Below are 57671 nucleotides of genomic sequence, written 5' to 3' on the forward strand. Positions count from 1 at the left end.
ACCGACGACGCTGTGGCCGGCAAGCAGTGCCTCGCGGGCGAGCGCACGTCCGAAACCGCTGCTGACACCGGTGATGAGGAGGCGCCTGGGGGAGGTCATGGGTGAGGTCCAGTAGGAGTGAACCAGCACAATAGACATTGAGCCGAGCGCGGGGCAGGGCTAGTCTTGGTGAAATCTTGCCTATTCGTATGAGTATGCCGCCGTGGCCGTAGATTCTGGCAGTGTGGAACCCGCGCAGCAGCAGCGGCGTATGGTGGAGCTTCTTCAGGCGCTGGCTCCCACGGAGGGGTACTCCCTGACCGCGCTACCGCAGGTACGCGTCCTGCGTTCGGATCGTCCCCTGGTGCGCACGCCGGTGTTGTACGACCCGGGTATCGTCATCGTCTGCCAAGGGGCCAAGCGCGGTTATCTCGCCGGGCAGATGTACCTGTATGACGAGCAGCATTACCTCGCCGTGTCGGTGCCGGTGCCGTTCACCATGGAAACCGACGCTACACCGCAGCGTCCGCTGCTGGCGATCTACCTGCACCTGGACTTTGCACTTGCCACCGAGCTGGCGCTCGCCCTGGATGCGGCAGGGGTTGCCGATCAGCCGGCCCCGGAGAGCATGGTGTCCAGCCGCATGGATCCAGCACTGCGGACCACGGTGCTGCGTTTTCTTGAAGCGATGCAGCAGCCGGTGGAAGCGGCCATCCTGGGGCCGGGACTGGTACGTGAACTGTACTTCCGCGTCTTGTCCGGTCCACAGGGGGCAACCATCCGTGCCGCGTTGGCGATGCGGGGTCACTTCGGCAGGATCGGCAGGGTGCTGCGCCGTATCCACGCTGACTACGCGCAGCCGCTTGACCTGGCGGAGCTGGCTGGCGAGGCGGGCATGAGCGTGCCCACCTTCCACGTCCACTTCAAGGCCGTTACCCGCACCACGCCCATCCAATACCTCAAATCCACGCGCCTGCACCAGGCGCGATTGTTGATGGTGCGCCAAGGCGTGAGTGCGGAGGCGGCCGGGTACGCGGTTGGATACGCCAGCCCGTCGCAGTTCAATCGCGAGTTCAAGCGGCTCTTCGGTTTGACCCCGGTCGGTGAAGTGCGGCGCATGCGCAAGAGCTTCAGCTTGCCGCCCGCATTCCCTGGGTCAGAGTATGTGTCCTCGCATTGAGGCCCAGCCCCGCAGTTGACTCTAAATCTACCAACTAGTAGAGTGGCGACATCGGCACTGTGCCGCCAAGTCGCTATTGAACATGGTCATGATCGATGCTCTCTCTCCCAAGGCCGCCGAGATTGTTGCGGAAGCCCGGTCATTGCTTGAACGAGGCGGCTACAACGGCTTCAGCTATGCCGATATCTCGGCCAGAGTGAACATCAGCAAGGCCAGCATCCACCATCACTTTCCGAGCAAGGCCGAGCTGGTGCGCACCGTGGTGGCGCTGTACCGCGCGGAGGCCCGCGAGGGCCTGGCGATGCTGGACAGGCAGCTGGGCGACCCGCTGAAGGAACTCAATGCCTACGTCGACTACTGGTCCAGCTGCATCACCGGCGGCACGGCGTCGTTCTGCATCTGCGCCATGCTGGCGGCAGAGTCGCCGATGATTCCGGCGGAGATTGCCGACGAAGTGCGCGGCCACTTCGAGGATCTCAGTGGCTGGTTGACCGCTACGTTGGAGAAAGGCGTCGCGCAGGGGCAGTTCCAGCTGCAGGGCGCCGCGTCGGATGAGGCCAAGGCCTTCATGGCGTCGGTGCATGGGGCCATGCTGGCTGCGCGCGGGTTTGGGGATGCGCAGACGTTCGTGGCCCTTGCGCGGCTGTCGGTTGCCCGGGTGACTGCACGGCATTGAATCGTTTTTCGTAAGCCCGCGTCGCGCGGGCTTTTTCATGACCATCGCGCCTACCTACTAGTAGGTTATATCGAGGATTCCTCCCATGACACATCCGCTCTCGGCACTCGGTGTACTGCACACCGCCATCAGCCTCATCCCCGTGCTTGCCGGTCTGTACGGCTTCGTGCGCCACCGGAAGATTGACCCCGCCAACGGGGCCGGCAAGCTCTATCTGGTCGGCCTGGTGCTGGCGGTGGCGACCTCGTTCACCGTCTCCAGCACCGGCGGCCTCAATCCTGGCCATGCCTTTGGCATCGTGGTGCTGCTGGTGGCGTTCGGTGGGGTACTGGTGAACCGGATCGGATTTCTTGGCCTGCTTCGGCCGTACCTTTCCGCCTTCGCGCTTTCCTTCAGCTTCCTGCTCGGCCTCGTACCTGCGGTCAACGAATCGCTGACCCGCCTGCCGGTTTCGCACCCGCTGGCCGCCGCGCCGATGGCGCCAGTAGTGCTGCAGACGCTGCTGGGTTGCTTCGTCGTGTTCCTCATCGGTTTCGCCGCGCAGAGTTGGATGATCCACACACGCAACACGCGCATGTCGCTTTGACACATCCGGACCGTCATGGCGCAGCCGGACGCGTCAACGCATCCAGGCGCTCCAGCGCGTCGCTGAAACGAATCGCGTCGACCAGGCGGGCCACCGGGGTCAGTGCAGCGGCCAATGGGTTGCCGTCTGCCTGCAGCTGATCACGGAGACGTTCGAACACGTCCTGCGCGTCGGCATCGTTTTCCACCAGCAGGCTGCGCAACCCCGCCAGCAGCTCGGCCGCCGCAGGGCTGGGCGGGTCGGTTGCCTCGCGGTCGCTGGCCTTGGCCAGGACGGGCGCGCTGCTGCTTCCGTCGAGCCCCGCAGCATGGATGGCGTCGAGGACCGGCTGCAAACCAGCCACGGTGTCGGCCAGGAGCGCGTCGATCTGATCATCGCCTGCGTTGTCCACGCATGCCTCTTCCAACCGGCCTGCCGCTTCCGCAACGTCATGGGCGCCAACGGTGCCCGCCGATCCGCGCAGGGTGTGCGCATGGCGCATCGCGGCCTCGGCATCATGTTCCTGCCGCGCCTTCGCAAACCTGCCCGCGAAGCTGGCGTTCTCGGTATGGAACAGACCCAGCAGGCGACGGTAGAAGGTCACGTCGTTATCGATGCTGGACAGCGTCGAGACCACGTCGATCCCGGCAATGGCGGGGACGTCCGCCACTGGCTGAGCGCTGGCACGCGGGGCAGTCACGGCCTTCGAGGGCGCCGCCGCGCGGATCCACTTCGCCATGCAAGCAAACATCACCTCCACGCGCAGCGGCTTGGCGATATGGTCGACCATGCCGGCAGCAAGGACCTTCTCGCGGTCACCGGCCATCGCGTTGGCGGTCATCGCGATGATGGGCAGGTGCTCGAATGCCGGCTGCGCGCGCACCCGGCGCGTTGCTTCGTAGCCGTCCATCACCGGCATCTGGCAGTCCATCAGCACGCCATCGAAGGACGGGTCGCGCGCGAGGATGTCCAAGGCCTCCTGGCCGTTGACCGCCAGTACGACCTCGATGCCGGCCTGGCGCAGGAACTCCAGCGCGACTTCCTGGTTCAGTTCGTTGTCTTCCACCAACAGCACGCGCGAACCCCGCAGGTGCTCGACGTGGGTGGACGGCTGCGATGCTCTCACCTCCGCGCGGCTGTCGGCGAAGCTGCCCGCGCCCAGTGCCTGGCCAATGGCCTCCAGCAGCGTCGAGGAGGTGACCGGCTTGGTCAGCGTGCCCTTCAGGCGCGCGCCCGTGGCCTCCGCTTCGGCCATCGCCTCGTCACGCCCGAACGCGGTCACCATGATGACTGCCGGCGCATCGCCCGCGTTGAGCGACTGCAGCTGGCGAACGACTTCCACGCCGTCCATCGCCGGCATCTTCCAGTCCATCAGTACCAGGTCGTAGGCGATGCGCTTGGCGTGCGCCTGGCGCACCATCCGCAACCCCTGCGCACCGTTGCGCGCGGTCTGGACCTCCAGCCCGAACTGCCTGGCCATGGTCGACAGGATCTCGCGTGCCGCCGCATTGTCGTCCACCACCAGCACCCGCAGTCCCTGCAGCTCTTCGGCACGGAACACGCGGCGCGGGGCAGGGTTGGCCTGCAGGCCGAAGTGGGCATGAAAGTGGAAGGTCGAGCCCTCGCCCGGGGCGCTCTCCACCCAGATCCTGCCGCCCATCAACTCCACCAGTGTGCGCGAGATCGCCAGCCCCAGGCCCGTCCCGCCGTACTTGCGGGTGGTGGAACCGTCGGCCTGGCTGAAGGACTGGAACATCCGCGCGCACTGCTCGGGCGTCATGCCGATGCCGGTGTCCTTGACCCAGAAATGCAGCTCGGTGCGGTCGGGGGCCTGAGCAACGGTCTCAATGCCAAGAATCACCTCACCGTGCTCGGTGAACTTGATGGCATTGCTGCACAGGTTGAGCAGGACCTGGCCCAGGCGCAGCGCGTCGCCCACCAGCGCGGTGGGCACATCGGCGGCACAGCTGAACAGCAGCTCCAGGCCTCTGTCCTCGGCCTTCATCGAGACCAGGTTGGCCACGTGGTCGAGCACTTCCTCCAACCGGAAGTCGACCTGTTCCATCCCCATTTTGCCGGCCTCGATCTTGGAGAAATCGAGGATGTCGTTGATGATCCCCAGCAGCGCCTCCGCAGAGCGGTTCACCTTTTCGATGTAGTTGCGCTGCCGGGGCGCCAGCTCGGTCTGCAATGCCAGGTGCGACATGCCGATGATGGCGTTCATGGGGGTGCGGATCTCATGGCTCATGTTGGCCAGGAACTCGCTCTTGGCCTGCGTGGCCTCTTCGGCAGCCTCCTTGGCCAGGTGCGTTTCATCCTCCAGCTGCCTGCGCCCGGTGACGTCCTGGTGGATGCCCACCAGGCGCAATGCGCGGCCACTGGCATCGCGCTCGGTGGCGCGACCCAGCGAATGGATCCAGCGCCACTCGCCCGAGCGTGCCTTCAGGCGGAACTGCGCGTCGAAGTCGGGCGCGTGCGGGTCGTTGATGTAGTCCTCGAACTGCCGGTGGACCTCGACGCTGTCCTGCGGATGCAGCATGTCGTTCCACGCGCGGGCGGCACCGCCGGCCGCGATGAGTTCCTCCAGGGTGTAGCCCAGCATCTCGGCCCAGATGGCGTTGACCTCGCTGGTGGCGCTGGCCACGTCCCAGTCCCACAGCCCCAGGTTGCCGCCGCGCAGCGCGAAGCCAAGCCGCTGTTCGGTGGCACGCAGGCGGGTGACGTCGCGCACCGCCGCGCACACGCAGACGCCGGTGCCGCCAAGATCGGGCAGCCGCGACAGACCCACGTCGATGGGGAACTCGCTGCCGTCCTTGCGGCGGCCGGTCAGCGCAGTGCTGCGCACCGCCATGGAGCGCGCGCCACCGGCATGCATGAACCCTTCGCGCAGCTTGGGGTGGGCGGCGCGCACTGCGTCCGGCACCAGCTGCTCGATGAAGCGACCATGCAGCTCACCACTGTCGTAGCCGAACATGGCCTCCAGTTGCGGGTTGACCATGGTGATCCGTCCATCCGGACCCGCCACCAGCATGCCGTCAGGCGATGAGTCGAAGATGCCGCGGTACCACGCCTCGGTGGCCTCGATCGCATCCTTCTGCGCGGCCAGTTCGGTGGCCTGGGTTTCCAGTTCCGTCGCCTGTTCGCGGGTTTCCTCGAGCAGCAGTCGGGTGGCTTCGCCGCGTTCGATGATTTCCAGGTTGCCTGCAAGCACCGGCAACGCCGCGTCCAGCAATGCCTGCCGCGCGCGCGTCGGCAGTTCCAGGCTGGCGATCTCCAGCACGCCGATCAGGCGGTCACCGCGCAGCAGGGGAGTGATGCTCACCGATCGTGCCGCTGATTGACCCAGTGCGGAGCCGATGCGCAGGTAGTCGGCAGGCGGTTCGGTCAGCACGGTCGGCGCACGGGTGACGGCGCATTGCCCGGCGAGGCCTTCGCCCAGACCGATGTAGTGCCCGGGTGCGGCGTGGTCAAGCGTGGCGAACCCCGACAGCAGGCGCAGCCTTTGGTTTGCAGGCTCGTGGATGTACAGGGCTCCCCGGCCGATGCCCAGCAGGGGGGCCATGAAGGCGAAGAAGATGCTGGCGAGTTCTTCGCTCGTGGTGGCAGCCTGCAGTTCGGTGGAGAGAGATGCCGATGACGCCTTGACCCAGCGCTGCTCGTCCAGCTCGCGCGCACCTACCTGCAGGACGGCCACCGCGCGGGCCAGGGCACCGATGTCGTTCGGGTACGCGGTATGCGGTACTTCGTGCTGCAGGTCGCCTGCCGCGATCCGCTCCACCGCCTTGCGCAGCTCGATGGCGGGGATGCCGATGGAACGCGTGATCAGCCACGCGAACAACGTGCTGAACAGGCCGCCCAGCACCAGGATGCCCAGTACCCACAGTTTGGTCCGGGCGGCCAGGTTCTGCACCTGCTGCAGCGAGGCACGCGCGCCTTCTTCCTTGGTGATGACGACCGCTTCCATGGCGCTGGCCACTGCGTCGCCCATGCGCGCGAACTCACGGCTCGACACCCGTTCCCGCGCTTCCTCAAGCCTGCCTTGAGCGGCTGTCTCCAAAACCTGGGCCACGTTCTGGCGGTAGGCGGCATAGCCTCGCCTGAAGCTGGCCAGATGCTGGCGGTTGCTGTCGCGGAAGATGCGCCCCTCGAGGGCGTCCAGCTCGCGCTGCAGATGCGTATGCTCGTTCTCTATCTCCTGCGTGGCCAAACGCTGCAACGCGGGATCGGCGGTGAGCAGCGCCTGGCGCAGATGGCGCCCCATCGTTGCGTAGTGGAACTGTACCGCGCGTGCGTTGGAGACGCCCTGCAGGTCCTTTTCGTACATGACCTGGATTTCCGTGCCGAGCCTGCCCAGCGCTTGGACACCAAGGATGCCCAGCGCGATGGCCAGCAACAGCATCACCGAAAACGCGGTCGCCAGCTTGTTGCCCAGTGACGCCCGCTGGAGGTAGCGGGTCAGCATGTTCATGCCTCAGCCGCCTTGTCGTCGAACTGAGCGGAAATGCGCTGGAATTCGGGAAGGAGCTGCAGGAAGGCGTCGAGGATGTCCGGATCGAAGTGGGTGCCGCGGCCCTCGCGCATGAGGGCCACCGCTTCGTCGTGGGGCATCGCCGTTTTATAGACGCGGCGGCTGAGCAGCGCGTCATACACATCGGCGACGGCCATGATCCGCGCCGACAGCGGGATCGCCTCGCCAGCCAAGCCTTGCGGGTAGCCGCTGCCGTCCCACTTCTCCTGATGCCCGTAGGCGATCTCCTTGGCATAGGCCAGGAAGGGCACCGGCATGCCCAGCGCATCTTCGGCATGCTGGATCGTGTCGCGCCCCAGCGTGGTGTGCGTTTTCATGATCTCGAACTCGTGCGGCTCGAAGCGCCCGGGTTTGAGCAGGATGCTGTCCGGGATGCCGACCTTGCCGATGTCATGCAGGGGCGCGGACTTGAACAGGATGTCGATGGTGGCGTCGTCCAGCTGCGCGCGGAAGCGCGGGTGCTCACGGAGCGCGATCGCCAGTGCACGGACATAATGCTGGGTGCGGCGGATATGGTTGCCGGTTTCGTTGTCGCGCGTTTCGGCGAGCGAGGCCATGGCATGGATGGTGACGTCCTGGATCGCGGTGATCTCGCGCGTCCGCCGTTGCACCTCGGCCTCCAGGAACTGGTTCTGGTCGCGCAGAAAGTCCGCCCCCGCCTTGGCCTGCAGCTGCGTGGCGACCCGGGCGACCAGCAGGGGAGGGTTGATGGGTTTTGTAATGAAATCCGCCGCGCCGAGTTCCAGCCCCTTTCTCTCGTCCTCGGTTCCGGCCATGGCGGTCAGAAAGATGATGGGTATATGCCGGGTACCCGGTGAAGCCTTCAGCGCCCTGCAGACATCGTGCCCGGACAGGCCGGGCATCATCACATCGAGCAGAATCAGATCGGGAAGCGGGGCTGACCGTATGGTATTCAGGGCGGCCTCGCCGGAGCTGGCCATTTTGATCCGGTACTTACTCTTCAGCAGGCCGGAGATAAGCCAGAGATTCTCGGGGGAGTCGTCGACAGCGAGTATGGTGGGGCGGGCCGGCGCGTCCATGGAGGTTTGCATTGCCCACTCCCCAGTCCATTTTCGGCACTATCTCCCAGCGCGAGGCATGCGTGCAAGTACCTGCCGGCGGCTGGGGGTCCGCGCCTCACGAGGAGCGGGACTCCCCGCGCGCACAGGCGTCCCACCGCCCAGCCGGGATTACCCGACCTGTAGAGCCCGGCCATGCTTGGCTGGACTGCCCGGTTCAAACGATCACCAGGTGGCCTCAAGCGTCCGGAACGGCTTGCCCAGCAACACGCCCTGCGCATCGAAATCCTTCACCGCGCGGCCATCGACGCGTACGGTTTTGGGCACTGCCCGGTTCGGCCACCACACCCGCACCGCCGTGCCGGCGCGCAGGCCATTGCCCAGCGTAAGCGTGAGCGTGCCATCGCGTTGCACAGCCTGCATCTGCAGCGTGCCGAAGGCGGTCGGCAACCGCTCCACGGCCAGCCCATCGCCCACCAGCCATGACGGCGGCGTCCCCGGCAGCAGCGACAGCGCGTCATCGTCCTCGCGCATCAGCATGCCGAACAGGGTGCGGCCATACTCCGCGCCGATCCACGTATGTGGCATGTCGCCCAGGTAACGCGGGAAGCGCAGCCGCGAATGCACCACCTCGGCCAGCACCTGCCACTCGAGCGGGCGACGGTCCTTCAGCAGGCCCTGCAGCAGTTCGTCGGCCGCCTCGGGTTGATCAAGATGCACGTAGCTGAGCACGTTGCGGATTTCATAGGGCGTGTAGGCGTAGAGATCACCCGGCTGGCTGCGCTTGCGTACGTCGTCCAGATAGCGCGCGAAGGTGGTGCGCAGCGCCTGCGCCGGCAGCACGTCCTGCGCGCCGGTGGGGTCCAGTGCGATGGACACGCCGGTGGGGTCACCATCGCCCAGATCGGCGGACGAGGGGATGAAGTCGATGCCTTTCCACGCCATGGTGGCGCGGATCGACGCCGCCAGCGCGTCGTGCAGGAGGCGGTACTGTTCGCGCGCCCACGCCGCGGTTTCGTGATCGCCCAGCGACTCGGCCAGCCACGCGCCATCGTGCCAGCCCTTCAGGCCCCAGTAGTCATCCCAGTAGCTGTGGGTGGGCGAGGGATAGCCTTCATGGCTGATCGAAGGCGCAAGAATGCCGGCAAACCGTTCCGGCGAGGGCCGGCCGGCCATGTAGCCGGGCACCAGCGTGCGCTCACGCAGTTCCTGCAGGAAGCGCATGGCGGCCTTCACCTTGGGCAGGTAGGCGCGCACCGATTCCGGCCCGCCATCCAGGCGCGCGACATCGGCGATCAGGGCGATGTACTGGCCCTGGCTGTCGTATTCGATGTCCGAGCCGAACCCGGTGTTGACGCTGCCGTCGTTGTTGAGGATGGGCGAGACCAGTCCGTTGGCGTGCACGCCGTGTTCGCTGTACCAGGCGAGGTAGTCGCGCGCCACCTTGGATTCGCCCATGCGCAGCAGCACCGCCGAGGTGGCCATGCCATCGCGGATGAAGGAGCGGTTGTAATTGCGCGGGCCGGGCTGCATCGCCGGGCCGGTCTGGTTGATCAGCATGTACGCCGCCTGGGCGCGCAACATGTCCACCAGCGAGGGGGCGGGAAGGCGCAGCCCGACCTGGCCGAGTCGCTGCTGCCAGTCGCTGGAGACGCGGCTGGCCAAGGCCTCGAAGAGGGCGTCTGGATCATGCGCGCTGTTGCCGAGTGCGAGCGGCGGCGCCTCGGGCAGCACGCCGTGCGCGTCTGCCGCCGCCGTGCCGAGCGGGAAGGCGACGACCACCGAGCGGCTGGCCCCCGGCGCGAGCTGGACGCTATAGGCGAGCGCCGCCGCCGCCATGCCGTCCGGATCCTCGGCGTGCTGCGTAGTGGGCAGCACGCCGGCGGCGATCGCGGCCGTGATCTCGCTGCTGCCGTCGGTGCCGAAGGGGGCGGCTCCCGAAGCATCGACGGGGGTCAGCGACTGCAGCAGCGTGCGGCCATTGACGCGCACCGACGTGCCGTCCACCTCCACCGCGCGGATCGGTGAGAGACCCCCGTTCTGCCATGGCGGATTCATCTGCATGGGCCGCACGGCAAGGGTGAGGTTGCCTTCCACCGGGGTGGTGCCGGTGTTGTGCAGGCGATGGCGCACCAAAGTCACCGGCTGTCCGCCGATCTCCACCGCGAAGGCGTCGCTCTCCAGTTCCAGCCCCGGTTGCGGCGACCATGTGGCCGAGGGCATCGGCTTCCAGCCATCGCGCAGTGCGTGGCGAACCCGCTTGTCGGACGCCGCGGCGGTAGTGCCATCGGCATTGCGCCAGATCGGCTGGACCAGCGGTGCGCCCTTGAAGGCTTCGATGTTGCCGTACTCGTCGAAGATGGATTTCTGCAGGCCGCCATGCACACCCACGGCGGTCCAATAGGTCTGCTGCATATGCAGCGAGGCCGGGAACAGGGCGTGCTGCGCCCCCGTGGCGGCGATCTGGTAGCGCTTCATCGGCGTCATCACCGCCGCTGGGCCAAGCAGGCGCAGCCGGGCGATCTGCGGGCTGCCGCCGTCGACCGTGAGCCGCAGCGCGTGCGCGGTGATCGGCACCGCACCTGCCAGCCAGCTCTGACTGCGGTTACCGGCCTGCGGGTCGCGCGCCAGCTCGGTCCAGTGACCCTGGCCGTCCTGCGCCTGCAGGCGGGCCGCGCCATGCGCACCCGCCCACTCCACGGCCAGGCCGGTGGTGGGCTGGGCATGCAACAGCGCGATATCGAGGGTGTGGGAGGTGCCGGTGCCGGGGGGAACCGCTACCGGAGGACCGCCTTGCCACAGCGTCGCTGCCTGGGTCGCATCCAACCCGGAAATGCGTGCGCCTGCGCCAGCGTCCAGGGGCTCCAGCTCGAAGATGGACACGCCCCAGTCCGAGGTGCGCGCAGGACTGGCCAGGCGCAGGTAGCGTGCCTGCCGGGGCGCGAAGTACAGCGTCTCGATGCCGCCGAGCGAGTCGCCCATGGTGTACGCGGTCTGCCAGTGCGCGCCGTCCAGCGAGGTCTGCAGGCTGTATCCCTCGGGATTGGAGACGTCCCAGGTGAGGCGCGCGCCGGCGAGTGTGGTGGCTTGGCCGAGGTCGATCTGGAACCAGTGGCCGGGGCTGAAGGCGCCGCCGGTAACGGTCTTGGGGTCGCCATCGATGAGGTGGCTGACCGCCATGGCCGGCACCTGCTGTGACGAGCTGCTGGCCTGCCACTGGCTGCGGGGCGGCAGTTGCTGGGCGAAACAACCGGCGGCCAGGGTCAGGGCAGGGAGGAGCAGCGCGAAGGCCCTGCGGCGGGGACGTCGCGAAGCGGTACGGCGATCAACGGGCAACACCATCGATGCATCCTCACTTCATGCAGCCTCCCATTGAGGCGGCCACACGCTAACAGGGGGTGTAACCGGTTACATGACGCATCGCAATATCGCGGCGCAGGATCAGGCGACACACCTGGAGGGGAGGGTGGGCGACATTCGTGGCCAAGGAGGGGGCAGCGCCTGCTGCCTGCCACGCTGGACGCGGCCGAACGACCCGCGGGTTGACGCATCGTCAACCTGCGCACCGTGCGACTTGACGGGCTGCTGGTTCAACGCACCTCGCGCTTTCCCCACACTGGTTTCCGAGGTCGCGGCGCTCCTGCCGCCGACCACCACACACCAGTACCGGGGAAAACCAGCACATGATCAGCATTCCTGTTTCAGACACGTCGCACGCCCGCCTGTCCCGCGCTTCGCGCTGGGTGTGCTGCATCGGCTATGCCGTGCTCGCCGTGATCTTCGCGTCGTCGGCGCTCAGCGGTCACCGCCAGGCCGAAGCGATTCTCAAGGATGCGGTGACCGTGCAGGCGCCGGTGCAGGTCGACCATATCGAAGAAAAGCGCCGCAAAGGCCGCGTCTCCTACCAGTACCATTTCCGCTACGACTTCGAGGTCAATGGCGTGGCGCACACGGGCGAGTTCTCCACGTCCGAAGACAACGCCACCCCTTACCTGGGTGAGGAGCCGTACGTAGCCGTGGCCTATTCCCGTGCCGACCCGTCGCAGTTCGATCGCCTGGAGCGGCTGGAAAGCCAGAAGGGGCTGGGAGCGGTACTGGGCCGCGTGGTGGTGGCCCTGGGCATGCTGGCCATCCTGGTCTTCGTCGTGCACCTGCTGCTGACCCGCAAGTTGTTCGTGCGGCAGACCCCTGCCGCCTCTGCGGCCTGAGCGGGAGCGCGGGCGTGGAGCGTGCGTGCGAGGTTGACAGCCGATCCGGCCACGGTAGGGTGTGCGACTCTCTTCCGTTCTGGTCGTTTCCCATGCCTGCCCCGGAGTTCGCGGACCTGCTGTCTCGACACATGCGGCGGATCCGCGCCAGCGCAGGCGGCGTGGCCGCTGAAATCGGGATCAGCCGCGAGGCCGTCAACAACTGGCGGGCGGGAACCTCCCGGCCCAGCCGGCGGCACCGCGACCGGGTGCTGGCCTGCGCCAACTACCTGCGACTGACCGAGACCGAATGCAATGCGCTGCTGCAGTCGGTGGGTTTCGAGCCGGAGTTCCCGGTGGAACCTGAAGGGGGTTTGCCCATCGCCGAGGCCGTCAGCGCTGGCAATGTGCCGGCCACGGTGACACGCCTGTTCGACCGCCTGCAGGCGTTGCGACCTTACCCGGTGAGCCTGCTGCTGACCCAGGCGCATTGGGGGCAGCCGCCCGAACGCGAAGCGATCCTGGCCGAGGCAACCGCACGCTACGGCCAGGAGCGGGTGTTGCACCTGCAGCCGCCGTTCCGCGCGGGCGAGGGCGACCAGGACTACTTCGCGCTGCTGGCGGCGCAGTGCGGGCTGGAAGGGGTGACGTCGGACGCCGGCTTCGAAATGGCGCTGGCGCGGCGGTTGCAGCAGCCGGGTGCACTGTTCTGTCTGGTGAGCCGCTTCGAACAGGGCGCGGCCGGTCCGCGCGATGTCCTGGCCGGTATCCTGCGCAGCCTCAGCGAGATGTACAGCGGCAAGCTGCACCTGCTGATCTGTGGCGGCGCGGCGCTGGCCGATCTGAAATACCAGGGCGGCGATCTGTCGCTGCTCAATATCGCGGCCAGCGAAAGCTGGCCCGAGCTTGGGCTGGACGACCTGCGTCGTAGTGCCCCCGGCATTGCCGACGACACCCTGGCGCGCGCGCTGGATCTTTCCGGTGGCCATCCGCTGCTGGCCCAGGCCGCGCTGGTGCTGCTGGCCGACGCGGCGCAGGGCGACGAAGCGGTGATCGAAGCGCTGTCGACGCATCCACGCCTGTGGGAATCGCTGTTGCCGATGCTGCGCGAGCCAACGGCCCGTGCAGCAGTACGGGGCTGGTTGGAGCGATCGCCGATCACGCCCGCGCGCCCGTACCTGATGGACCCGCTGCTGCGACAGTTGTACTGGAGCAACCTGCTGGCACCGCGTGCCGGTGCGAATGGGGTAGGGCTGGAATGGCGCTGCGAGGCGATACGACGAGCCGTGCGCCAGGTGATCGAGGGTCTGGAGGCGATGCCGGCATGAGTGCGCCTGCCCGCATCTCGGCGCGCCTTGGCTTGCAGCTGGTGCTGGTCGCCGGACTGGCCTGGTTCGTGGGCAGCTTTCTGTTCGTGCCTTGGCTCAACCCCGTGCAGCTGTGGCGGATGAAGCGCGATGGTGAAAGCATGATGCTCATGCAGCGCGCCAACATCGACATGATGTTCCTTCGCGAGGAGGCGTTGTCGTACTGGTTGCAGCACGAAACCTGGCCGGACCATGTCAGCGTGCCCGGCGTGCACGATCCTGCGGAAACGCTGGTGGAGGCTGAACTGCCCGCACCGAACGTGCTGCGCCTGCGCTTCACCGACCGCTTCCCCGCCAGCAGCGGGCTGCGCGGTACCGTGATCGAGCAGACGCTGGAGCCGCGCACCCAGTACTGGCGATGCGTGCCGGGCGACCCCGCGCCGCCGTCACGCTGGTTGCCGGCGAACTGCCATGCGCAGGCGCCGTGGACGGTGGTCCAGTGGTTGTCGATGCTGCTCGGGCTGGCGGCGCTGGGGCTGGCTGCGTTGGGCCTGCTCTGGTACCGGGTACGGCCGGCGGTGGCCGAGATCGTGCGCGAGCCGCGGCAGTTGTTCGTACAGCCGCTGGAAGGCTTGCCGGCCATCGACCGCCAGCTGGGCTGGTTGCGGCTGCGCGATCGGGTGCTGGCCGGTGCTGGCGTGGCCACGGTGCGTTGGCGCGAGGCGCTGCGCCATCTCCAGGCAACGCCGACCACGCGCGCGCTGCAGTTGGCCGCGCGCATCGGAGCGGTCGATGCCCCTGCACGTGAGTGGGCATTGACCGGGCTGGTGCGTGAGTGGACCTTGCCAGGCAACCTGCCGCTGGCGCTGGAACGGCTCTGGCTGTACCAACCGGATCCCGCGATGACCGGCGACGCCATCGTGCAGCAGCTGCGTGGCATGCCCAATGGCCAGGACGTGGTGCTGGTGGTCAGCCCGTCGCTGGCGGTCGAGCCTGCGCTGGCGGCCTACGCCGACGACCCGGCCAACCTGTGCGTGTGCCTGGACCAGGTCGCGCAGACCCGCTGGCTGCTGCAGCCCGGCGCGCTGGATGGGCTGGCCGGGCTGTTGGCGCGCCAGTTGAAGGTGACCCGGATATCGCCGTACCAGACCCACGGCGGCATCACCCGTCCCGCGGCATTCTTCGGGCGCGAATCGTTGCTGGCGCGCGTGCTCAATCGCGAGCCGGGAAATTACCTGCTGGTGGGTGGGCGGCAGCTTGGCAAGACCAGCCTGATGAAGGCGATTGAACGCCGCTTCGCCGGCCATCCGCGCGTGCACTGCGTGTACCTGTCGTTGCGTGATCATCGCCTCACCGTGCGACTTGCACTGGAGCTGGGCTTGGCCGAAGACACCGGGATCGATGCCCTGGTGGCAGCGCTGTCGGCACGCGCGGAAGGGCGCGGCGTGCTGCTGCTCATCGACGAGACCGACCTGTTCCTGCGTGCCGAGGCGGCGCAGGGCTATCCGCAACTGGCGGCGCTGCGCGCGCTGAGCGAAGAGGGCCGCTGCCACTTCATGCTCGCCGGATTCTGGGATCTGTACGAAGCGGTGACCCTGGACTTTGCCTCGCCGCTGCGCAACTTCGGCGAGGTCATCCATGTGGGCGGACTGGAGGAAGATGCCTGCCAAGCGCTGGCGACCGAGCCGATGGCGCGGCTTGGCGTGCATTTCGCCAGTCCCGATCTCCCGCAGCGGCTGGTGGCCGCATGCGGCCGGCGGGCCAACCTGGTGGCCATCGTGTGCCAGCAGCTGCTGACCCAGCTGGGCCGTGGCCAGCGGGTGATCGACGCCACGCAGGTACATGCCGCGCTGGTGTCCGAGCCCGTGTTCGATGCGCTGGCCGGCTGGGCGCGGCTCAGTCCCGATCCGGTGGCCTGCCGGATCGACCGCATCGTGGTGTACCAGGTCGCCTGCGCGCAGCTGCGTGGCAGTGGCGAGCGCGGCATCCCGCTGGTGGAGCTGCTGGCCGCCTTCGATGGCGCGGGCGTCGTACTGGATCCGGAGCAGCTGCGGCGCGCGCTGGCGCGGCTGCAGCTGGCGTATGTGGTCCGTCGCGATGCGGACGGGTTGCCCTATGTGTTCGCGGTACCGGTCTTCACCACCCAGTTCCAGTTGGAAGAAGTGCAGGCGCTGCTGCAGCGCGAGTTGCAGGCGCTGGCGACGACGACGCTTCACTGACGTAATCCACTTGGATGCAGGCGTCATCTGCGCATCTTCGTGACGCGTTGCCCTGTGTGTGTGCATGCGATTCTGAGATAGTGGCGCGATGTTCGTGCGCCATGGCGGAGTAATGCTGCATCCACAGGAATTGTCTTCGTTGCAGATTGGCGCGGTGCTGGCCCAGGCCTATGGCGTGCGCGCCCGCCACGTGGTGCAGCGGCCGGCCGGTGCCGATGCCGGCGCCACGGTCTACCAGGTGACCGCCGACGACGGCACGCGCTGGTGGCTGAAGTGCCGGCGCTATGCGGTGGGCGATGCGGTCTGGAACGTGCTGCGGCACCTTCGGGGTTCGCTGGGACCGGCCGATGTGAGCGCGCCGCAGTCCACCTTCGCCGGTGCACCGGCGGTCCAGGCCGACGGGTTGCAGTGGACGCTGTTCGCGTATGTCGAAGGTCAGTCGGGTTTCGAGGCAGCGTTGTCGCAGGCACAGTGGCATCGTCTGGGCCAGGTGCTGCGCCGCGTGCATGAAACCGTGCTGCCCGCGGAGCTGGCCACGGGCCTGGCGCAACCTGGGTTTGATGACGACACCGCCGTGGAGCGGGTAGGGGCGTGGCTGCAGCGCGGCGACGGCCAATGGCCGTTGCTGGACGGGCTGGCCGAAGACTACCTGCGCGCCTGGCGCCGGCACCGCCCGCGCATCGCCGAAGTGCTGCAGCGCTGCGTGGCGCTGCGCGGACGGCTGTCCGGGCAAGCCTGGTCGCGCGTGCTCTGCCATGGCGACCTGCACGCAGGCAACCTGCTGCTGCGCGACGATGGCGGGCTGTGCCTGATCGACTGGGACGACATGCTGCTGGCGCCACGTGAGCGCGACCTGATGTTCATCGGTGCCGCCGTGGGCGGGCGTTGGGGCCGGGACGATCCGCCGGGTTTCCACGAGGGCTACGGTGCGTTGGCAGTCGATCCCGCGCGCCTGGCGTACTACCGCCATTGGCGCATCCTGCATGACCTGCAGGAGTTCCATGACCTGCTGCTCGAGCCCGGTGCGGCGGCGCGCCCGCCCAGCCAGCGTCGGCAGGCGCTGCGCTACATGGACGAGCAGTTCGCGCCGGGGAACGTGGTTGACGCCGCCACCCGCAGCTGGGCCGCCTTGGCCTAGCCGTTGTTCAACGCAGGTCCGTGCGCAGGGTGGCGCCGATCTGGTCGCGCCAGGCAGCGTCCACGCCCGCGCTGTCGGCGAACCCTGGCCACTGCAGTACGCTGGCGCGCACCTGCTCGATGATGTCGCGCGCACGGCTGGCATTGATCGATGCGGTCGCGGCGCAGGCGGCCAGGTCGTCCAGCCCGAAGCCTTCGCGCTTGCCGTTGATGGACATCTGATGGCGCGCGGTCCAGTCGCCGTCCGGGTTGTAAGCCCAGGTGATATCGAACGCCGGCGACAGCGACCAGCGGCCCTGGCGGTCCATCAGGTAGGCGATGTTCTTCACGTGGTCGTCCTGGTTGCGACCGATCACGTTGAAGACCATGCGCCGGTACTGCTCCTCCAGCTGCGCCATCGGCAGGCGCAGCTGACGCATCACCAGCAGCGCCTGTTCGTAGGACCACGCGTCGGGGGTGTTGAAATCGAAGTGCGCCATCGCCGCCAGCGACTGCATGTGCTGCTTGCCACCCTGCGCATCGCGATCGAAGCGGCGCGTCATGAAGTGGCGCCGGCCCCCTTCCTCCAGCAGGCGGCAATCGCTGATGGTGATGCCGGCCGCCCGTGCCATCTGGAAGTACGCGTATTCGACCGCGCCATAGCCCTTGGGGTCGGCCAGCTCCTTGTCGCGGTTGTTGCGCACGCCGTCGAACTTGAGCAGCCAGTAGCCGAACGCCGGTGCGGCGGTGGACTGACCCGAGCGTACCTCACCGGTGGCTTCATTCCAGGCAATGACCGCCTTGGCCCGCGCGCCGCCGGCGGAGGTGCCCACGCGCAGGATGTCGCGCAGGGCGTCGGCGCGTGTTTCATCGCCGAACGAGCCACGCAGGTCGTGGCGGTGGCTGAGCACCTCGCCGGCCAACGCCACCAGGGCGTCGATCTGGATCTTGTGCGCGGTTCGCACGCGGGGTCCATGCACGGGGGCGAACTCCAGTGCCCCCATGCCACGACTGCCGGTGTAGCACAGTCGTTCGACCGCATTGAAACTGTCCGGGGTACGGCCCTGCGTGGCCAGCCAGGCATTGATCAGGGTGTTGCCGTACTTGTCCGGCAGTGCGTCGGCCAGCAGTCCGGGCAGGCCGTGGAAGCTGGTGGGGTTCAGCGCCGGGAAACTGAAGACCTGGCCGGCTGCCAACGGCATGGTCAAGGGCGCCAGCTCGATGCCGGAGCGGGCGAAGTCCGCGTCGTAGGCGAAGGTGGCCACGCGATCACCTTCGGCCAGGTTGACCGCGCCGATACGGCTGCCCCACAGGCGGACTTCTGCGGTGGTGTTCACTGCTCATCGCCCCAGGTCCAGGGCCGCGCGGCGGGTTCGGCAACCCCCGGCCGGGCACGCTGGCGCGGTTGGCCGCGGCGTTCGAGCAGATCGATCGGGCTCGGGCCGTCGGCCGGCAGCAGGACCTCCAGTGCATCCAGCCGTTCCAGTGCGCGCAGGCAACGGATCAGGTTGGTCAGCTGTCCCGGCGTGCCGTCTTCCAGGCGTTGCACGGTGCGCTTGGAAACCCCGGCGGCATTGGCCAGCTGTTCCTGGGTGGAGCCGCGCGCCAGGCGCAGGCGCGCCAGGCGTTGGCCCAGCTCCAGCAATACGGCGTCATCAGTGCTCAGGTTCGATATGTTCATAAGGTGACCCTCCTGGCACCTTATGTCTCATGACGAACACATTGTGTCAAGAATGGCGCTTTACGGAATAGGTATTTAGCAGCCATAAAGCGTCAATATTGGCCATTAATAGCCAGAAATCCGATTAAATGGCCAAGATTGGCGCTTACTCGCCCGGCTTTGCGCCTGCGGTGGCCGCTTCCGACGCGGCGCGGCGTACCAGAACCGCCTCGCGATGGGCGATGTACGCATTGGCGGCCAGGATGATGCCGGCGCCGATCACCGTCCAGCGATCCAGCTGTTCATCGAAGAGCAGCCAGCCCAGCAGGCTGACCAGCGGCAGCTGCATGAAGCTGATCGGGGTCAACGCGGACACCTCGCCAAGCCGGAGTGCACGCGTCCACAGCAGTTGCCCCAGCGTCCCCAGCACGCCGGTGGCGGCCAGCCACAACCAGGCCATGCCGCTGGGCTGGACCCAGCCGAACAACGCCGGCACCAGCGACAGGGGCACCCAGAACACGTAGGTGTAGAACACCACGGTGTCGGCGCCGTCCACACGGGTGAGTTGCTTGATCTGGATGGCCACCAGCGAACTGAGCACGGCTGCCAGCACCGCCACCAGCGCCCCCGGGCTGAACGTGGCCGCCCCCGGGCGCACGATGATCAATACCCCGATGAAACCGCACACGACCGCCGCCCAGCGTCGCACGCGCACGGTCTCGCCGAGGAACAGCACGGCGGCGATGGTGACGAACAACGGGGTGGAATAGGACAGCGAGATCGCCTGCGACATCGGCAGGTGGCCGATCGCCCAGAACGCGCACAGCATCGAGGCCAGCCCGATCAGGCTGCGCACGAAGTAGCGCGGCAGCTGCTGCGTGCGGAACGGCGAGCTGCCCGGCCGGAACAGCACCGGCAGCAGCGCCAGCAACCCGAACGCGTTGCGGAAGAAGGCCACTTCCTGGGTGGGCACATACCGGGTGGCATAGCGGATGGCCACGGCCATCAACCCGAATGCCAGTGTGCTGCCAAGCATCAGCAGCGCCGCGCGCATCGGCGTCGGCGCGGGCAACGCAAGCGGTGGGTTCACCACTGCGCGCCGATCAGGCGCGGCTCCGGTTCGATCGGTACCCCGAACTTCTCCAGCACGGAGGCGGAGATGCGGCGCGCCAGCGCCAGCAGTTCGGCACCGCTGGCAGTGCCATGGTTGACCAGGACCAGCGCATGGCTGGGCGCCACGCCGGCATCGCCGTCGCGGAAGCCCTTCCAGCCGCACGCTTCGATCATCCACGCGGCCGACAGCTTGCGTCGGTTGCCCTGGTCGGCGGGATACACCGGCAGGTCGGGGAAGTGCTGCTGCAGCACCTCCACCTGTTCCAGCGGCAGGATCGGATTCTTGAAGAAACTGCCGGCGTTGCCGAGCACGTCCGGGTCGGGCAGTTTGCGGCGCCGGATGGCGATCACCGCGTTGGCCACGTCTGCGGCCACCGGCAGTTCCACGCCCATCGCCTGCATTTCCTCGGCAATGCCCGCATACCCCAGGCGCAGGTCGTGCAGCAGCGGCAGGCGCAATTCGATGGCCGTGATCAGGTAACGGTCCGGGGCGTGCTTGAACACGCTGTCGCGGTAACCGAATGCACAGGCCTCGGCGTCGAACCGCACCCATTCGCCGGTGTCACGATCCCAGGCGTCCACCGCCTGGATGAACTCGTCGACCTGGACGCCGTACGCGCCGATGTTCTGGACCGGCGCCGCGCCGCACGTGCCGGGAATCAGGGCCAGGTTTTCCAGCCCGGACAGGCCGTTCTGCAGCGACCACATCACCAGGCCGTGCCAGCTCACGCCGGCGCCCGCGCGCACCACCGTGTGGTCGGCGCGGTGTTCCAGTTCCTCGATGTCGCGGTTGGCGAATACCAGCACGGTGCCGGGCACGTCGTCGGCGATGAGCACGTTGCTGCCGCTGCCCAGTACCAGCAGCGGGGTGCCGGCCACCTGGGGCAGGGCCAGCACATCCGGCAGCAGGGACGGGTCGTGCAGCTCGAGCAGCTGCGCGGCGTTGGCGTCGACGTGGAAGGTGTTGAGGTCCTTCAGCGAGGCGTTTTCAGTCAGGATCCAGGCGGGCATTGCGGTACTCATAGGGGAGCCACCGCGCCGCGGCTGGGGGCTTCGCGGCGGCGGCGGATTGCTTCGACGCAGTCATGCACGAGGGCCGGGCCGCGGAAGATCAGCCCGCTGTAGCACTGCACAAGTGCAGCGCCGGCGGCCATCTTGGCGACGGCGTCGGCACCGGACTGGATACCACCAACGCCGATCAGCGGCATGGATTCGGGAAGGCGCGCGCGCAGGCGGCGCAGCACCAGGGTGGACTGGCCCAGCAGCGGCGCGCCGGACAGGCCGCCGGCTTCTCCGGCCAGCGGATCGTTGGCCACTCCACTGCGGTCGATGGTGGTGTTGGTGGCGATCACGCCGTCCACCTTCAGCTCGCCCAGCACGCGCGCGGCCGCGTCGATGTCGCGGTCGCTGAGGTCCGGCGCCACCTTGACCAGCATCGGTACGCGCTTGCCGTGTTGGGCCGCCAGCGCCTCCTGGCTGTCGCGCAGCTGCGAGATCAGCTGGCGCAACGCCGTCTCTTCCTGCAGTTCACGCAGGCCGGCGGTGTTGGGCGACGAGATGTTGACGGTGATGTAGTCGGCCAGCGGGTACACCTTCTGCAGGCAGTGCTGGTAATCGTCGAACGCCTGCTCGTTGGGGGTGTCCTTGTTCTTGCCGATGTTGATCCCGAGCAGCCCGCCGCGACGCTTGGAGCGCTCAACATTGCGCACCAGCGCATCCACGCCCAGGTTGTTGAAGCCCATGCGGTTGATGATGGCCTGGTGCGATGGCAGCCGGAACAGACGTGGTTTGGCATTGCCTTCCTGCGGGCGTGGCGTGACGGTGCCGATCTCGACAAAGCCAAAGCCCAGCGCGAACAGTGCATCGATGTGCTCGCCGTTCTTGTCCAGTCCGGCGGCCAGGCCGACCGGATTGGGGAAGGTCAGGCCGAACGCATTGGTGGGCAGCGGGGCAGGGCGTCGTGCCACCAGCGGCGTGGTGCCGGTGCGGTAGGCGAGCTCGAGCGCACTCAGGCCCAGGCCATGCGCGCGCTCGGCATCCAGGGAAAACAGGAAGGGTCGTGCAAGCGAGTACATGGCGTCCGGTCAGTCCAGCGTGCCGATGAAGGCACGGGTGTGGTATTCAAAAGCGATCCTGCCGTCCACCGCATGCGCGTCGAACAGCTGCTGCAGCGCCTCCAGCATCGGCGCATGGCGCGGATGTCCCGGAGGCGGTGCGTAGGAGGAGGACAGCAGGCGGCCGCGCAGGCCGTCGGCGTCCATCCACTGGGTGTTGGGAAACTGGGCAATGCCGCGCAGGCCGGCGCCGAACCACGCGCGCATGGTGTCATCGTCCTGGTAGCGCTCGGCCACCTCGGTGTAGTCGGTGCCGAATTCCAGCAGCAGCTGTTCGTAGCCGATCAGGAACGGCGAGGCATCCAGCAGGCGCGAGTTCCAGAACACCAGCGCCAGGCCGCCCGGGTGCAGGATGCGCGCCCATTCCTGGCGCACTGCCGCGGTGTCGAACCAGTGGAACGCCTGTGCCGCTGTGACCAGGCCGACGCTGTCATCGGCCAGGGTGGTCGCCTCGGCGGTGCCATCCACCAGTTTCAGGCGCAGGTATTCCTTGGCCAGCAGGGCCTCTGCCGCATCGCGCATGGCCGCATTGGGTTCCACCGCGATCACCGGATGGCCGCTGGCCAGGAACAGCCGCGTGGAAATACCGGTACCGGCACCGATATCGGCCACCAGGGTTTCGGTCGCCACGCCAATCTCGCGATGCACCCAGTCCAGCAGCGCCGGCGGATAGTCGGGCCGGTAGCGGACGTAATCCGCGACACGGTTGCTGAAACGTTCGGTTGCGTCCGATCCGCTCATGGGCACCTCACGATTGCAGGGAAACGAACCAGGCCAGGCCACCGAAGAACATCACGATGGCCAGCAGCGCCAGCAGGCTGCCGATCACCACCACCCAGCCCATGATCAGGCCGGCCAATGCCAGGCCGTCGCCTTCCAGTTCATGCGGGCGGCGGCGGATCTCGGCGCGGGCCATGTGCCCGGTGAAGATCGCCACCACGCTGCCCAGGAACGGCAGGGCGGTCCAGCCCAGGATGCCGGCGATCAGGCTGATCAGCGCCATGGCGCTGGTTTGACGGGGGGGCAGGTTCATCGGGTCCTCCGTTGCGGGCTGCTCATGATAGAGCGTATAGGTCGGTTTGGCCCACCGGCGCTGCCGGCGCCGGATCGGTCCGGCAGCGGAGGAGCCCTCATCCCATCAGCACCTGTCCGCCATCGACGTTCAAGGTGTGCCCGGTGATCCAGCGCGCCAGCGGCGAGCACAGGAACAGCGCGGCATCGGCGATTTCCTGCGGCTCGCCGAACCGGCCGAACGGTATTTTGGCCAGCGTGCCGTGGTACAGCGTCGGGTCCTGCTCGCGTCGGCGTGCCCACAGCCCGTCCTCGAACTCGATCGAGCCGGGGGCAATGGCGTTCACCCGGATCCGGTGCGGGGCCAGTGCCAGCGCCTGCGAGGTGGTGTAGTGCATCAGCGCCGCCTTGGCCGCGCCGTAGGGGGCGGCGCCGGGGCGCGGTTGCTGGGCGGCAATCGAGGCCAGGTTGAGGATGCAGGCATCCTTCGACTGCTTCAGCCAGGGCAGGGCGAGCCGGGAGGCGCGCACCGCTGACATGAGATCGACGCCGAGGCTGGCTTCCCAGCCGGCCTCATCGTCGGTCATGCCGTAGCCGGTGGCATTGTTGATCAGAACATCGATGCCACCCAGCGCGTCGGCCGCCTGGGTCAACCAGTGTTCGATATCGTCCAGGCGCGAAAGGTCGGCGACGCAGGTGTGCAGCGGCTGTCCCTGTGCAGTGGCGTCATCGCTCAGCGCGGCCAGGCCGGCTGCGCCGCGTGCGCACACCGAGACGCGCGCACCCGCAGCCGCAAAGGCGATTGCCATGGCCCGGCCAATGCCCTTGCTGCCACCGGCCACCAGCACCCGGCGCCCGCTGAAATCGAGGGTGGGGCGGCGCAACGCCGCCTCACCCGATGGGTGCCGACCGTGGGTCGGCAGTCCTTCGCCCGCTTCGACCATCACAGGTCGAACTTGATGCCCTGTGCCAGCGGCAGCGAGTCGGAGTAGTTGATGGTGTTGGTCTGGCGGCGCATGTAGACCTTCCATGCATCCGAGCCGGATTCGCGACCACCTCCGGTGTCCTTCTCGCCACCGAACGCACCGCCGATCTCGGCACCGGAGGTGCCGATGTTGACGTTGGCAATGCCGCAGTCCGAACCGGCCGCCGACAGGAAGCGTTCGGCGGTCTTCAGGTTGGTGGTGAAGATCGACGAGGACAGGCCCTGCGGCACGCCGTTCTGCAGGTCGATGGCTTCGTCCAGCGTGCTGTACTTCATGACGTACAGGATCGGCGCGAAGGTTTCGTGCTGCACCACTTCGTCGCTGTTCTTCAGGCCGGTCACGATCGCCGGCAGCACGAAGTTGCCGGCGCGGTCGATGCGCGTGCCGCCGGTTTCAATGGTGCCGCCGCTGGCCTTGGCCTTCTCGATGGACGCCAGGAACTGCTGAACGGCGTGGTCGCTGTTGAGCGGGCCCATCAGGTTGGCCGGGTCGGTCGGATCGCCGATCTTGCCTTCCACCTGCTTGTACGCCTTGATCAGCGTGGCCAGCACGTCGTCGTAGACCGATGCGTGCACGATCAGGCGGCGCGTGGTGGTGCAGCGCTGGCCGGCGGTGCCGACCGCACCGAACACGATGCCGGGGATGGCCAGCTTCAGATCGGCGGTTTCGTCCAGGATGATGGCGTTGTTGCCGCCCAGTTCCAGCAGGCAGCGGCCCAGGCGGTGGGCCACTTTCTCGGCGACCTGGCGGCCGACCTGGGTCGAACCGGTGAAGCTGATCAGCGGCACGCGCTTGTCGGCCACCATCTTCTGCGACAGTTCGGTGCCGGCATCGTTGATCAGGAAGAAGATGTCCGGGAAACCGGCGCCGCGCAGGGCGTCGTTGCAGATCTTCATCGATGCGATCGCGGTCAGCGGGGTCTTGTTGGACGGCTTCCACAGGCACACATCGCCGCAGATCGCGGCCAGGAACGAATTCCAGGCCCACACCGCCACCGGGAAGTTGAACGCGCTGATGATGCCGACCAGGCCCAGCGGCTGGTACTGCTCGTACATGCGGTGGCCCGGGCGCTCGGAGTGCATGGTGTAGCCGTACAGCATGCGGCTCTGGCCCACGGCGAAGTCGGCGATGTCGATCATCTCCTGCACTTCGCCATCGCCCTCGGGCTTGCTCTTGCCCATTTCCAGCGCGACCAGCGAACCCAGCGCATCCTTGTGGGCGCGCAGCGCTTCGCCGCACAGGCGCACGGCTTCGCCACGGCGCGGTGCCGGGGTGGTACGCCAGACCTTGAAGGCGTCCTGGGCGCGCGCCACGATGGTTTCGTAGTCGGCGTCGGTGGTGGCGTACACCTGGGCGATGGCCTCACCGGTGGTCGGATTGACCGGGGTGATCACACCGGCGTCGGTGGCCGTGGACCACTCGCCGTTGCCGAGGTAGGTGCCAGCGTTGGTCGCGTCGAGGCCGAGCGCCTTGAGCAGGTCAGAGGACATGCAAACTCCTGTTGCGAATCAAAAAAGGGTGCAGCCGCTGGCAGGGTGGGGGTGCGGCATGCAGAACGCCAATTCTACCCCGTCACGGTTCGCCGGTACTGCACAACGGTCGGCACCTGCCGGTGGTGGCATCCGACCGTGGGTCGGGCGGGGGCCGCCGCCAACCCGCTAGAATGGCCACCATTGTTCGCCCCCAGGAATCTGAATGAACGTTACCGTTGCAGAAGGTGTGGTCGTCGGGAACCGTCTCCCGTTCGTGCTGTTTGGTGGCCTGAACGTGCTCGAAGATCTGGATTCGACCCTGCATGCGGCCGAGCACTTCACCACGGTGACCGGCAAGCTGGACATTCCCTATGTCTTCAAGGCGTCGTTCGACAAGGCCAACCGCTCGTCGATCAGTTCGTACCGTGGCGTGGGTCTGGACGAAGGGCTGCGCATCTTCGAAGAGGTCAAGCGTCGTTTCGGCATTCCGGTGATCACCGACGTGCACGAAGTCGCCCAGGCCGCGCCGGTGGCCGAAGTGGTCGACGTGCTGCAGATTCCGGCCTTCCTGGCCCGCCAGACCGACCTGGTCAAGGCCATCGCCGAAACCGGCCGTGCGGTCAACATCAAGAAGCCGCAGTTCCTGAGCCCCACGCAGATCAAGCACATCGTGTCCAAGATCCGCGAAGCGGGCAACGAGAACATCATCCTGTGTGAGCGCGGCTCGCAGTTCGGCTACGACAATCTGGTCGTGGACATGCTGGGCTTCCGCGAAATGATCGAATCCACCGGCGGCCTGCCGGCGATCTTCGATGTCACCCACAGCCTGCAGCGCCGCGACGCCGGCAGCGAAGCCTCCGGTGGCCGCCGCCGCCAGGTGGCCGAACTGGCCCGTTCGGGCATGGCGCTGGGCCTGGCCGGCCTGTTCCTGGAAGCGCACCGCGACCCGGACCACGCCCGCTGCGACGGCCCCAGCGCCCTCCCGCTGAGCGCGCTGGAGCCGTTCCTGACCCAGATCAAGGCGCTGGACGAGCTGGTCAAGGGCTTCCCGGAACTGGACATCCGCTGAGCCGGGACGTGCCGCAACGGCGGAATCGGCCTTGGTCCGTTCGCCGAATGTAGGTATCCTTCACGGCTGCACCCATGCAATGTGGGTGCGGCCAGGGATCCGGCCACGCCGGACCCGCACTTGGCCCCGTAGCTCAGCTGGATAGAGCGTCCCCCTCCTAAGGGGAAGGTCGCCCGTTCGAATCGGGCCGGGGTCACCACATCCGCGCTACTCCTTCTGGCTTGCACCGAGTGCCACCCGCTCACATGTGCAGCACCGGCCCCCTGTGGCAAAGTTGCAGGGCGGGATACCTACCCATGATGAAGGAGAGGGCGATGAACAGGATTTTGTCGGCGTTGGTGCTCTGCCTGGCCGCGGGTGCGGCGATGGCGGGCGGCAGCGTGCGGTTTGGCAACCAGCTGGTGAATTCGGGCGACTCGGCGGGCAAAGTCACGCAGGTGGCCGGCAAACCGGATCGGGTCGTCCAGCTGGAAAGCGAGTACAGCGGGAATATCGGCGAGCGCTGGGAGTATTACCAGCCGCGCAAGACGATCCAGGTGACGTTCCGTGATGGAAGAGTCACCGACGTGCGCGAGCTCTTCAACTGAGTGCGTCACCGTGCGCTGCCTGGCTGCGCTACCCAGGCAGCAGCGCAGCGTGCGTCTGGTGAAAGGCGCCGCGGCGCGGTCGAGCAACCAGCAGTTGCTGTGTGGCGATCTTCAACACGCTGCCATCTCCGCGTGTTTACCTCTCTCGTGCGACGGTCCTGATTACACACGTTCAGGAGTGCATGCATGTCAGTCCATTTTTCCTCCGCATCGATGATCCATGCAGCCGGGCAGGTGCCGCCACCCGGCCCAGTACCCGAGGCACCGCCCACACCGGTGGAAGCACCGCCTGCGCAGGATCCGCCGGTGCAGGATCCGCCTGGCGAAGTGCCGCCCGAACGCGATCCACCGCCGGCGGAGCCGCCGCTGGAGGCACCGGTTCCGCCCGGCGAACCGGTGCAGGAGTGAGTGCACTCCACGACGCACGATGCGCATCGTTTACGTGATGCGATGCTCGTGCGAACTGCACCGTGACGCGGAAAACACTCGCTGCAGACACGGTTTTTTCACGCCTCACACATCGCTTAACGGTCCGCTGCGGAGGTCACGCCGACTTCATTCCCAATGCGGAAAGGTGGGGTCACCCAAGCACGGGCCATCCAATGAATTACCAGGAGTAGACAACAGTGAGCACCGAATCGAATACCGCCCACAGCCTCAATGACCTGATCGAAATCGCCCGCGACGGCAAGGACTTCTACACCGAAGCCGCCGGCAAGGTGAAGGATGCCGAGCTGTCCGCACTGTTCACCCGCATCGCGGGCGTCAAGGCCGACATCGTCAATTCGCTGAGCAGCACCGTGCTGGCTGCCGGTGGCAAGCCTGCCGAACACGGCACGATGGTGGGTTCCATGCAGCAGTTCTACGGCAAGGTGCGCGCCACCCTGGGCGACACGCAGTACGGCTACGTAGCCGAACTGGAAGAGTCCGAGGATCGCCTGCTGAAGGCGTTCAAGGACACGCTGACCGACAGCGACACCTCGCCGGCGGCGCGTCAGGAAGTCAACCGACTGCTGCCGATCGTGCAGGAAACGCATGAAGTGATGCGCACCCGCAAGCATGCACTGAAGCATTGATCACCACGGCGACGTCCGCGTCGCCGACGGGCAGGTCAGCAAGCGCCCCGGTTCAGCCGGGGCGTTTGCGTATCAACGCCCTGCGCGATTCCAGACCCCCGCGTACGGCGCCTCGGGATATGGTGCATACTCGGTCACAGGTAGGGTTGGGATTCGTCATGGAACACATGCGTTGGCTTACGCTTCGTCTTGGCAACAACCAGTCCATTGGACCCAAGGTGCTGTTGGACCTTTGGTCGAACGCGTGCGAGACCAACCAGTCGTCGGTCACGCGTGACAACCAGGCCGGTCGCTCCACCTCATATGCACTGCATGCGCCCACGTCGCTGGCGTATCCCAAGCGCGCCGAGCTGCGCATGCGCAAGCTGCTGGAAGAAGCGGGTTACACGTTTACGCTGGGCTCGCTGGCCGATCGTCCGGCACCGCAGCCCGTGCGATTCCGCTGAGCGCGGGCACAGGCTTCACTCGGCGGCGGACAGCGTCCGCTGCATGATCCGCACCGGCACGCCACTTGCGTGCATCTGCATTTCAAGGGGTTTCCAGCCCAGCCGTCGATACAGGCCGCCGTCGTTCCGCTCGGTCTGCAGGTAGACGTCGCGTACGCCGAAGGCGCGTCCGCGTGCCATCAGATCCTCGATCAGCCGCGCGGCCAGCCCGTGGCCACGCTGTGACTGGTCCACGTAGACGCCGCCCAGCCAATGCAGGCGTTCAGGGCGCTCGGTGCGCTCGTGGAACTTGAGCTGCGCGGCGGCGACCGGTCCATGGTCGTGCACCGCCAACAGCAGCAGCGGCAGCTCGTCCTGCTGAAGGAAGACTTCAAGCCGAACCTGCTCGTCGTCCAGGGTCATGCCGGGCACATGCCGGCCCCACGTGTCGAAGTACCAGCGCGCCACCTGCGGCAGCAGACGCGGCGCTTCACTGAGTGCAATGAACTGCATGTCGGCTCCCGGAAGCGGAACAGCACGACGACCCGCGGCAGGGGCGCGGATCAGGGGGAAGGGGCGGGTCCGCTCTGTGCCGCCAATGGCGGGCAGACGGGGGCCAGGGCCAGCAGCGCGGACGGGCGCAAACGCAGGCGGCGGGCCGAATTTTTGATGTACGTCACAGTGCGCACTCCATGCTGACAGGACACGGCCGACTATAGCACCGGCTACCATGGGCTCGACATGAGTGCACCCGCCTTCAACCTTCGCCGCTACGGCCCGTCGTCGGACGTGGATCGCCACGACTTCGCGCAATGGGTCATTCCCGTGCGCGGAGAGCTTGCGTTCGAACTCGACGGACACGGCGCACGACTGGACGGGTTGCAGGGTGCTTTCGTGGCTCCTGCCGCAGGCCACGCGCAGTCGGCCGGCGATGACGACCTGTTCCTGATCGTCGACTGTCCGGCCACACTGATCGACGATGACACCCTGGCGCGGTTGCAGCGCCAGCCGCTGCTTGCGCTGCCCGCCGCCGTGCGTGCCATGGCGCAGTGCGTGGCAGGGCTGGCGCCTGCGCGCATCCATGGGGACGTCGTGCAGCGCGAACTTCCGGCGTTGTTGCAGGCATTTTCGCTGGCCGGTAGTTCCACCCGCCTGCAGGCGGTGTGCGCACGCATCGCGCAGTCCCCCGGGCATGCGTGGCCGGTGGAGCGCATTGCCAGCGAGGTGGGGGTGAGCAGCAGCCGGCTGCACGTGCTGTTCCGTGAGGCATTTTCGCTCACTCCGCAGGCCTGGCTCAGTGCGAGCCGGTTGCGCTGGGCGCGGGGTCGGCTGGCGGATACGGGGCTGTCCATCGCCGACATCGCGCAGCACGCCGGATACTCCGAGCAGAGTGCGCTGACCCGGGCACTGCGCCGCGACTGGGGCATGACGCCCGCCGAGTACCGACGCCGCTACCGCCCCACGCAGTAGCCTGGGTCAAGATCGGCGCGATGTCCGCGCCTACACTGGCGCGGTCTTTCCGCTGCTGGATGCGTGCTCGCAGATGAATCGTTCGATGGGAGTCGGTATTGCCAACGGCATCGCCGCCGGTGCGTTGTGGGGTGTGGTCTTCCTGGCACCGGCGATGCTGGTGCAGTTCAGTGCCGTGCAGTTGTCGGCGGGCCGCTACCTGGTCTACGGGCTGATTGCCGTGGTGCTGCTGGCACCGCGCTGGCGTGAACTGCGCCAGCGCATCGGCAGTGCCGAATGGCGGGGGCTGCTGTGGCTGAGCCTGGCAGGCAACCTGGTGTATTTCGTGCTGCTGGCCAATGCGGTGCAGTGGGCCGGTGGCGCGGCGGCGTCGCTGATCGTGGGTTTGATCCCGGTGGTGGTGACCGTGGCGGGCGCGCGCGAGGAGGGCGCGGTGCCGCTGCGCCGGCTTGCTCCGGCGTTGGCGCTGTGCCTGCTCGGGGTCGGGCTGGTGGGCTACGAAGCGCTGCAGGCGGGACATGCGCAGGGCTCGGCGAGCCGCCGCGTGCTGGGCCTGCTGTGTGCGGTCGGCGCGCTGCTGTCGTGGGCGCTGTACTCGATCGGCAACAGTCGCTGGCTGGCGCGGCGGCCGGACTTGAGTGGCCACGACTGGTCGCTGCTCACCGGGGTGACCACCGGAGCGCTGGCCCTGCTGCTGGTGCCGAGTGCGTTCGTCATGTCCCGCGCTGTGCATCCACCCATCGACTGGATGTGGTTCTGGGCGATCAGCGCCGGCGTGGCGGTGGTGGCATCAGTGCTGGGCAACGCCTGCTGGAACCGCGCCAGTCGCAACCTGCCGCTGACCCTGACGGGGCAGATGATCGTGTTCGAAACGCTGTTCGCGCTGCTCTACGGCTTCGCCTGGCAGCGACGCTGGCCGACGTTGATGGAGACGCTCGCGATCCTCTGCCTGGTCTCGGGGGTGCTGCTGTGCGCCCACGCGCACCGCCCGCCACGGGCGGTAGCCGAGCACGTCGGCTGATGGCGTTGCCGCGCCTGGATAGTCACATTCGCAACTTTTTTGCCGACGTTCCACGCTGATCGACGCCGGCGGGTTCTTGCACCGCAGCACTTGACAGGCGGGGGTGCGGCGTAGTTTTCTTGACCCATGGTCCTTCCCGCCGCCACCGCCACGCTGCGCTCCACCGCCTCTTCGGGCGGCGCGCGCGTGTCTGGCCTCGGCATCGGTACCACCACCATTACCACCGTCACCACTCGCCCGGTGCGGCCCGTCGTCTTCGCGTAATTTCCGAAAACAACGGCCCCGCACCAGACCAGGTGGCGGGGACTCTCCTTCCATCTGACTGACGCGGGGCCTCGAATCGAGGTCAGCATGTCTTCTGTCGCCGCTTCACCCGATGCCGCCGCATCGCCAGGCTCTTCCTCCCCGCTGCGGGCCGCCACGGCCACCATTGTGCACAAGTTCGGCGGCACCTCTGTCGCTGACGCGGACCGCTACCGGCACGTGGCGCAGCTGCTGCTGGCCCGCGACGAGGCCGTGCAGGTCACCGTGGTGTCGGCGATGAAGGGCGTGACCGACGCGTTGATTGCCCTGGCCGAGCGGGCGTCGCTGGATGCGCCGCAATGGCGCGATGACTGGCATGCGCTGCGGGCCCGGCACCGCGGTGCCGCAGTGGCGCTGCTTGGCGAACACGCCGGCGCCACCGTCGAATGGCTGGATGCGCGCTTCGACCAGCTGTCCGACGTGCTGGCGGCACTGGCGGTGATCGGCGAGCTGCCCAGCGAGGTGCTCGACCGCGTGCAGGGCCTGGGCGAGGTCTACTCGGCACAGTTGCTGGGACAGTACCTGCAGAGCGTGGGCGACGACTGTGCGGTGCTCGACGCGCGCGATGTACTCGTGGTGGACCGTGGCGAGCTGGGTGTGGACGTCGACTGGGCGCAGAGCGCGCAACGCCTGGCGGAGTGGCGGGAGCGCCACCCCCAGGCCCGCGTGGTCGCCACCGGGTTCGTCGCCCGCGACCGCCGCAACCGCGTGACCACGCTGGGCCGCAACGGCAGTGATTACTCCGGTGCGATCTTCGCCGCGCTGTTCAATGCCGATGAACTGCATATCTGGACCGATGTGGACGGTGTGCTGTCGGCCGACCCGCGGGTGGTGCCCGAAGCGGTCCAGCTGGACGCGCTCAGCTATGACGAAGCCTGCGAGCTGGCGTATTTCGGCGCCAAGGTCGTGCACCCACAGACCATGTCACCGGCCATCGAGCGCGGCCTGCCGATCATCATCCGCAATACCTTCCGCCCCGATCATCCCGGCACGCGGATCACGGCCGAGCGGACCACGTCCGGCCCCATCAAAGGCCTCACGCTGAGCCCGGACCTGGCCCTGCTGAACCTGGAGGGCACGGGCCTGATCGGCGTGCCCGGTACCGCCGAACGGGTGTTCGCGGCGCTGCGCAACGCGCATGTGTCGGTGGTGATGATCTCGCAGGGCTCGTCCGAACATTCGATCTGCTGCGTGGTGCCGCAGGCCGTGGCGCGGCAGGCGCGTGATGCCCTGCTGCAGGCCTTCGCGCATGAGCTGGGCCTGGGCCAGGTGCAGCGCGTGCAACTCACCGACAACGTGAGCGTGCTCGCGGCGGTGGGCGATGGCATGGCCGGGCAGCCCGGCGTGGCCGCGCGGCTGTTCGAATCGCTGGGACGGGCGCAGGTGAACATCCTGGCGATCGCGCAGGGTTCATCGGAGCGCAACATCTCCGTGGCGGTCGACAGCGGGCATGCGACCAAGGCACTGCGCGCGGCGCATGCCGGCTTCTGGCTGTCGCCGCAGACGTTCTCCGTTGGGGTGATCGGCCCGGGCAATGTCGGGGCGGCGCTGCTGGACCAGCTGCTGGCCGCGCAGCCCACGTTGCTGACGCGCGCGAACGTGGACCTGCGCCTGCGTGCGGTCGCATCGCGCAGCCGCATGCGGCTGGATGCACGCGGCGTGCAGGGCGACTGGCGCGCCGCATTGGCCGGGCAGGCGCAGGCGACCGACCTGGATGCATTCACCGAACACCTGCTGTCCGCGCATCTGCCGCATGCACTGATCGTGGATTGCAGCGGCAGTGCCGACGTGGCCGACCGCTACGCGGCCTGGTTGCAGGCAGGCATCCACGTGGTGACCCCGAACAAACAGGCCGGAGCCGGCCCGTTGCCGCGCTACCACGCTATCCGCGACGCGGCGGCCGCCAGCGGCGCGCGCTTCCGCTATGAGGCGACAGTGGGTGCGGGCCTGCCGGTGATCACCACCCTGCGCGATCTGGTCGATACCGGTGACGAGGTGCTGGCCATCGACGGCATCTTCTCCGGCACGCTGGCCTGGCTGTTCAACAAATATGACGGTGAGGTGCCGTTCTCGCAGCTGGTCGCGCAGGCGCGTGGCATGGGCTATACCGAGCCGGATCCACGCGACGACCTGTCCGGCGTGGATGTCGCACGCAAGCTGGTGATCCTGGCACGTGAGGCCGGGCGTGAGCTGAGCCTGGAGCAGGTGTCGGTGGAGAGCCTCGTGCCGGAGGCGCTGCGCGATGCCAGTGTCGATGACTTCATGGGTGGCCTGGATGCCGTGGATGCGGTGTTTGCCGAGCGCCTGGCGCAGGCGCGTTCGCGTGGTGCGGTGCTGCGCTACGTGGCGCGTCTGTCGGCGGATGCGGCGAAGGTCGGGCTGGTCGAGTTGCCGGCCAGCCATGCCTTCGCGAATCTGCGCCTCACCGACAACGTGGTGCAGTTCACCACGCGCCGTTATTGCGATAATCCGCTGGTGGTGCAGGGACCGGGGGCGGGACCGGAAGTGACGGCCGCCGGCGTGTTCGCCGATGTGCTGCGGGTCGCCGCCGGTGAAGGAGCGCGTCTGTGAGTGAGGCCGTTCATATCACCGCCGCGCGTGCATTCTCGCCGGCATCGGTCGGCAACGCCGCCGTGGGGTTCGACATCCTGGGCCACGCCATCGCCGGTGTTGGCGATACGGTCACGGTGCGACGCATCGCGTCGCCGCAGGTACGCATCGTGGCGATCCGCGGCACCACCGTGGACCTGCCGCTGGACGCGGCCGACAACACGGCGGGCGCGGCCTTGATCGCGCTCCGCGAGGCACTGGCGTTGCCGTTCGGCTTCGAGCTGGAGATCGACAAGGGCATCGCGCTGGGCTCGGGCATGGGCGGTTCGGCGGCGTCGTGCGTGGCCGCACTGATCGCGGCCAACGCGCTGCTCGACACCCCGTTGCCGCGTGAGGCGCTGTATCCGTTCGCGCTGACCGGCGAGGCCGTGGCCAGCGGCGGGCGCCACGGCGACAACCTGGGGCCGATGCTGCTCGGCGGGCTGGTCCTGAGCACCGCCGACCGGCTGGTGCGCATTCCGGTACCGTCGGCCTGGCACAGCCTGCTGGTGCACCCGGAGGCGGTGCTGGAAACGCGGCGCGCCCGAGCCGCACTGCAGGGCAGCTACACGCTGTCCGCGTTCGTCGAGCAGAGCGCGAACCTGGCGCTGGTATTGAGCGGCTGCTTCAGCGGCGATGCGGAGCTGGTGCGTGCCGGTCTGCGCGACGTGCTGGTGGAGCCGCGTCGCGCCGCGCTGATCGTCGGCTTCGATGCGGCGCGCGATGCCGCGCTCGCGGCCGGCGCGATGGGCGCCAGCATTTCCGGCGCTGGGCCCAGCGTATTCGCGTGGTTCGACAGCCAGGCCGCCGCGCAGGCCGCGCAGGCGGGTGTGCAGCAGGCCTTTGCCCAGGCCGGTTTCGACAGCCAGGCCTGGGTGTCGCCGTTGGACGCGCCCGGCGCGCAACTGTTGTGAGTGCGGTTTCCCCTCATCTGCCAGGACTTTCCATGAATTTCGTTTCGACCCGAGGTGCGGCACCGGCCGTGTCGCTCAGCGCGGCCGTCGCCGCCGGCCTGGCGCCCGATGGCGGTCTGTACGTGCCCGCGCAGCGCCCCCTGCCGCAGCGGTGGACCGGGCGTGGCAGCCTGGCCGGCGACGCGGGAGCGGTGCTGGCACCGTTCTTTGCCGGCGACGCGTTGGCGCCTCACCTGGCCGAGCTGTGCGCGGAGGCGTTCGACTTTCCGGCGCCGTTGCGGGCGCTGTCAACGCCGGGCGACCATGTGCTGGAGCTGTTCCACGGACCTACGGCGGCCTTCAAGGACTTCGGCGCGCGCTTCCTTGCAGCCAGCCTGGCCCGGCTGCAGCGCGACCGCGCGCGGCCGCTGACGATCGTGGTGGCGACCTCCGGCGATACCGGTGCGGCGGTGGCCGCCGCGTTCCATCGGCAGCCGGGTATCCGGGTGGTGGTGCTGTACCCTGACGGTCGCGTATCTCCTCGCCAGGCGCACCAGCTCGGTTGCTTCGGCGACAACATCCAGGCGCTGCGCGTGGCCGGCTCGTTCGACGACTGCCAGGCGATGGTGAAGCAGGCGCTGGGTGATCGCGAGCTGCAGGCGCAGCTGCCATTGAGCTCGGCCAACAGCATCAGCCTGGGGCGTTGGCTGCCGCAGATGAGCTACTACGCGCATGCGGCGCTGACCCATCAGGCGGCCAGCGGCCAGTTGCTCAACCTGGTAGTGCCCACCGGCAACCTGGGCAATGCGATGGCGGCGGTGCTGGCGCGGGCGATGGGCCTGCCACTCGGACGCATCGCGCTGGCCACCAATGCCAATGACGTGCTGCCGCGCTTCTTCCACGGGCAGGCCTACCAGCCGGCGCAGAGCGTGGCGACGCTGGCCAATGCGATGGATGTGGGCGCGCCGAGCAACTTCGAACGGCTGCGCTGGATGTACGCCGATGACGAGGCGGCGTTGCGCCTGGGCTTCCGCGCGGAGGCCGTCGACGATGCGGCGATCGGCGAGCTCATCGCGCGGCGTCACGCGCAGGCGGGCGAGGTGTTCTGCCCGCACACCGCCACGGCGGTGAAGCTGCTTGAACAGTTGCGAAGCGAGGGCGTCCAGGGCGACTGGGCGGTCGCCGCGACCGCGCATCCGGCCAAATTCGAATCGGTGGTGGAACCGTTGATCGGCCGTCCCCTCGACGTTCCGCCGGCGCTGGCGGCGCTGTTGAAGCGGCCCGCACATGCGGAACCGTGCGCGCCGGACTATGCGGCGTTGCGTGAGGTGCTGCTGTCCTGACCGACGTTCAGCGGTGAACGACGCCGCCGATCAGGCTGCGGACAGGACCTGCAGCCCGGCCTCGTCCAGAATCTCGACGGTATTGAGGTGGGGCAGGGCGATCAGGCCCTGCTGGCGCAGCTTGGTGAAGGTGCGGCTGACCGTTTCCATGGTCAGCCCGAGGTGATCGGCGATATCACTGCGGCCCATCGGCAGGGTCACGCGCAGCCCGTCGCCGCCCAGTCGGGCCTCGCGCGCGGCCAGGCGCAGCAGGAAATCGGCCAGTTTCTCGGCCGGTTGCAGGCGGCCCAACGCCATCGCGGCGTCGGCCGCGTCATCCAGCGCCTGGCAGGCACGCTGCAGCAGCTTGCGCTCCAGGTGCGGGAAACGTGCGCGAAGATCCTTCATCTGGGGCAGGGCCACGCGGCACACGCGACTGTCGGCAATGGCCTCGATGTCGTAGCGGTGGTGGTCGCTGCCGCTCAAGCCCAGGTAGTCGCCAGGCAGCACGAATCCGCTGATCTGGCGACGCCCGTCGGCGAGGGTGCGGACCAGGCGCAGAGCGCCGCGGGTCAAGGTATAGACATGTTGGCGCGGCTCGCCGGCACGGGCCAGGGTGGCGCCCAGCACCAGGGGCTGGGAGACGGTGACACGTTCCAGCGCCTGCACCTCGTCGGGCGACAGCGCCGAGCACACGGCCAGGTGACGCACCGAGCAGTGCAGGCAGTCGCGCAGCGGCGAACACCCGGGGGCGGGGTCCTCTACAGTGGCAAGTGCGGGGTGGGGCCGGGTCATGTCGAGCCAGGGAGCGGGGCCTGACTATGATACGCCAATGCCGCTGGCGGGCCGGCGTTCGACGGCCGTTACGGCCGTTCCGCCCGGCTGCGGCTAGAATATGCAGCTCGCTCATCCCCCGTTCCGCAGGAGTCCCGCAAGTGATCAAGCCCCGTACGCCGCCCGGCATCATGGAATTGCTGCCGCGCGAGCAGATCGCGTTTCAGCGCATGCTGGACGTCATCCGCCGCAACTACGAGCGGTTCGGGTTCCTGCCGGTGGAAACCCCGGTGTTCGAGCTGTCCGATGTGCTGCTGACCAAGTCCGGCGGCGAGACCGAGCGCCAGGTGTATTTCGTGCAGTCCACCGGTGCGCTGGCCAATGCGGCCGAGGCGGGCGACAAGAGTCTGCCGGAACTGGCGCTGCGTTTCGACCTGACGGTGCCGCTGGCGCGTTACGTGGCCGAGCACGAGCACGACCTGACCTTCCCGTTCCGCCGCTACCAGATGCAGCGCGTCTACCGCGGTGAGCGCGCGCAGCGCGGGCGGTTCCGCGAGTTCTACCAGTGCGACATCGACGTGATCGGCAAGGACGCGCTTAGCACGCGGTATGACGCGGAAGTGCTCGCGGTGATCCACGCGGTGTTCGCGGAGCTGCGCATTGGCGACTTCTCGGTACAGTTGAACAACCGCAAGCTGATGCGCGGCTTCTTCGAGAGCCTGGGCGTGGCCGATGGTGAGCGCCAGATGGCGGTGCTGCGTGAAGTCGACAAGCTCGACAAGCGCGGTCCAGACTATGTGCGCGAGACGCTGACCGGGGAAGGCTTCGCCATTCCGGCCGAGCAGGTCGAGCGGATCCTGGCGTTCGTGGCGGTGCGTTCAAGCAGCCATGCCGACGCGCTGGCGCAGCTGGACGCGCTGGTGGCCGATGGCACGGCGAGCGAGACGCTGACGCTGGGCGTGGCGGAGCTGCGCGAGGTGCTGCAGCTGGTCAAGGCGCTGGGCGTGCCGGAAAACGCGTACTGCCTGAACTTCTCGATCGCGCGTGGGTTGGATTACTACACCGGCACGGTGTACGAAACCACGCTGACGGACCACCCGCAGATCGGTTCGATCTGTTCGGGCGGCCGTTACGAGGACCTGGCCAGCCACTACAGCAAGTCCAAGCTGCCGGGCGTGGGTATTTCGATCGGTCTGACCCGTCTGTTCTGGCAGCTGCGCGAAGCGGGCCTGATCGCGGGCATCGAGGACAGCAGCGTGCATGCGCTGGTGGCACTGATGGATGACAACGGTCTGTCCGAGTCGCTCGATATCGCGCGTCGCCTGCGCGTGGGCGGGATCAACGCCGAGGTGCAGATGGAGCCGAAGAAGATCGGCAAGCAGTTCCAGTACGCGGCCAAGGCCGGTATCCGCTTCGTGGTGCTGGCCGGTGAAGACGAGCTGGCGCGCGGCGTGGTGGCGGTCAAGGATCTGTTGCGCGAGCAGCAGTTCGAGGTTGCCCGCGATGAGCTGGCGAGTGCGTTGCAGGTTGAGCTGGAGCAGACCCGCGCCATGGCGTGAGTTTCGCTTCCTTCTGTGGATGACTACAACGGCACCTTCGGGTGCCGTTGTTGTTTATGGTTGCTTCATTGCTTCATTGCTTCATTGCTTCATTGCTTGATTGCTTGATTGCTTGATTGCACGTTTTCACTGGGCACCGGGCGTTGCCCGGTGCTTCATGCATTCAGGCGAACAGCCCTTTCGCACTTGATTCCTGGTTTGGCGGGACGGTGTGGGTTTACGGGACACGCCGTGAACCGCCCTCCGGGCCCCAGCCCAACCGCCAGCGGTTGTGCGTTCAGTCGCACGCGAGGCAGTGCCTCGCAAGCAGTGCGCCTTCACCCATGGGGGCTCGTAGAAAACATCCATGTTTTCTACGGTCCCGCAAACCCACCCCGTCCCACCTTCGACAGGTGGTTGGTGGCCATGAGTAAAAGCAACACGGGTTCTGACGGCCGTCCGCCCCCGTAGTGCCGGCCGCTGGCCGGCTCCACGGAAAGCAACAGCAACAGCAACAGCAACAGCAACAGCGTTTTCGTTCTGGGGTCATGCGTTGTCGCGTGTTTGTGGATTCAAGGCAGTCGTCTGGCGACCGACCCTGTCAGCGGTCGCAGCCTTGGGGCCGGTGTCGGAGTGCGTCGACGCCGGTATCGACATCCGCGTCGGATCGGGATTTGCGATCGGAATGGGTAGGCGCGGTCCCCAGACGACTGCACTGAACAACCCAACGCCCGGTAACGCATGGAATACACCGACGCCTGCCTTTGATCTTCCATGGCCACCAACACACCGTCGAGGGTCGGCGGGGGCGGGTATGCGGGACCGTAGAAAACATGGGCTCGGCGCATGCGCCGGGCGGGTTGGGCAGGACGCCCAACCCAGGCCTTGCCGTGTACGCAGGATTGCGTACACGAGCAAGTTTTCTACGAGCCTACATGGGTGAAGGCGTACGCCTACGAGGCACTGCCTCGTGTACGACTGAACGCACAGCCGCCAGCGGCTGGGCCGGACCGCGGAGCGGGATTCACGGCGTGTCCCGCATACCCGCACCCGCCGGCCCAGCTTGCAACTGCCTCGGCCCAACGGCTGTTCGCTCGAAACCAACGCCAGCTGGGCAACGCCCGGCGACAGGCAGGGATGCTCGCTCGCTGGGAGAACGACGGCCAGAACCTGAACGAAGGCTTCGACGTAGCTTCAGCCAATTGGCATCGAGGCGGTTTTGCGCTAATGTAATAGCACGCTATTACATTGATACGATGAAAATCCGCCCCGTCCCCCGTGAGAAAGAGCCCCAGGCCGACCTGGACAGCCTGGCCGGCGCCTTTGCCGGCCTGTCCAGTGCCGGGCAGGTCACCGCGTTCCTGCGCGATCTGTGTACGCCGGCCGAGCTGGAGGCGCTGTCCGACCGTTGGAAGGTGGTGCCGCTGCTGCGGCAGGGCGTGCCGTATCGCGAAATCCATGAGTTGACCGGTGTCAGCGTGACGACCACCGGGCGCGTGGCGCGCTCGCTGGACCATGGCCACGGCGGCTATGCCGCCGCCATTGCCGCGACCGCCACGCCTGCCTCCCCCGCATCCGAGTAGAGACTTTCCCCATGAGTGCAACCCAGACCGCCCCGGCACGCGACCGGCTGCGTATCGCCATCCAGAAGAGCGGGCGGCTGGCCGAGCCGGCGCGCAGCCTGCTCACCGCCTGCGGACTGAGCTGGCGGCAGAGCCGTGACAAGCTGTTCTGCTACGGCGAATCGCTGCCGGTGGACCTGCTGCTGGTCCGCGACGATGACATCCCCGGCTTGATCGCCGACGGCGTCTGCGACTTTGGCATCGTGGGCCGCAACGAGCTGGACGAACAAGGCGCCGCACGCCGCCGGCTTGGCTTGCCCGACGCGTACCAGGCGTTGCGTGGCCTGAACTTCGGCCAGTGCCGGCTCATGCTGGCGGTGCCCGAGGAATGGGACTGGCAGGGTATCGAGCAGCTGGCCGGCAAGCGTATCGCCACCAGCTACCCGGCGATCCTGGCCGACTGGCTCGCCCAGCGCGGTGTGGACGCGCAGGTGGTGGAACTGTCCGGTTCGGTCGAGATCGCCCCGCGCCTGGGCACCGCCGACCTGATCTGTGACCTGGTCTCCAGCGGCGCCACATTGGCGGCCAATCAGCTCAAGCCGGTGGAGACCCTGCTGGAAAGCGAAGCGGTGCTGGCCGGTCCGGTGCGTACGCCGGATGACGCACGTGCCGGCCTGATGGCCATGCTGCTGCGTCGCCTCGACGGCGTGGTGAAGGTGCAGGACAGCAAGCTGCTGATGTTCCGCGCCGCGCTGGATCGCGTGTCCGAGCTGGCACGCCTGCTGCCCGATGCCGATCCGCTGGTGCAACTGCCGGACGACGGTGGCCACCTGCGCCTGCAGACCATGTGCCACGGCGCGTTGACCTGGCAGCGGCTGGAAGAGCTGGAGCGCGCTGGCGCCCAGGGGTTGATGGTCCTGAGCGTGGAGCGGTCGCTGGCATGAATCGTCTGCAGTGGTCCCAACTGGATGACGCCGCCCAGGCCCAGGCGTTGCAGCGCCCGGTGCAGGCCGTGGCGGCGCGCACGCGCGAATCGGTCGCGGCGTTGATCACCGCGGTACGCGATGATGGCGATGCCGCGCTGCGTGAAATCAGCCTGCGCTTCGACGGCGTGGCCCCCGCGTCCTTTGAAGTGAATGATGAGGAATTCGCTGCCGCCGAACGCGCCGTGCCCGCCGAACTGCGCCAGGCGATGATCGAGGCGGCCGACCGTATCCGCCTGTTCCACAAGGCCGGCATGAGCCAGGGCTACGCGGTGGAAACCGCGCCCGGCGTCCGCTGCGAGCGCATGGTGCGGCCCATCGGCCGGGTCGGTCTGTATGTGCCTGCGGGCAGCGCGCCGCTGCCGTCCACTGCGCTGATGCTCGGCGTGCCGGCGCAGCTGGCCGGCTGCCGCGAAGTGGTGCTGTGCACGCCGCCGCGCCGTGATGGCAGCGCCGATCCAGCGGTACTGGTCGCCGCGCGGCTGACCGGCGTGCACCGGGTGTTCAAGCTGGGGGGAGCGCAGGCGATTGCCGCCATGGCCTATGGCACCACCAGCGTGCCGGCCTGCGACAAGTTGTACGGCCCGGGCAACAGCTACGTGACCGAGGCCAAGCAGCAGGTCGCACAGGACGGGGCCGCCGCCATCGACATGCCGGCCGGTCCGTCCGAAGTGCTGGTGATCGCCGATGCCGGTGCCAACCCGGCCTTCGTCGCCGCTGACCTGCTCTCGCAGGCGGAACACGGCCCGGATTCGCAGGTGCTGCTGCTCACCGATGATGCGGCGATGCTGGAACAGGTGGAAGCGCAGGTGCAGGCGCAGCTGGCGCGGTTGTCGCGCGCCGATATCGCCGCGCAGGCGTTGCAGTCCTCGCGCCTGATCCTGGTGGATTCGCTGGTGCAGGCGTTCCAGATCAGCAACCGCTACGCACCCGAGCACCTGATCCTGGCCCTGCGCGAACCGCGCGACTGGCTGGCGCAGGTCGAGGCAGCCGGCTCGGTATTCCTCGGCGATTACACGCCCGAAGCGCTGGGCGACTACTGCAGCGGCACCAACCACGTGCTGCCTACCGCGGGCGCGGCGCGCGCCTACAGCGGCGTGAGCGTGGCCAGCTTCCAGAACCAGATCAGCGTGCAGGCGGCCACCGCGCAGGGCATCGCCGCCATCGGCCACTGTGCCCGCGTGCTGGCACGTGCCGAAGGACTGGATGCACACGAAAATGCCGTGGCGCTGCGCATGGGGTCGGCCGCATGAGCGCCACCGCCGTGCTATCACTCGTGCGCGAGGATCTTCGCGCATTTGCCGGGTATTCCTCGGCGCGCAGCAGCGCGCTGGTCGGGGAGGTGTGGCTCAATGCCAATGAGTCGGCCTGGGCCAACCCCGCCGATGCACAGGGTGTCGCGCGCCGTTATCCCGAACCGCAGCCTTCAGTGCTGCGCGCAAGGCTGGCAGCGCTGTATGGCTGCGATGAACAGCAGCTGCTGATCGGCCGCGGCAGCGATGAAGCCATCGACCTGCTGGTTCGTGCATTGTGCGAGCCGGGTCGCGATGCCGTGCTGGTGACGCCGCCGGTGTTCGGCATGTACGCCGTGTGCGCGCGGCTGCAGAACGCACCGCTGCTGGAGGTTCCGCTGCGCGACACCGGCGCTGCGCTGGTGGCCGACATCGACGCCATCATCGCCGCTGCGCTGGCGGGCAATGCCAAGCTGGTGTTCCTGTGCACGCCGTCGAACCCGGCCGGCAGTGTGATCGCACTGGCCGACGTCGAACGGGTCGCCCAGGCCATGCAGGGCAGGGCGCTGGTGGTGGTGGACGAAGCCTATGGCGAGTTCGCCAATCAGCCCTCGGCCACCACGCTGCTTGCGCAGTATGACAACGTCGCCGTGCTGCGCACCTTGTCCAAGGCGCATGCACTTGCCGCCGCACGGATCGGCAGCCTGATCGCCGATCCTGCCCTGATCCAGGTGCTGCGCCGCTGCCAGGCGCCCTATCCGGTGCCGGCGCCATGCGCCGCATTGGCGGTGGCCGCGCTGGCGCCGGAGGCATTGGCGGTGACCGCAGGCCGTGTGGCCCAGGTCAAGGCCGAACGCGAACGCGTGCTGCAGGCGCTGCCGCAGCTGCCAGGCGTACTGCGCGCCTATCCCTCGCAGGGCAACTACCTGCTGGTGCGGTTTGCCGACGCACAGGGCGCGTTCGATGCGCTGCTGGCGGCCGGTGTCGTGGTGCGTGACCAGCGTGCCGCGCCGCAACTGCACGATGCATTGCGCATCACCATTGGCAGCCCGGCGGAGAACGACCGCGTGCTGCAGGCACTCAGCGCCCGGAGGGCCGCCGCATGACCCCCATTCTGTTCGTCGACCGCGACGGCACCCTGATCGAAGAGCCGGCCGATTTCCAGATCGACGCGTACGAGAAGATCCGCTTCGTGCGCGATGTCATCCCGGCAATGCTGAAGCTGCGCGATGCCGGCTACCAGTTCGTCATCGTCAGCAACCAGGACGGCCTGGGCAGCGAGGGCTACCCCCAGGCGGCCTTCGATGGGCCGAATGATCTGATGCTGCAGATCTTCGCCAGCCAGGGCATCGTTTTCCGTGACGTGCTGATCGACGGTACCTGGCCGCATGACAATGCGCCGACGCGCAAGCCGGGCATCGGCATGATGCTGCCGTACCTGCAGGATCGCAGCATCGACTGGGCGCGTTCGGCGATGGTCGGCGACCGCCCGACCGATATCCAGTTCGCACAGAACATGAACATCCGTGGCTTCCAGTTGCGCACCGCGCAGTTCGGCGGCGAGTGGGACTGGAACGGCATCGCCCACGAGCTGGCCGACGCCCCGCGCCGCGCCGTCGTGCAGCGCAATACCAAGGAAACCCGCATTCGCGTCGAGGTCGACCTCGACCGCGTCGCCGAACCGCAGACCCATACCGGCCTTCCGTTCTTCGACCACATGCTGGAGCAGATCGGCAAGCACGGCGGCTTCGCGCTGAGCGTGCACGCCGAGGGCGACCTGCACATCGACGAGCACCACACCATCGAAGACACCGGCCTGGCGCTGGGCCAGGCGTTGCGCGAGGCACTGGGCGACAAGCGCGGCATCGGCCGCTACGGTTTCACCCTGCCCATGGACGAGACGCTGGCCAGCGCCGCGCTGGACTTCAGCGGCCGGCCGTACTTCGTGTTCGACGGTGAATTCAAGCGCGAGCGTGTGGGCGACATGCCGACCGAGCTGGTGCCGCACTTCTTCCGTTCGCTGTGCGATGCGGCCGGCTTGAACCTCAACCTCAGCGTGCGCGGCGACAACGACCACCACAAGGTGGAAGCGTGCTTCAAGGCGTTGGCGCGTGCACTGCGCCAGGCGCTGCCGCGGCAGGGCACGGCGCTGCCCAGTACCAAGGGGGCGCTGTGAGCGAGGTCGCGCTGATCGATGCCGGCGGTGCCAATCTCGGTTCGGTGCGCTACGCGTTGGAACGGCTCGGCGCGCGCGTGCGGCTGGTGCGCGATGCGGCCGGGCTGCGCGGCGTCTCGCGGGTGATCCTGCCCGGCGTGGGCGCCGCCCCGCACGGCATGGCGCGCCTGCATGCGCAGGGTCTGGTGGAACCCCTGCGTGAGCTGGAGGTTCCGCTGCTGGGTATCTGCCTGGGCATGCAGCTGCTGTTCGAAGGGTCCGAGGAAGGCGATGTCGAATGCCTGGGGCTGCTGCCCGGGGTGGTGCGCCACCTGCGTCCGGCGACCGGCATCCGGGTGCCCCACATGGGCTGGAACCGCTTGCTGCCGCTGCACCCCACGGCATTGATGGAGGGCGTGGCCGACCGTGCCAGCGCCTACTTCGTGCACAGCTACGCCGCGCCATTGAACGAACACACCGTGGCGGCGTGCGACCACGGCGGCCTGTTCGCGGCGGTGGTGCAGCGCGGCCGCCATAGCGGCGCGCAGTTCCATCCCGAGCGATCCGCCGCCACCGGCGCACGGATCCTGCGCAACTTCATCGAGAACGAACCCACATGAGCTTCATCGTCTATCCCGCGCTGGACATCCGCGACGGCCGCGTGGTGCGCCTGCTGCAGGGCGACTACAACCAGCAGACCACCTATGGCGACGATCCGCTGCCGCGCGCGCAGGCGTTTGCCGACGCCGGCGCACGTTGGATGCACCTGGTCGATCTCGACGCCGCGCGTGCCGGTGGCTATACCCTGGCGCCCCTGTTGTCGGCGATCACCGCGCAGACGGGCCTGCAGGTACAGACCGGCGGCGGCGTGCGCTCGCGCGATGATGTCGCCCGCATCCTGCAGGCCGGCGCCGCCCGTGTGGTGGTCGGCTCGGTCTCGGTGCGCGCGCCGGACACCGTGATCGAGTGGTTGGGCGAGTTTGGTCCGGAGCGGCTGACCATCGCCCTGGACGCCCGACAGTCCGATGAGGGTCGCTGGTTGCTGCCGGTGCACGGCTGGACCGAGACCGCCGACGTGACACTGGATGCGCTCGCCCAACGCTACGCCGAGGCGGGCATGCGCCACCTGCTGTGCACCGACATCGCCCGCGACGGCATGCTGACCGGCCCGAACATCGACCTGTACCGGCACCTGTCGGCGCTGTTGCCCGGCGTGGCGGTACAGGCCTCGGGCGGGGTGCGCAGTGCCGGCGACGTTGCCGACGCCAAGGCGGTGGGCTGCGGCGGCGCGATCCTGGGCAAGGCGCTGCTGGAAGGGCGCATGACCCTGCAGGAGGCGCTCGCATGCTGAGCCGCCGCCTGATCCCCTGCCTGGACGTGCGCGACGGCCGCGTGGTCAAGGGCGTGCGCTTCCGCGACCACGTGGACATGGGCGACATCGCCGAACTGGCGTTGCGCTACCGCGACCAGGGCGCTGACGAGCTGGTGTTCTACGACATCGGGGCCAGCCCGGAGGGTCGCGCGGTCGACGTGGCCTGGATCGAGCGCATCGCGCGGCTGATCGACATTCCCTTCTGCGTGGCCGGCGGCATCAGCGACGTGGAGACGGCACGCCGCGTGCTGTACGCCGGCGCCGACAAGATCTCGATCAATTCGCCCGCGCTCGGGCGCCCGGCGCTGATCGAGGAGCTGGCCGACGCCTTCGGCGTGCAGTGCGTGGTGGTCGGCATCGATTCGGTGCGCGAGGCGGATGGCGAATGGCGCGTGCGCCGCTTCAGCGGCGATCCGGACAAGACCCAGGCGGTGCCGGTGCGTACCCTGGACTGGCTGGTCGAGGCGCAGCGCCGGGGCGCCGGCGAGATCGTGCTCAACTGCATGGACAGCGACGGCGTGCGCCGCGGCTATGACGTGGCCCAGCTGCAGCAGGCGCGCGCCGTGTGCCAGGTGCCGCTGATCGCCTCCGGTGGTGCCGGCGGGATGCAGCACTTCGCCGACGTGTTCGACCGGGCCGATGTCGACGGTGCGTTGGCCGCCAGTGTCTTCCACAGTGGCGCCATCGCCATTCCCGCGCTCAAGCAGTTCCTGCGCGAGCAGCAGATCGAGGTACGAGATGTCTATTGAAGTCTTCCCATCGCGCGATGCGCTGGCGCAGCTGGACTGGGCCAAGGGCGACGGTCTGTTGCCGGTGGTGGTGCAGGACACCGACACCCTGGCGGTGTTGATGCTGGGTTACGCCAACGCCGAGTCGCTCGCGCGGACCCTGGAAACCGGGCACATGACCTTCTACAGCCGCAGCAAGCAGCGGCTGTGGACCAAGGGTGAGTCGTCCGGCAACGTGCTGGCGGTGGTCGCGGTGCGGATCGACTGCGATCGCGACACGCTCCTGGTGAGCGCGCGGCCGGCCGGCCCGACCTGCCATACCGGCAGCGAAAGCTGCTTCGAGCAGGCGCCGGGCAACTTCCTGGGCCGGCTGGATGCACTGGTGCGCGAACGCGAGCAGCAGCGCCCGGCCGACAGCTACACCACGCGCCTGTTCGAACAGGGCATCCGCCGCATTGCACAGAAGGTCGGCGAGGAAGGCGTGGAAACGGCCCTGGCCGGGGTGGTACAGGACGACGCGGCATTGCTCGGCGAGTCGGCCGACCTGCTGTTCCACCTCACCGTGCTGCTGCGCGCACGCGGGCTGTCGCTGCAGGATGCGGTCGGGGTGCTGGTGGCGCGGCACGCGGGATGAGGCAGCGGCGTTCCGTTTAACGTCGCTGAAACGCGCGGCAGGCGATGATGTGCCGCTTTACAATCGCCTACCCCGAACGGAACCCCCTGATGAGCCGCACTGCTGCCTGGCTGGCCTGCCTGCTGTTGACGTCCGCACCTGCCTGGGCCAACGAGGCCACCGTGACCGGCAAGGTCTATCAGGAGCGCGACGGCAAACCCGGGCGCGGGCCGACCGATCCGGGCCTGGCCGGTGTGCAGGTCTCCAATGGCGAGGCCATCGTGCGCACCGCCGCCGACGGCAGCTACAGCCTTCCGGTACGCCAGGGCCAGACGGTGTTCGTGATCAAGCCCGAGGAGTACCGCTTCCCCGCTGCGGCCAACGGCCTGCCGGCCTACTGGCGGCACTATGCACCGCAGGGCTCGCCGCGGCTGAAGTACGCCGGTATCGCGGCGACGGGCAGCAACCCGCGCAACTGGGATTTCGCGCTTGAACCCGACCAGAATGCCGATGCCACGCGCGCGGGCTTCGACATGCTGGTGTTCACCGACTCGCAGACCGCCAGCCGCCAGGACGTGGGCTACTACCAGCGTGCCATCGTCGAACCGATCATCGGCAAGCACCCGGCGCGGCTGGGCACCACGCTGGGCGACATCGTCAACGACGACCTGTCGCTGTACCCGGAGATCAACAAGGCGACCGCGCAGCTGCAGGTGCCGTGGTTCCACGTACCGGGCAACCACGACCTGGACATGGATGCCGGCGATGACCGCCATTCGCTCGACAGCTGGCGCGCGGTGTACGGGCCGGACACCTACGCGGTGGAGGAGGGCGGTGCCAGCTTCGTGTTCCTCGATGACGTGGTGTACGACCCCACCGCCAAGCCGAAGTACGTGGGTGGCCTGCGCCCGGACCAGTTCACCTTCCTGGCCAACTACGTCAAGGGCCTGCCGCGTGACCGCCTGCTCGTGCTGGGCATGCACATCCCGCTGTTCGACGCCGCGCCTGGCCGCGAGACCTTCCGCCATGCCGACCGTGTGCGCCTGTTCGCGCTGCTCAAGGACTTCCCGCACGTGCTGGTGCTCAGCGGCCACAGCCACACCCAGCAGCACTACTACCACGGTGCGGCCGAGGGCTGGCAGGGCCGGCAGCCGCTGCACGAGTACAACGTGGGCGCGGCCTGCGGCGCATTCTGGTCGGGCGTGAAGGACAGCACCGGCATTCCGGACGCGACCATGAGCGATGGCACGCCCAATGGCTATGCCGTGCTGTCGGTCCAGCCGGGCGGTGAGTACGGGTTGCGCTACTACGTGGCGCGCGCCCCGGACGACTACCAGATCGCGCTGCATGCGCCCAAGGTGCTGCGCAAGGACGCCTATCCGGCGTGGGGCGTGTACGCCAACGTGTTCATGGGCCAGGCCGATACGCTGGTGGAGTACCGCGTGGACGAGGGCGCATGGCAGACCATGAAGCGCGTGGAGCAGCCGGACCCCCGCCTGGTGGTGGAGAACGTCGCCGACGACACCGCCGAGCGCCTGCGCGGTTTCGACCGTTCGCCGGAAGCCACCCCGTCGCCGCACCTGTGGCGCGGCGCGCTGCCCACCGACCTGTCTGTTGGCGAACACAAGGTGGAGGTGCGCGCGGTGCACGCCGATGGCCCGACGGCCATGGCCAGTACGAGCTATCGCCTGCAGGTCGCCAAACCCTGATGCGGGGCGTGCCGTGGGCGGGCGCAGTACGCCCCTGTACGGCACGCGCTGCTTTGCAAAGCCGGGTCGATCACCCAAACTCCCCGGCAATGGAATCGAATCAACCCAAGGCCTTCGAGTGAGCGTTGCGACACCGTTTCCGGATGCAGTTCCGGTCCACCCTGACGTGTCGAGCGCCCCGGCGCCCCGCCCCGGTCTTCATGGCGACACCCTGATCGTCGTCGCCGACGTCGGCGGCACCTATGCGCGCCTGGCCGTGGCGGACGTGTCCGCCGGCCAGCCGCCGCGCATCAGCGCGCTGCGTCGCTATGCCTGTGCCGAATTCCCCAGCCTGGCCGCGATCCTGGCCGGGTTCAGCGCGACCCTCGCCACACCGCCGTCGACAGCGGTGGTGGCCATTGCCGGACTGCTGGAAGGCGACCATCTGGTCAACACCAACCTGCCGTGGGACGTCTCGGTGGACGCCACGCGGCGCGACGCGCAGCTGGCCACGCTTGAGCTGATCAACGACTTCGAGGCGGTCGCCTACGCGATTCCGCACGTGGCGCCCGACACGCTGGTGGCCATGAATGGCGACACGCGCGGAGACGGGCGCTGGCCGGCGCTGGTGCTGGGCCCCGGAACGGGCCTGGGCGGCGCGCTGCGTTTCGAGGCGGGCTCGCGTGCCGTGCTGGCCAGCGAAGCCGGGCATGCCGCGCTGGGCGCGGGCACCGCGCTGGAGTTGCAGGTCCTGGCGCAGATGCTGCAGCGCTGGGAGCACGTGGACAACGAACGCATCCTGTCCGGCAGCGGCCTGATGAACCTGTATCCGTCGCTGTGTGCGATCCGTGGCGTGACTCCGCGCTGGAGCTCGCCGGAAGCGCTGATCGCCGCGGCCCATGCGGGCGACGACGCGTTGGCGGTGGAAACGCTGGAGGTGTTCTGTGGCTGGTTGGGCAGCCTGGCGGGCGACCTGGCAGTGACCTTCGGGGCGCGCTCGGTGTACCTGGCCGGCGGTATTTCCAGTCATGTCGCGCGGTTCCTGGACGATGGTCATTTCCGCACGCGCTTCCTGGCCAAGGGCGTCATGCGACGCGTGCTGGAGCAGGTGCCGGTGTGGCGCGTGGAGCATGGCGAGCTGGGCGTGATCGGCGCGGCGGTGTGGTACGCCGAGCACCGGCGCGCGGCCGCATAGGCATTCTTTTCCCGGCCCTCCCGGGGCCGGTTCATGGCGTTGGGAGAGCAACGAGTGAGTGATCGCAGGCAGTTCCTCCAGGCCGGTGCGCTGGCCGCCGGAGTGATGGCGTTTCCACGGCTGCAGGCGCGCGGTGATGCGCACGCGCGGGTGGTCTCGACCTGGGACTTCGGCGTCGGCGCCAACCAGGCCGCGTGGAGCGTATTGGGCAGCGGCGGCACCGCGCTGGATGCAGTGGAAGCCGGGGCACGCTGGGCGGAAAGCGAGCTGTGCAATCCCACGGTGGGGCGCTGCGGCAACCCGGACCGCGATGGCGTGCTGAGCCTGGATGCCAGCATCATGGATGGCGACGGCCGCTGCGGCTCCGTCGCGGCGCTGACCGACATCCTGCACCCGGTGTCGGTGGCACGGAAGGTGATGGAAAAGACACCGCACGTGATGCTGGTGGGCGAGGGCGCCCGGCAGTTCGCGGAGCAGCAGGGCTTCCCGCGCGAGAAGCTGCTCACCCCCGCCGCCGAGAAGGCCTGGCGGGAATGGCTGAAGACCGCGCAGTACACGCCCGAGATCAACGCAGAGCGACGCGGTCGGCCCGGCGACAGCACCAACCACGACACGCTGGGCATGCTCGCCATCGACACGCAGGGCCGGCTGGCCGGTGCGTGCACCACCAGCGGCATGGCCTGGAAGCTGCACGGACGGGTGGGCGACAGCCCGATCATCGGTGCGGGTCTCTACGTGGACAACGAGGTGGGCGCGGCGACCGCATCCGGCGTGGGCGAGGAGATGATCCGCAACGCGGCGTCGTTCCTGGTGGTGGAGCTGATGCGCCAGGGGCGCTCACCGGCGGAGGCCTGCCGTGAGGCGATCGCGCGGGTCGTGCGCAAGCGGCCCGAGGCGAGCAGGACCCTGCAGGTCTGCTTCCTGGCGCTGGACCGCAATGGCGAGGTCGGCGCCTACGCGCTGCACCGTGGCTTCGTGTACGCGGTATGCGACAAGGACCGCCAGGACGACCTGCGCGATTCGGCGTCGGTCTACACCAGCGAACAGACATGAGCGCGTCACGCCACGTGCTGGAAATCGCATCGAACTCGGTCGCCTCGGCCCTTGCCGCACAGCAGGGCGGTGCGAACCGGATCGAACTGTTCGACAACCTCGCTGAAGGCGGTACGACGCCTTCATACGCAAGCATCGCGGTGGCGCGCGAGCGGATGCGCATTCCGCTGTTCGTGCTGATCCGGCCGCGGCCGGGGGATTTCCACTACGACACGCTGGAAGCGGAGCTGATGCTGCGCGACATCCAGAACTGCCGGCAGCTGGGCTGCGATGGGGTGGTGATCGGTGCGCTGGACGCGCATGGCGAGATCGACATCCCGCTCTGCCAGCAACTGGTTTCCGCCGCGGGCCCGTTGAGCATCACCTTCCACCGCGCCTTCGACGCGGCGCGTGACCTGCCGGCCGCACTGGAGCAGGTGATCGCACTCGGTTGCGAGCGGGTGCTGAGCTCCGGCGGCCAGGCCAGTGCGGAGGCGGGCAGTGCGATGCTGGCGCAGCTGGTCGCGCAGGCCGGGCAGCGCCTGTCGGTGATGGCTGGCGCGGGCATCACGCCAGGCAACATTGCCAATATCGCAACAGTCACGGGTTGCCACGAGCTGCACGCGTCGGCGAAGTCGGTTCGCGCCTCTGGCATGCGGTACCGCAATGCCAACCTGCGTGGCCTGGAAAACGATTGGACGCAGACCGACGCCGACACCGTGGCCGCGCTGCGCGCTGCCTTGAACGGTTCCATTCCGTAAAGCAAGGGCAAGGGCAACGGCAGCGTCTCCGGTGCTACGAGCAGGGAGGCAGGCGGGCAGCCCCTTACGGGACACGCCGTGAACCCATCCATGGGGGCTTGGCAAAAACTTGCGCAATTGCGCAATCCTGCGCAATCGGCAAGGCCGGGGTTGGGCGTCGTGCCCAACCCGTCCGGCGCATGCGCCGGACCCATGTTTTTGACAGTCCCTACGGAGGCTACCCGCCTGCCTCCCCGACGGTTGGCAGGGGGCGGTGGGAAGAAGCAGACACGCATGGCGTGTCCCTACGCATTACGTATTACGTATGGGCGATAAGGTGAGTAGGGCCGGCGCGGCGTGCGCGGTTCTGCATCCCGATAGGGTCGATTCCCGAACGACTGCCTTGAAATCACCCACGCCCGGAAACGCATGACAATGATCGAAACCGCCGTTGATATTCCCAGGCCACCGACTCACTGACAGAGGGTCGGCGGGTGCCGGGGTACGGGACCGTAGAAAACATGGATGTTTTCTACGAGCCTACATGGACGTATTTACGGCGTGTCCCGTACCCCGGCACCCGCCGGCCCTGCGCGCGTGCTCAGGCAAACGACGGCTCTGGCTCCGGCTCCGGCTCCAGCTCCAGCACCCAAAAAAAACGGCAACCACCTGAGAAAGCGCGGTTGCCGTGGAGGAGCGTTGCCCCCGCCCGTAGGCGGGGTGGAAAGGCTTAGAACTTGTAGGTCGCGCCGAAGTACAGCTGACGGCCCGAGTACAGGCTGGAGACCAGGCGGGCATCCGTGTCGTTGCCGAGGTGGATGCGCTGTTCTTCCTTGGTGGCGTTGAGCACCGAAGCGGTGAACGTCAGCGCGTCGGTGAAGTTGTAGGCCACGTTGAGATCGAGCTGCGCGTACGGCTCCGTGTACTCGGTCATGCCGCCGTTCAGGCCGCCGACCACCTCGCCACGGCGGTTGTACGACGCACGCGCCAGGAACTTCTCGTTCTCGTAGAACACCGTCACGTTGGCCTGGTTCTTGGCGCTGCCGACCAGCGGCGACGAACCGATGCTCTCTCCATCGAGCACGATCGACGCCAGGTTGGTGTCGTTGTAGGTGTAGTTGGCCTGCACACCGAAGCCCATGTCGAAGGTGTACTGGCCGTACAGCTCCACGCCCTGCGACACACCATCGCGGCCGTTGGCCTGGGTCTCGTAGTCCTGCACCGTGACCGACTCACCGCCGACCACCAGCTGCACGTCACGCACCACCGGCACCGTGAAGTTGTCCACGTTCTTGCGGAACAGACCGATACCCGCGACCGCACCCGGCTGGAAGTACCACTCCAGGCCCACGTCGAACTGCGTCGCCTCGAACGGCTCCAGGTTCTTGTTGCTGCCGTGGCCCTGCCAGCCTTCCTGCGGCGCGCCACCGGCCACACGGCGGTCATTGACATACTCGGCGCTGTAGTAGTTCAGCGCGCCCGGAGCCGCGATGCTGGTGTAGCTCGGGCGTGCGATGACCTTCGACGCCGCACCGCGCAGCACCAGATTGTCGGTGATGTCCCAGGCGATGTTGAAGCTCGGCAGGAAGTCCGTATAGGTCTTGTCCGTGCCGATCAGCTCGAACGACTTCTGGCGCGCCAGGCTGTCGGGCAGGCGGACGAAGCCACTCTCGCAACCGTAGCCCGGGAAGGCCGCCGCCGCCGGGTCGTTGCACGACATCGGCGCACCGGACGCGTTGTCCAGGAAGTAGTCGTTGAAGCGTTCGATCGAATCGCTCGACTGCGCGAACTGCTCGGTACGTACCACGCGCACACCCACGTTGCCGCGCAGGCGCTCGGTACGGAAGTTGGCCTGGAAGTAGCCCGCGTAGACCTTCTCGTTGACGTTGTAGACGAAGTCTTCTTCGGTGCGGTTGTGCGAACCGCCATACCGGTCGTTGAGGTAGTTGATGTAGGACGGGAAGTTGATGCCCGGGAACACGTTGGCGTCGAAACCACCGGCGATGTTGCTGATCGGATTGGACAGGAAGAAGCCCGGCTGCGCGATGCCCGCCGTGTTGTCACAGCCTGCCTGGTAGCGGTTGTTGTCGTAGTCGGCCGGATCGGTGCCCGGGCAGACCCAATACGTGTTGCCCGTATTGCGGTGGACCTTGCCATCGCTGTACTTGGCGCCGAACTGGAACGAATCCAGCACGCCGGCCTCGAACAGCTTGGTGAAGTCGGCCTGGAAGTGGTTCTGCTTGACCTCGGTCTGCATCCAGGACGAATCGGTCGAGCCGGTGTCCACTTCCGCGATGCCGTTCATCAGCTGCTGCTGCAGGTCAGGCGAGAACGTGGCCGACGGCGTGCCGGTGAGGTCCCACGCCGAATACTGGTTGCCGGTCTGCCACACCCCATCCACGCGGCGGCGCGGCTTGGCCGACATGCGGAAGTTCATCGACGGCCCACCTTCGGACCACGTGCGGCCGCCGCTGAAGGACGCTTTCCACAGCGGGCTGATGTCCCAATCGATGCTCAGGTCGGCCGTCTGCGACAGCGCCTTTTCGCGGCTGTAGCCGCCGGTCAGCTGCGGGGTGGGGATGGTGCAGTCGTCCGGACCCCAGCCACCCGGCGCCAGGCCGGCCGCTGCGGCCTCGTCTTCGCTGCAGTAGTAGGTCTTGCCGGCCAGCTTTTCGAACTGCGCACCGGTGACGATGCTGCCGCTCGGGTCCATGGTCAGCCCGTTGAGCAGGCGGCCGCCGGCCCAGTTGCCGTCCTGGTTGTAACGCGCCATGTTCCATTCCGGAATCTTGAGCATGTTCTGGGTGTAATCACCCTCCAGCTCGAAGCGGAAGTAGTTCGCGGTCAACGTGACGTTGTCCGTCGGCTTGAACTGGAAGGTCAACTGGCCACCCTTGCGCTCACGCTCTTCTTCCTTCACGGCGAAGTTCACCGAGGTAGGCATGAAGAAGTCGGTGTAGTTGCGCCCGTTCTGGTCGTTGAAACCGGAGTTGCCCCACCAGTAATTGACGCCACCCTGGTTCATCGGGGTGCCGTTGACATCGCGCGCGGTGGTGTCGGTGCCGTACCACTGGAAGTTCTCCGTGGTGGCTTCCATGGTGCGGCTGGTGCGCTTCTGCTGGGTCACGCCGACCAGCACACCGAAGCGCTCGTCCTCGCTGTGCCAGGAGTACAGCGCCGATGCCTGCGGATCAACGTCGTGGCTGGTGTCCGAGGAGGTGCCTTCCAGGGTCACGTAGCCGGAATTGGCTTCCATCTCCAGCGGGCGACGGGTATGCAGGATGACCGTGCCGCCGATGCCGCCTTCGTCGATGCGCGCTTCGGGCGACTTGAACAGCTCGGCGCTGGACAGCATGTTCGACGGCAGCAGGGTGTAGTTGAAGGAACGGCTGGCCTCGTCGTTGGTTTCCGAGGTGGCGATGTAGTTGCCGTTCAACTGGGTCAGGGTCAGGTCCGGATCCAGGCCGCGCACGCTGACGCTCTTGCCTTCGCCGCCATCGCGGGTGATGACCACGCCAGGCACGCGCTGCAGCGAATCGGCCACGTTCTTGTCGGGGAACTTGCCCACGTCTTCGGCGGTGATCACTTCCACCACCGCATTCGCGTCGCGCTTCTGCTGGAGGCTCTTTTCGATGGCGTAGCGGTAGCCGGTGACCTGCACGCTGTCGAGCGTGGTCGCCGAGGGAGTCTCGGACGGGGTAGCGGCCTGTTGGGCAAACACGGTGGCCGGCACGAATGCGGCGGCGGCCAATGCGAACGTAATGGCGGCCGACAACGCGTCGCGGCCGTGCATGCGGGACATCTGCTTCATTCCACTCTCTCCCTCTGGATTGAACCGTTTGGCTGACACGTAGTTGTATCGATCTAAATTCTGGAGCCGATTTCTTCTGGGGTTTCGGGGTCCGGTGGTCGTGCCGCCTTCCCCGCGTGGTGAGCCCCCCAGCTCGCCACGGCCGGTAATGTGACGGTTCAAAGTTGGATCGATCTAAACCGCTGGCGGCGAATTTTTAACACGGCGGAGCGGGGGAAGCATGCTGCTGCGCAATATGGACGGCGAGGGGGCATATGTGCCTAGGCGCAGGAGGGGCGGCGGGCCGGGCAGGTTGGAACCTGGGTCGCCGAGCCCGCCGAAGGTGGCTCCGACCGGGCAAATCGCGCTCCCAGCGCTGGCTATGTTGCGCCGCAGAATGCATCCCGGGAATTCCGCATGGTTTACTTAAATCGATCTAAATTCATCGAAGGGTGAGTTTGGAGCGATCCAAAGGGGCGGTGTGGGGACGTTCGCAGGGGGCTGCAGGCTCGCCGGCGGCGCGTGCCCGCCGCCTCGTCGCACCGTCATCGACCCACAGGAACCCCTACATGCGCCGATTGCCGTCCATCTTCGCTCTTCCCCCCGTACGCCGCCCGGTGGCCGGGTTGGCCTGCCTGGCCGTGCTGGCCTTCGCTCCCATGCTCCAGGCCGCCCCGGCCGGACTGGAACGCGAGGTCAACACCTTCATCGGCAGCAAGGATGACGGCAACACCTTCCCGGGTGCCTCGGCCCCGTTCGGCCTGATCCAGGTCAGCCCGATCGGAGAACACTACGCCGGCTGGCGCTACGACGACCCGAAGATCCGTGGGTTCGGTCATTCGTTCCTGTCCGGGGCCGGCTGCTGGGAGCAGGGCGGCCAGGTCTCGGTGCTGCCCGTGACCGGCACCATCGGACCGGGCGGCGACTTCGACACCGACAGCGCCAAGAGCTTCGACCACAAGGCCTATGCCTCGGGCTACACCCATGAGGGCGAGGTCGGCCAGGCCGGTTACTACAAGGTGCGCCTGACCGGCTACGGCGGCATCGACGCCGAGGCCACCGCGCGCACCCGCGCCGCCGCCGAGCGCTACACCTTCCCGGCCGACGCCGGCACCGGCCACGTACTGGTCAACGTCGGCCAGGCCAACGAACGCCATTCGGTGATCGGCAGCGTGATCGACGTGGTCGGTGACCGCGTGGTCGAGGGCAAGCTGGTCACCAAGAGCTTCTGCGGTGGCCATCAGTACACGACCTGGTTCCGCATGGAGTTCGACCGCCCGTTCAAGGCGTTCGGTACCTGGGGCGAAGGCGGTGGCCTGCCCGGCGCGCGTCACGGCATGGAAGGGGAACTCAAGCCCAGCGGCGCGTGGTTGAGCTTCGATCTGTCCAAGGGCCGCGCGGTCACCGCGGTGAGTGCCATTTCGCACGTGGACGCCGAAGGGGCGCGGGCGAACCTGCGCAGCGAGGGCATGCAGGGCGACCGCCTGCTCGGCTTCGAACGCATGCGCACGCTGTCGCAGCAGCAATGGCGCAAGGAGCTGTCCACGGTGCGCGTGGACAGCAAGCACGCCGATGACCGCACCGTGCTGTACACCGCGCTGTACCACGCACTGCTGCAGCCGCTGACCGGCAGCGATGCCGACGGCCGCTACCGGGGCTACGACAACAACATCCACCGTGCCGATGGCTGGACCTACTACGAGTACTTCTCGTTGTGGGACACCTACCGCGCACAGAACCAGTGGCTGGCGTTGACCCGGCCGGAGGTGACCCGCGACATCGGCCGCAGCCTGCTGGCGATCAACGAGCAGGGTGGGTGGCTGCCGCGCTGGGGCTATGCCAACTTCGACACCAACATCATGACCGGCGATCCGGTGACGCCGTTCATGGTTGACCTGTGGCGCTTCGGCGCGCTGGCAGGGCGTGAAGCCGAGGCCTACACCGCGCTGCGCCGCAATGCGTTCGAGCTGCCGCCGATGAACTCGCGCCATGCCGGCCGCTCGGGCAATCCCGGCTACGTCGACAACGGCTACGTGGCTTACGATCGTGCGTTCCCGTCGAAGGGCATGGACGTCGATCCGCACCACGGTGGCTCGGCCACGCTGGAATACGCCCTGGCCGACTGCGCGCTGTCGCAGATGGCCGATGGTCTGGGCCATGCCGACGATGCGGGCCTGCTGCGCGAGCGCGGCCGCAACTGGCAGAAGGTGTGGGATCCGGCGGTGCGTGACGAGGAGACCGGCATGAGCGGCTTCCCGCGTCCGCGCATGGACGATGGCAAGTGGTATGTGCCGGCCGATGGCCATTACAGCCCGCGTTCGCACCACGGTTTCCACGAAGGCACTGCGTGGCAGTACCAGTGGCTGGCCCAGCAGGACATGC

Annotated in this window: 47 protein-coding genes, 1 tRNA gene and 1 pseudogene (2 of these 49 only partly in view); 33 read left to right on the forward strand and 16 right to left on the reverse strand. The window is 67.7% G+C overall.

Features of this window, described 5'->3' with window-relative positions; all coding sequences use genetic code 11:
* Positions 1 to 99: the beginning of an oxidoreductase gene (locus AC3ITN_RS08630; RefSeq protein WP_489392666.1), read on the reverse strand. Its footprint begins 735 nt before the window's first position; only the first 99 of its 834 coding nucleotides appear in the window; it begins with the start codon at positions 97 to 99; its stop codon lies beyond the left edge, outside the window.
* Positions 100 to 250: 151 nt separating this feature from the next.
* Between AC3ITN_RS08630 and AC3ITN_RS08635 the strand changes: the two genes are divergently transcribed.
* The 3 genes from AC3ITN_RS08635 (at position 251) to AC3ITN_RS08645 (ending at position 2421) form a co-directional block, all read left to right on the forward strand.
* Complete coding sequence (locus AC3ITN_RS08635; protein WP_489392667.1) at positions 251 to 1159, forward strand: AraC family transcriptional regulator; 909 nt, start codon at positions 251 to 253, stop codon at positions 1157 to 1159.
* A gap of 88 nt (positions 1160 to 1247) precedes the next feature.
* Positions 1248 to 1835: a TetR/AcrR family transcriptional regulator gene (locus tag AC3ITN_RS08640; RefSeq protein WP_489392668.1), complete on the forward strand. Its 588-nt coding sequence runs from the start codon at positions 1248 to 1250 to the stop codon at positions 1833 to 1835.
* 85 nt (positions 1836 to 1920) lie between these two features.
* Complete coding sequence (locus tag AC3ITN_RS08645) at positions 1921 to 2421, forward strand: hypothetical protein (RefSeq protein WP_489392669.1); 501 nt, start codon at positions 1921 to 1923, stop codon at positions 2419 to 2421.
* A gap of 13 nt (positions 2422 to 2434) precedes the next feature.
* Here the strand turns inward: AC3ITN_RS08645 and AC3ITN_RS08650 are convergent, their stop codons facing one another.
* The 3 genes from AC3ITN_RS08650 to AC3ITN_RS08660 all read right to left on the reverse strand — a co-directional run bounded on the left by AC3ITN_RS08650 (position 2435) and on the right by AC3ITN_RS08660 (position 11289).
* Positions 2435 to 6868: a response regulator gene (locus AC3ITN_RS08650; RefSeq protein WP_489392670.1), complete on the reverse strand. Its 4434-nt coding sequence runs from the start codon at positions 6866 to 6868 to the stop codon at positions 2435 to 2437.
* Positions 6865 to 7980 (reverse strand): HD domain-containing phosphohydrolase, encoded by a 1116-nt coding sequence (locus AC3ITN_RS08655; protein ID WP_489392671.1) that lies wholly within the window; start codon positions 7978 to 7980, stop codon positions 6865 to 6867. Before AC3ITN_RS08655 ends, AC3ITN_RS08650 begins: the two co-directional genes overlap by 4 nt.
* Before the next feature lie 192 nt (positions 7981 to 8172).
* The gene (locus AC3ITN_RS08660) at positions 8173 to 11289 is read right to left on the reverse strand and encodes a discoidin domain-containing protein (RefSeq protein ID WP_489392672.1); all 3117 of its coding nucleotides are present in this window, start codon (positions 11287 to 11289) and stop codon (positions 8173 to 8175) included.
* A 341-nt stretch (positions 11290 to 11630) separates the two neighbouring features.
* Between AC3ITN_RS08660 and AC3ITN_RS08665 the strand changes: the two genes are divergently transcribed.
* The 4 genes from AC3ITN_RS08665 (at position 11631) to AC3ITN_RS08680 (ending at position 16798) form a co-directional block, all read left to right on the forward strand.
* Positions 11631 to 12155, forward strand: coding sequence for a hypothetical protein (locus AC3ITN_RS08665; protein WP_489392673.1), 525 nt, complete (start codon positions 11631 to 11633; stop codon positions 12153 to 12155).
* Positions 12156 to 12247: 92 nt separating this feature from the next.
* Positions 12248 to 13462, forward strand: coding sequence for a hypothetical protein (locus AC3ITN_RS08670; RefSeq protein ID WP_489392674.1), 1215 nt, complete (start codon positions 12248 to 12250; stop codon positions 13460 to 13462).
* Entirely contained in the window at positions 13459 to 15660 is a 2202-nt protein-coding gene (locus AC3ITN_RS08675) for a hypothetical protein (RefSeq protein WP_489392675.1), read from the forward strand. The genes AC3ITN_RS08670 and AC3ITN_RS08675 overlap by 4 nt, the downstream gene beginning before the upstream one ends.
* 112 nt (positions 15661 to 15772) lie before the next feature.
* Complete coding sequence (locus AC3ITN_RS08680) at positions 15773 to 16798, forward strand: phosphotransferase (RefSeq protein ID WP_489392676.1); 1026 nt, start codon at positions 15773 to 15775, stop codon at positions 16796 to 16798.
* Positions 16799 to 16805: 7 nt separating this feature from the next.
* Here the strand turns inward: AC3ITN_RS08680 and AC3ITN_RS08685 are convergent, their stop codons facing one another.
* The 9 genes and pseudogenes from AC3ITN_RS08685 to amaB form a co-directional block, all read right to left on the reverse strand.
* On the reverse strand, positions 16806 to 18113 hold the full coding sequence (locus tag AC3ITN_RS08685) for a type II toxin-antitoxin system HipA family toxin (protein ID WP_313342653.1): 1308 nt from the start codon (positions 18111 to 18113) through the stop codon (positions 16806 to 16808).
* Positions 18110 to 18457 (reverse strand): helix-turn-helix domain-containing protein, encoded by a 348-nt coding sequence (locus AC3ITN_RS08690; RefSeq protein ID WP_313342655.1) that lies wholly within the window; start codon positions 18455 to 18457, stop codon positions 18110 to 18112. Before AC3ITN_RS08690 ends, AC3ITN_RS08685 begins: the two co-directional genes overlap by 4 nt.
* A gap of 145 nt (positions 18458 to 18602) precedes the next feature.
* Positions 18603 to 19490, reverse strand: coding sequence for a DMT family transporter (locus AC3ITN_RS08695; protein WP_313342905.1), 888 nt, complete (start codon positions 19488 to 19490; stop codon positions 18603 to 18605).
* A gap of 32 nt (positions 19491 to 19522) precedes the next feature.
* The gene (murB, locus tag AC3ITN_RS08700) at positions 19523 to 20572 is read right to left on the reverse strand and encodes a UDP-N-acetylmuramate dehydrogenase (RefSeq protein WP_489392677.1); all 1050 of its coding nucleotides are present in this window, start codon (positions 20570 to 20572) and stop codon (positions 19523 to 19525) included.
* The gene (locus AC3ITN_RS08705; RefSeq protein WP_489392678.1) at positions 20569 to 21624 is read right to left on the reverse strand and encodes a quinone-dependent dihydroorotate dehydrogenase; all 1056 of its coding nucleotides are present in this window, start codon (positions 21622 to 21624) and stop codon (positions 20569 to 20571) included. The genes murB and AC3ITN_RS08705 overlap by 4 nt, the downstream gene beginning before the upstream one ends.
* A gap of 9 nt (positions 21625 to 21633) precedes the next feature.
* Complete coding sequence (locus AC3ITN_RS08710; protein WP_313342662.1) at positions 21634 to 22404, reverse strand: class I SAM-dependent methyltransferase; 771 nt, start codon at positions 22402 to 22404, stop codon at positions 21634 to 21636.
* A gap of 7 nt (positions 22405 to 22411) precedes the next feature.
* Positions 22412 to 22696, reverse strand: coding sequence for a DUF4190 domain-containing protein (locus AC3ITN_RS08715; RefSeq protein ID WP_313342664.1), 285 nt, complete (start codon positions 22694 to 22696; stop codon positions 22412 to 22414).
* Between the two features lie 175 nt (positions 22697 to 22871).
* Positions 22872 to 23705 (reverse strand): annotated as a pseudogene (locus AC3ITN_RS08720) (SDR family NAD(P)-dependent oxidoreductase); the annotation flags it as partial.
* On the reverse strand, positions 23618 to 25150 hold the full coding sequence (amaB, locus tag AC3ITN_RS08725) for an L-piperidine-6-carboxylate dehydrogenase (RefSeq protein WP_313342666.1): 1533 nt from the start codon (positions 25148 to 25150) through the stop codon (positions 23618 to 23620). The pseudogene AC3ITN_RS08720 and the gene amaB, both read right to left, overlap by 88 nt.
* Positions 25151 to 25355: 205 nt before the next feature.
* Between amaB and kdsA the strand changes: the two genes are divergently transcribed.
* The 6 genes from kdsA (at position 25356) to AC3ITN_RS08755 (ending at position 28310) form a co-directional block, all read left to right on the forward strand.
* On the forward strand, positions 25356 to 26201 hold the full coding sequence (gene kdsA / locus AC3ITN_RS08730) for a 3-deoxy-8-phosphooctulonate synthase (protein WP_489392679.1): 846 nt from the start codon (positions 25356 to 25358) through the stop codon (positions 26199 to 26201).
* A 122-nt stretch (positions 26202 to 26323) separates the two neighbouring features.
* A tRNA-Arg gene (locus AC3ITN_RS08735) sits at positions 26324 to 26400 on the forward strand.
* A gap of 115 nt (positions 26401 to 26515) precedes the next feature.
* Positions 26516 to 26788, forward strand: coding sequence for a DUF2845 domain-containing protein (locus AC3ITN_RS08740; protein ID WP_489392680.1), 273 nt, complete (start codon positions 26516 to 26518; stop codon positions 26786 to 26788).
* 186 nt (positions 26789 to 26974) lie between these two features.
* Positions 26975 to 27196 (forward strand): hypothetical protein, encoded by a 222-nt coding sequence (locus tag AC3ITN_RS08745; protein WP_489392681.1) that lies wholly within the window; start codon positions 26975 to 26977, stop codon positions 27194 to 27196.
* 218 nt (positions 27197 to 27414) lie between these two features.
* Positions 27415 to 27864 carry a PA2169 family four-helix-bundle protein gene (locus tag AC3ITN_RS08750; RefSeq protein WP_489392682.1) on the forward strand — a complete coding sequence of 150 codons (450 nt, stop codon included), beginning with the start codon at positions 27415 to 27417 and terminating at the stop codon, positions 27862 to 27864.
* A gap of 158 nt (positions 27865 to 28022) precedes the next feature.
* Positions 28023 to 28310: a hypothetical protein gene (locus AC3ITN_RS08755; protein WP_313342678.1), complete on the forward strand. Its 288-nt coding sequence runs from the start codon at positions 28023 to 28025 to the stop codon at positions 28308 to 28310.
* Positions 28311 to 28325: 15 nt separating this feature from the next.
* Here AC3ITN_RS08755 and AC3ITN_RS08760 read toward each other — a convergent pair whose 3' ends face one another.
* A complete protein-coding gene (locus AC3ITN_RS08760; RefSeq protein ID WP_489392683.1) occupies positions 28326 to 28802 on the reverse strand; it encodes a GNAT family N-acetyltransferase in 477 nt (158 codons plus the stop codon).
* 228 nt (positions 28803 to 29030) lie between these two features.
* Here AC3ITN_RS08760 and AC3ITN_RS08765 point away from each other — a divergent pair, with 228 nt between their 5' ends.
* From AC3ITN_RS08765 to thrC, 5 genes are all read left to right on the forward strand, one after another.
* Positions 29031 to 29759: a helix-turn-helix transcriptional regulator gene (locus AC3ITN_RS08765; RefSeq protein WP_489392684.1), complete on the forward strand. Its 729-nt coding sequence runs from the start codon at positions 29031 to 29033 to the stop codon at positions 29757 to 29759.
* Positions 29760 to 29832: 73 nt separating this feature from the next.
* A complete protein-coding gene (locus AC3ITN_RS08770; protein WP_489392685.1) occupies positions 29833 to 30780 on the forward strand; it encodes a DMT family transporter in 948 nt (315 codons plus the stop codon).
* Between the two features lie 351 nt (positions 30781 to 31131).
* The gene (thrA, locus tag AC3ITN_RS08775; protein ID WP_489392686.1) at positions 31132 to 33654 is read left to right on the forward strand and encodes a bifunctional aspartate kinase/homoserine dehydrogenase I; all 2523 of its coding nucleotides are present in this window, start codon (positions 31132 to 31134) and stop codon (positions 33652 to 33654) included.
* Positions 33651 to 34586, forward strand: coding sequence for a homoserine kinase (locus AC3ITN_RS08780; protein WP_489392687.1), 936 nt, complete (start codon positions 33651 to 33653; stop codon positions 34584 to 34586). The genes thrA and AC3ITN_RS08780 overlap by 4 nt, the downstream gene beginning before the upstream one ends.
* 32 nt (positions 34587 to 34618) lie before the next feature.
* Complete coding sequence (gene thrC / locus AC3ITN_RS08785; RefSeq protein WP_313342692.1) at positions 34619 to 35908, forward strand: threonine synthase; 1290 nt, start codon at positions 34619 to 34621, stop codon at positions 35906 to 35908.
* A 30-nt stretch (positions 35909 to 35938) separates the two neighbouring features.
* Here the strand turns inward: thrC and AC3ITN_RS08790 are convergent, their stop codons facing one another.
* The gene (locus AC3ITN_RS08790; protein ID WP_489392688.1) at positions 35939 to 36682 is read right to left on the reverse strand and encodes a Crp/Fnr family transcriptional regulator; all 744 of its coding nucleotides are present in this window, start codon (positions 36680 to 36682) and stop codon (positions 35939 to 35941) included.
* Between the two features lie 140 nt (positions 36683 to 36822).
* Between AC3ITN_RS08790 and hisS the strand changes: the two genes are divergently transcribed.
* The 14 genes from hisS (at position 36823) to AC3ITN_RS08860 (ending at position 51520) form a co-directional block, all read left to right on the forward strand.
* Complete coding sequence (gene hisS / locus AC3ITN_RS08795; protein WP_313342698.1) at positions 36823 to 38220, forward strand: histidine--tRNA ligase; 1398 nt, start codon at positions 36823 to 36825, stop codon at positions 38218 to 38220.
* 1235 nt (positions 38221 to 39455) lie between these two features.
* Positions 39456 to 39782 (forward strand): YerC/YecD family TrpR-related protein, encoded by a 327-nt coding sequence (locus tag AC3ITN_RS08800; protein WP_489392689.1) that lies wholly within the window; start codon positions 39456 to 39458, stop codon positions 39780 to 39782.
* Positions 39783 to 39793: 11 nt separating this feature from the next.
* On the forward strand, positions 39794 to 40705 hold the full coding sequence (gene hisG, locus AC3ITN_RS08805) for an ATP phosphoribosyltransferase (RefSeq protein WP_313342704.1): 912 nt from the start codon (positions 39794 to 39796) through the stop codon (positions 40703 to 40705).
* Positions 40702 to 41997, forward strand: a complete 1296-nt coding sequence (gene hisD, locus AC3ITN_RS08810) for a histidinol dehydrogenase (RefSeq protein ID WP_489392690.1) — start codon at positions 40702 to 40704, stop codon at positions 41995 to 41997. Before hisG ends, hisD begins: the two co-directional genes overlap by 4 nt.
* The gene (gene hisC, locus AC3ITN_RS08815) at positions 41994 to 43082 is read left to right on the forward strand and encodes a histidinol-phosphate transaminase (RefSeq protein WP_489392691.1); all 1089 of its coding nucleotides are present in this window, start codon (positions 41994 to 41996) and stop codon (positions 43080 to 43082) included. Before hisD ends, hisC begins: the two co-directional genes overlap by 4 nt.
* A complete protein-coding gene (gene hisB, locus AC3ITN_RS08820; protein WP_489392692.1) occupies positions 43079 to 44152 on the forward strand; it encodes a bifunctional histidinol-phosphatase/imidazoleglycerol-phosphate dehydratase HisB in 1074 nt (357 codons plus the stop codon). Before hisC ends, hisB begins: the two co-directional genes overlap by 4 nt.
* Positions 44149 to 44751 carry an imidazole glycerol phosphate synthase subunit HisH gene (gene hisH, locus AC3ITN_RS08825; RefSeq protein ID WP_313342716.1) on the forward strand — a complete coding sequence of 201 codons (603 nt, stop codon included), beginning with the start codon at positions 44149 to 44151 and terminating at the stop codon, positions 44749 to 44751. The genes hisB and hisH overlap by 4 nt, the downstream gene beginning before the upstream one ends.
* A complete protein-coding gene (hisA, locus tag AC3ITN_RS08830) occupies positions 44748 to 45482 on the forward strand; it encodes a 1-(5-phosphoribosyl)-5-[(5-phosphoribosylamino)methylideneamino]imidazole-4-carboxamide isomerase (protein ID WP_489392693.1) in 735 nt (244 codons plus the stop codon). Before hisH ends, hisA begins: the two co-directional genes overlap by 4 nt.
* A complete protein-coding gene (hisF, locus tag AC3ITN_RS08835) occupies positions 45476 to 46252 on the forward strand; it encodes an imidazole glycerol phosphate synthase subunit HisF (RefSeq protein ID WP_489392694.1) in 777 nt (258 codons plus the stop codon). The genes hisA and hisF overlap by 7 nt, the downstream gene beginning before the upstream one ends.
* The gene (gene hisIE / locus AC3ITN_RS08840) at positions 46242 to 46865 is read left to right on the forward strand and encodes a bifunctional phosphoribosyl-AMP cyclohydrolase/phosphoribosyl-ATP diphosphatase HisIE (RefSeq protein WP_489392695.1); all 624 of its coding nucleotides are present in this window, start codon (positions 46242 to 46244) and stop codon (positions 46863 to 46865) included. Before hisF ends, hisIE begins: the two co-directional genes overlap by 11 nt.
* An 89-nt stretch (positions 46866 to 46954) precedes the next feature.
* Positions 46955 to 48553 carry a calcineurin-like phosphoesterase C-terminal domain-containing protein gene (locus AC3ITN_RS08845; protein ID WP_489392696.1) on the forward strand — a complete coding sequence of 533 codons (1599 nt, stop codon included), beginning with the start codon at positions 46955 to 46957 and terminating at the stop codon, positions 48551 to 48553.
* 166 nt (positions 48554 to 48719) lie between these two features.
* Entirely contained in the window at positions 48720 to 49727 is a 1008-nt protein-coding gene (locus AC3ITN_RS08850) for a glucokinase (RefSeq protein WP_489392697.1), read from the forward strand.
* A gap of 54 nt (positions 49728 to 49781) precedes the next feature.
* A complete protein-coding gene (locus AC3ITN_RS08855) occupies positions 49782 to 50780 on the forward strand; it encodes a glycosylasparaginase (RefSeq protein WP_489392698.1) in 999 nt (332 codons plus the stop codon).
* The gene (locus tag AC3ITN_RS08860) at positions 50777 to 51520 is read left to right on the forward strand and encodes a copper homeostasis protein CutC (protein WP_489392699.1); all 744 of its coding nucleotides are present in this window, start codon (positions 50777 to 50779) and stop codon (positions 51518 to 51520) included. Before AC3ITN_RS08855 ends, AC3ITN_RS08860 begins: the two co-directional genes overlap by 4 nt.
* Before the next feature lie 709 nt (positions 51521 to 52229).
* Here AC3ITN_RS08860 and AC3ITN_RS08865 read toward each other — a convergent pair.
* Positions 52230 to 55310 (reverse strand): TonB-dependent receptor, encoded by a 3081-nt coding sequence (locus AC3ITN_RS08865; RefSeq protein WP_489392700.1) that lies wholly within the window; start codon positions 55308 to 55310, stop codon positions 52230 to 52232.
* Between the two features lie 548 nt (positions 55311 to 55858).
* Between AC3ITN_RS08865 and AC3ITN_RS08870 the strand changes: the two genes are divergently transcribed.
* A protein-coding gene (locus AC3ITN_RS08870) for a GH92 family glycosyl hydrolase (RefSeq protein ID WP_489392701.1) crosses the window boundary here: on the forward strand, positions 55859 to 57671 show its 5' portion. Its footprint extends 650 nt past the window's final position; the window shows 1813 of its 2463 coding nt (coding positions 1–1813); it begins with the start codon at positions 55859 to 55861; its stop codon lies beyond the right edge, outside the window.

This window comes from Stenotrophomonas sp. KH_036_B (assembly GCF_057839485.1).

Excerpts from the sequence above, each read along its gene's own strand:
- AC3ITN_RS08635 (WP_489392667.1), top strand. The coding sequence starts at position 251 with ATGGTGGAGCTTCTTCAGGCGCTGGCTCCCACGGAGGGGTACTCCCTG.
- AC3ITN_RS08640 (WP_489392668.1), top strand. The coding sequence starts at position 1,248 with ATGATCGATGCTCTCTCTCCCAAGGCCGCCGAGATTGTTGCGGAAGCC.
- AC3ITN_RS08645 (WP_489392669.1), top strand. The coding sequence starts at position 1,921 with ATGACACATCCGCTCTCGGCACTCGGTGTACTGCACACCGCCATCAGC.
- AC3ITN_RS08650 (WP_489392670.1), bottom strand. The coding sequence starts at position 6,868 with ATGAACATGCTGACCCGCTACCTCCAGCGGGCGTCACTGGGCAACAAG.
- AC3ITN_RS08655 (WP_489392671.1), bottom strand. The coding sequence starts at position 7,980 with ATGCAAACCTCCATGGACGCGCCGGCCCGCCCCACCATACTCGCTGTC.
- AC3ITN_RS08660 (WP_489392672.1), bottom strand. The coding sequence starts at position 11,289 with ATGGTGTTGCCCGTTGATCGCCGTACCGCTTCGCGACGTCCCCGCCGC.
- AC3ITN_RS08665 (WP_489392673.1), top strand. The coding sequence starts at position 11,631 with ATGATCAGCATTCCTGTTTCAGACACGTCGCACGCCCGCCTGTCCCGC.
- AC3ITN_RS08670 (WP_489392674.1), top strand. The coding sequence starts at position 12,248 with ATGCCTGCCCCGGAGTTCGCGGACCTGCTGTCTCGACACATGCGGCGG.
- AC3ITN_RS08675 (WP_489392675.1), top strand. The coding sequence starts at position 13,459 with ATGAGTGCGCCTGCCCGCATCTCGGCGCGCCTTGGCTTGCAGCTGGTG.
- AC3ITN_RS08680 (WP_489392676.1), top strand. The coding sequence starts at position 15,773 with ATGCTGCATCCACAGGAATTGTCTTCGTTGCAGATTGGCGCGGTGCTG.
- AC3ITN_RS08690 (WP_313342655.1), bottom strand. The coding sequence starts at position 18,457 with ATGAACATATCGAACCTGAGCACTGATGACGCCGTATTGCTGGAGCTG.
- AC3ITN_RS08695 (WP_313342905.1), bottom strand. The coding sequence starts at position 19,490 with ATGCGCGCGGCGCTGCTGATGCTTGGCAGCACACTGGCATTCGGGTTG.
- murB (WP_489392677.1), bottom strand. The coding sequence starts at position 20,572 with ATGAGTACCGCAATGCCCGCCTGGATCCTGACTGAAAACGCCTCGCTG.
- AC3ITN_RS08705 (WP_489392678.1), bottom strand. The coding sequence starts at position 21,624 with ATGTACTCGCTTGCACGACCCTTCCTGTTTTCCCTGGATGCCGAGCGC.
- AC3ITN_RS08710 (WP_313342662.1), bottom strand. The coding sequence starts at position 22,404 with ATGAGCGGATCGGACGCAACCGAACGTTTCAGCAACCGTGTCGCGGAT.
- AC3ITN_RS08715 (WP_313342664.1), bottom strand. The coding sequence starts at position 22,696 with ATGAACCTGCCCCCCCGTCAAACCAGCGCCATGGCGCTGATCAGCCTG.
- amaB (WP_313342666.1), bottom strand. The coding sequence starts at position 25,150 with ATGTCCTCTGACCTGCTCAAGGCGCTCGGCCTCGACGCGACCAACGCT.
- kdsA (WP_489392679.1), top strand. The coding sequence starts at position 25,356 with ATGAACGTTACCGTTGCAGAAGGTGTGGTCGTCGGGAACCGTCTCCCG.
- AC3ITN_RS08740 (WP_489392680.1), top strand. The coding sequence starts at position 26,516 with ATGAACAGGATTTTGTCGGCGTTGGTGCTCTGCCTGGCCGCGGGTGCG.
- AC3ITN_RS08745 (WP_489392681.1), top strand. The coding sequence starts at position 26,975 with ATGTCAGTCCATTTTTCCTCCGCATCGATGATCCATGCAGCCGGGCAG.
- AC3ITN_RS08755 (WP_313342678.1), top strand. The coding sequence starts at position 28,023 with ATGGAACACATGCGTTGGCTTACGCTTCGTCTTGGCAACAACCAGTCC.
- AC3ITN_RS08760 (WP_489392683.1), bottom strand. The coding sequence starts at position 28,802 with ATGCAGTTCATTGCACTCAGTGAAGCGCCGCGTCTGCTGCCGCAGGTG.
- AC3ITN_RS08765 (WP_489392684.1), top strand. The coding sequence starts at position 29,031 with ATGAGTGCACCCGCCTTCAACCTTCGCCGCTACGGCCCGTCGTCGGAC.
- AC3ITN_RS08770 (WP_489392685.1), top strand. The coding sequence starts at position 29,833 with ATGAATCGTTCGATGGGAGTCGGTATTGCCAACGGCATCGCCGCCGGT.
- thrA (WP_489392686.1), top strand. The coding sequence starts at position 31,132 with ATGTCTTCTGTCGCCGCTTCACCCGATGCCGCCGCATCGCCAGGCTCT.
- thrC (WP_313342692.1), top strand. The coding sequence starts at position 34,619 with ATGAATTTCGTTTCGACCCGAGGTGCGGCACCGGCCGTGTCGCTCAGC.
- AC3ITN_RS08790 (WP_489392688.1), bottom strand. The coding sequence starts at position 36,682 with ATGACCCGGCCCCACCCCGCACTTGCCACTGTAGAGGACCCCGCCCCC.
- AC3ITN_RS08800 (WP_489392689.1), top strand. The coding sequence starts at position 39,456 with ATGAAAATCCGCCCCGTCCCCCGTGAGAAAGAGCCCCAGGCCGACCTG.
- hisG (WP_313342704.1), top strand. The coding sequence starts at position 39,794 with ATGAGTGCAACCCAGACCGCCCCGGCACGCGACCGGCTGCGTATCGCC.
- hisD (WP_489392690.1), top strand. The coding sequence starts at position 40,702 with ATGAATCGTCTGCAGTGGTCCCAACTGGATGACGCCGCCCAGGCCCAG.
- hisC (WP_489392691.1), top strand. The coding sequence starts at position 41,994 with ATGAGCGCCACCGCCGTGCTATCACTCGTGCGCGAGGATCTTCGCGCA.
- hisB (WP_489392692.1), top strand. The coding sequence starts at position 43,079 with ATGACCCCCATTCTGTTCGTCGACCGCGACGGCACCCTGATCGAAGAG.
- hisA (WP_489392693.1), top strand. The coding sequence starts at position 44,748 with ATGAGCTTCATCGTCTATCCCGCGCTGGACATCCGCGACGGCCGCGTG.
- hisF (WP_489392694.1), top strand. The coding sequence starts at position 45,476 with ATGCTGAGCCGCCGCCTGATCCCCTGCCTGGACGTGCGCGACGGCCGC.
- hisIE (WP_489392695.1), top strand. The coding sequence starts at position 46,242 with ATGTCTATTGAAGTCTTCCCATCGCGCGATGCGCTGGCGCAGCTGGAC.
- AC3ITN_RS08845 (WP_489392696.1), top strand. The coding sequence starts at position 46,955 with ATGAGCCGCACTGCTGCCTGGCTGGCCTGCCTGCTGTTGACGTCCGCA.
- AC3ITN_RS08860 (WP_489392699.1), top strand. The coding sequence starts at position 50,777 with ATGAGCGCGTCACGCCACGTGCTGGAAATCGCATCGAACTCGGTCGCC.
- AC3ITN_RS08865 (WP_489392700.1), bottom strand. The coding sequence starts at position 55,310 with ATGAAGCAGATGTCCCGCATGCACGGCCGCGACGCGTTGTCGGCCGCC.